The organism is Massilia sp. Root335, assembly GCF_001425685.1.
GTDB classification, from domain to species: domain Bacteria; phylum Pseudomonadota; class Gammaproteobacteria; order Burkholderiales; family Burkholderiaceae_D; genus Telluria; species Telluria luteola.
In genome coordinates this window covers 211-56345 of record NZ_LMCY01000016.1, presented here as the reverse complement: position 1 = coordinate 56345, position 56135 = coordinate 211, and the positions used below count along the sequence as shown (strand labels likewise).

At 67.1% G+C, this 56135-nt stretch carries 44 protein-coding genes and 3 pseudogenes; 16 read left to right on the top strand and 31 right to left on the bottom strand.

Going from position 1 to position 56135, the window contains the following annotated elements:
• Positions 1–638 precede the first annotated feature (638 nt).
• Genes ASC93_RS10775 through ASC93_RS10765 form a run of 3 tightly spaced genes read left to right on the top strand, consistent with a single transcriptional unit; the run spans position 639 to position 3602 of the window.
• Positions 639–1982, top strand: a complete 1344-nt coding sequence (locus tag ASC93_RS10775) for a saccharopine dehydrogenase C-terminal domain-containing protein (protein WP_082547933.1) — start codon at positions 639–641, stop codon at positions 1980–1982.
• The gene (locus ASC93_RS10770) at positions 1979–2395 is read left to right on the top strand and encodes a hypothetical protein (RefSeq protein WP_056441034.1); all 417 of its coding nucleotides are present in this window, start codon (positions 1979–1981) and stop codon (positions 2393–2395) included. Before ASC93_RS10775 ends, ASC93_RS10770 begins: the two co-directional genes overlap by 4 nt.
• 1 nt (position 2396) lies before the next feature.
• Positions 2397–3602, top strand: a complete 1206-nt coding sequence (locus ASC93_RS10765; protein ID WP_082547932.1) for a glutathionylspermidine synthase family protein — start codon at positions 2397–2399, stop codon at positions 3600–3602.
• A 216-nt stretch (positions 3603–3818) separates the two neighbouring features.
• Here the strand turns inward: ASC93_RS10765 and ASC93_RS32030 are convergent, their stop codons facing one another.
• From ASC93_RS32030 to ASC93_RS10710, 9 genes and pseudogenes are all read right to left on the bottom strand, one after another.
• A complete protein-coding gene (locus tag ASC93_RS32030) occupies positions 3819–4043 on the bottom strand; it encodes a hypothetical protein (protein ID WP_056441030.1) in 225 nt (74 codons plus the stop codon).
• Between the two features lie 231 nt (positions 4044–4274).
• Positions 4275–5317: pseudogene (locus ASC93_RS32785) on the bottom strand (serine hydrolase domain-containing protein).
• 689 nt (positions 5318–6006) lie between these two features.
• On the bottom strand, positions 6007–6669 hold the full coding sequence (locus ASC93_RS10740; RefSeq protein WP_056441018.1) for a glycoside hydrolase family 19 protein: 663 nt from the start codon (positions 6667–6669) through the stop codon (positions 6007–6009).
• Positions 6670–6695: 26 nt separating this feature from the next.
• Positions 6696–8162 (bottom strand): hypothetical protein, encoded by a 1467-nt coding sequence (locus tag ASC93_RS10735; protein ID WP_056441015.1) that lies wholly within the window; start codon positions 8160–8162, stop codon positions 6696–6698.
• Between the two features lies 1 nt (position 8163).
• Positions 8164–8787: a phage tail protein gene (locus tag ASC93_RS10730; protein ID WP_056441012.1), complete on the bottom strand. Its 624-nt coding sequence runs from the start codon at positions 8785–8787 to the stop codon at positions 8164–8166.
• Positions 8784–11672: a hypothetical protein gene (locus ASC93_RS31660; protein ID WP_056441009.1), complete on the bottom strand. Its 2889-nt coding sequence runs from the start codon at positions 11670–11672 to the stop codon at positions 8784–8786. Before ASC93_RS31660 ends, ASC93_RS10730 begins: the two co-directional genes overlap by 4 nt.
• 118 nt (positions 11673–11790) lie before the next feature.
• The gene (locus ASC93_RS10720; protein ID WP_056441008.1) at positions 11791–12399 is read right to left on the bottom strand and encodes a hypothetical protein; all 609 of its coding nucleotides are present in this window, start codon (positions 12397–12399) and stop codon (positions 11791–11793) included.
• 86 nt (positions 12400–12485) lie between these two features.
• Positions 12486–13103 carry a hypothetical protein gene (locus tag ASC93_RS10715; protein WP_056441005.1) on the bottom strand — a complete coding sequence of 206 codons (618 nt, stop codon included), beginning with the start codon at positions 13101–13103 and terminating at the stop codon, positions 12486–12488.
• A 109-nt stretch (positions 13104–13212) separates the two neighbouring features.
• A complete protein-coding gene (locus ASC93_RS10710) occupies positions 13213–14022 on the bottom strand; it encodes a hypothetical protein (protein WP_056441002.1) in 810 nt (269 codons plus the stop codon).
• A gap of 174 nt (positions 14023–14196) precedes the next feature.
• Between ASC93_RS10710 and ASC93_RS10705 the strand changes: the two genes are divergently transcribed.
• Together ASC93_RS10705 and ASC93_RS10700 are read left to right on the top strand one after the other, a co-directional pair.
• Entirely contained in the window at positions 14197–17466 is a 3270-nt protein-coding gene (locus ASC93_RS10705; protein WP_157201847.1) for a winged helix-turn-helix domain-containing protein, read from the top strand.
• 14 nt (positions 17467–17480) lie between these two features.
• Positions 17481–17867 (top strand): hypothetical protein, encoded by a 387-nt coding sequence (locus ASC93_RS10700; protein ID WP_056440996.1) that lies wholly within the window; start codon positions 17481–17483, stop codon positions 17865–17867.
• A 213-nt stretch (positions 17868–18080) separates the two neighbouring features.
• Here ASC93_RS10700 and ASC93_RS32020 read toward each other — a convergent pair whose 3' ends face one another.
• The 9 genes from ASC93_RS32020 to ASC93_RS10655 form a co-directional block, all read right to left on the bottom strand.
• Positions 18081–18905: a hypothetical protein gene (locus tag ASC93_RS32020; protein WP_229412677.1), complete on the bottom strand. Its 825-nt coding sequence runs from the start codon at positions 18903–18905 to the stop codon at positions 18081–18083.
• A 110-nt stretch (positions 18906–19015) separates the two neighbouring features.
• Positions 19016–19984 (bottom strand): sulfurtransferase, encoded by a 969-nt coding sequence (locus tag ASC93_RS10690; protein WP_056440990.1) that lies wholly within the window; start codon positions 19982–19984, stop codon positions 19016–19018.
• 74 nt (positions 19985–20058) lie between these two features.
• Positions 20059–22644: a bifunctional aconitate hydratase 2/2-methylisocitrate dehydratase gene (gene acnB, locus ASC93_RS10685; protein WP_056440989.1), complete on the bottom strand. Its 2586-nt coding sequence runs from the start codon at positions 22642–22644 to the stop codon at positions 20059–20061.
• 234 nt (positions 22645–22878) lie between these two features.
• Positions 22879–23424, bottom strand: a complete 546-nt coding sequence (locus ASC93_RS10680) for a hypothetical protein (RefSeq protein WP_056440987.1) — start codon at positions 23422–23424, stop codon at positions 22879–22881.
• Complete coding sequence (locus ASC93_RS10675; protein WP_056440983.1) at positions 23417–23692, bottom strand: hypothetical protein; 276 nt, start codon at positions 23690–23692, stop codon at positions 23417–23419. The genes ASC93_RS10680 and ASC93_RS10675 overlap by 8 nt, the downstream gene beginning before the upstream one ends.
• A gap of 2 nt (positions 23693–23694) precedes the next feature.
• Positions 23695–24303, bottom strand: coding sequence for a DUF2589 domain-containing protein (locus ASC93_RS10670; protein WP_082547928.1), 609 nt, complete (start codon positions 24301–24303; stop codon positions 23695–23697).
• A 31-nt stretch (positions 24304–24334) separates the two neighbouring features.
• Positions 24335–24850 carry a hypothetical protein gene (locus ASC93_RS10665; RefSeq protein WP_056440980.1) on the bottom strand — a complete coding sequence of 172 codons (516 nt, stop codon included), beginning with the start codon at positions 24848–24850 and terminating at the stop codon, positions 24335–24337.
• A 19-nt stretch (positions 24851–24869) separates the two neighbouring features.
• Positions 24870–25919 (bottom strand): poly(3-hydroxybutyrate) depolymerase, encoded by a 1050-nt coding sequence (locus tag ASC93_RS10660; RefSeq protein ID WP_082547927.1) that lies wholly within the window; start codon positions 25917–25919, stop codon positions 24870–24872.
• A 53-nt stretch (positions 25920–25972) separates the two neighbouring features.
• Positions 25973–26455 (bottom strand): winged helix-turn-helix domain-containing protein, encoded by a 483-nt coding sequence (locus tag ASC93_RS10655; RefSeq protein ID WP_056440977.1) that lies wholly within the window; start codon positions 26453–26455, stop codon positions 25973–25975.
• An 842-nt stretch (positions 26456–27297) separates the two neighbouring features.
• Between ASC93_RS10655 and ASC93_RS10650 the strand changes: the two genes are divergently transcribed.
• Entirely contained in the window at positions 27298–28713 is a 1416-nt protein-coding gene (locus ASC93_RS10650) for a hypothetical protein (protein WP_056440972.1), read from the top strand.
• Here the strand turns inward: ASC93_RS10650 and ASC93_RS10645 are convergent.
• The 6 genes from ASC93_RS10645 to ASC93_RS10620 all read right to left on the bottom strand — a co-directional run bounded on the left by ASC93_RS10645 (position 28710) and on the right by ASC93_RS10620 (position 35142).
• Positions 28710–29744: an ABC transporter substrate-binding protein gene (locus ASC93_RS10645; protein WP_157201846.1), complete on the bottom strand. Its 1035-nt coding sequence runs from the start codon at positions 29742–29744 to the stop codon at positions 28710–28712. The genes ASC93_RS10650 and ASC93_RS10645 overlap by 4 nt on opposite strands.
• Positions 29741–31585, bottom strand: coding sequence for an SLC13 family permease (locus tag ASC93_RS10640; RefSeq protein WP_056440966.1), 1845 nt, complete (start codon positions 31583–31585; stop codon positions 29741–29743). Before ASC93_RS10640 ends, ASC93_RS10645 begins: the two co-directional genes overlap by 4 nt.
• A complete protein-coding gene (locus ASC93_RS10635; RefSeq protein ID WP_056440963.1) occupies positions 31582–32754 on the bottom strand; it encodes a TAXI family TRAP transporter solute-binding subunit in 1173 nt (390 codons plus the stop codon). Before ASC93_RS10635 ends, ASC93_RS10640 begins: the two co-directional genes overlap by 4 nt.
• Before the next feature lie 24 nt (positions 32755–32778).
• Positions 32779–33621 carry a substrate-binding domain-containing protein gene (locus ASC93_RS10630; protein ID WP_162251842.1) on the bottom strand — a complete coding sequence of 281 codons (843 nt, stop codon included), beginning with the start codon at positions 33619–33621 and terminating at the stop codon, positions 32779–32781.
• Positions 33614–34366, bottom strand: coding sequence for a substrate-binding domain-containing protein (locus ASC93_RS10625; RefSeq protein ID WP_056440957.1), 753 nt, complete (start codon positions 34364–34366; stop codon positions 33614–33616). Before ASC93_RS10625 ends, ASC93_RS10630 begins: the two co-directional genes overlap by 8 nt.
• An 80-nt stretch (positions 34367–34446) precedes the next feature.
• Positions 34447–35142 carry a trimeric intracellular cation channel family protein gene (locus ASC93_RS10620; RefSeq protein ID WP_056440954.1) on the bottom strand — a complete coding sequence of 232 codons (696 nt, stop codon included), beginning with the start codon at positions 35140–35142 and terminating at the stop codon, positions 34447–34449.
• A gap of 152 nt (positions 35143–35294) precedes the next feature.
• On the opposite strand from ASC93_RS10620, the gene ASC93_RS10615 reads away from it, so the two are divergent.
• Positions 35295–36647 (top strand): 2-hydroxycarboxylate transporter family protein, encoded by a 1353-nt coding sequence (locus ASC93_RS10615; RefSeq protein WP_056440952.1) that lies wholly within the window; start codon positions 35295–35297, stop codon positions 36645–36647.
• Positions 36648–36690: 43 nt separating this feature from the next.
• Positions 36691–37668: a tripartite tricarboxylate transporter substrate binding protein gene (locus tag ASC93_RS10610; protein ID WP_056440950.1), complete on the top strand. Its 978-nt coding sequence runs from the start codon at positions 36691–36693 to the stop codon at positions 37666–37668.
• Here the strand turns inward: ASC93_RS10610 and ASC93_RS10605 are convergent.
• From ASC93_RS10605 to ASC93_RS10595, 3 genes are all read right to left on the bottom strand, one after another.
• Positions 37646–38440 (bottom strand): type 1 glutamine amidotransferase domain-containing protein, encoded by a 795-nt coding sequence (locus tag ASC93_RS10605; protein ID WP_082547925.1) that lies wholly within the window; start codon positions 38438–38440, stop codon positions 37646–37648. The genes ASC93_RS10610 and ASC93_RS10605 overlap by 23 nt on opposite strands.
• Positions 38441–38500: 60 nt before the next feature.
• Entirely contained in the window at positions 38501–40657 is a 2157-nt protein-coding gene (locus tag ASC93_RS10600) for an FUSC family membrane protein (protein ID WP_056440947.1), read from the bottom strand.
• Positions 40658–40773: 116 nt separating this feature from the next.
• A complete protein-coding gene (locus ASC93_RS10595; RefSeq protein WP_157201845.1) occupies positions 40774–41721 on the bottom strand; it encodes a hypothetical protein in 948 nt (315 codons plus the stop codon).
• A 296-nt stretch (positions 41722–42017) separates the two neighbouring features.
• Between ASC93_RS10595 and ASC93_RS10590 the strand changes: the two genes are divergently transcribed.
• The 4 genes and pseudogenes from ASC93_RS10590 (at position 42018) to ASC93_RS10575 (ending at position 45214) form a co-directional block, all read left to right on the top strand.
• Positions 42018–42386, top strand: a complete 369-nt coding sequence (locus tag ASC93_RS10590) for an autorepressor SdpR family transcription factor (protein ID WP_082547924.1) — start codon at positions 42018–42020, stop codon at positions 42384–42386.
• A 115-nt stretch (positions 42387–42501) separates the two neighbouring features.
• Positions 42502–43098, top strand: a pseudogene (locus tag ASC93_RS10585) (IS110 family transposase); the annotation flags it as partial.
• A 375-nt stretch (positions 43099–43473) separates the two neighbouring features.
• A complete protein-coding gene (locus ASC93_RS10580; protein ID WP_056440937.1) occupies positions 43474–43890 on the top strand; it encodes a hypothetical protein in 417 nt (138 codons plus the stop codon).
• A gap of 274 nt (positions 43891–44164) precedes the next feature.
• Positions 44165–45214 carry a formylglycine-generating enzyme family protein gene (locus ASC93_RS10575; protein ID WP_056440934.1) on the top strand — a complete coding sequence of 350 codons (1050 nt, stop codon included), beginning with the start codon at positions 44165–44167 and terminating at the stop codon, positions 45212–45214.
• Positions 45215–45306: 92 nt separating this feature from the next.
• Here ASC93_RS10575 and ASC93_RS10570 read toward each other — a convergent pair whose 3' ends face one another.
• Positions 45307–45990 carry a sigma-70 family RNA polymerase sigma factor gene (locus tag ASC93_RS10570; RefSeq protein ID WP_056440931.1) on the bottom strand — a complete coding sequence of 228 codons (684 nt, stop codon included), beginning with the start codon at positions 45988–45990 and terminating at the stop codon, positions 45307–45309.
• Between the two features lie 162 nt (positions 45991–46152).
• Between ASC93_RS10570 and clpP the strand changes: the two genes are divergently transcribed.
• From clpP to ASC93_RS10555, 3 genes are all read left to right on the top strand, one after another.
• A complete protein-coding gene (clpP, locus tag ASC93_RS10565; protein ID WP_056440926.1) occupies positions 46153–46776 on the top strand; it encodes an ATP-dependent Clp endopeptidase proteolytic subunit ClpP in 624 nt (207 codons plus the stop codon).
• A gap of 189 nt (positions 46777–46965) precedes the next feature.
• A complete protein-coding gene (locus tag ASC93_RS10560; RefSeq protein ID WP_056440923.1) occupies positions 46966–49125 on the top strand; it encodes a hypothetical protein in 2160 nt (719 codons plus the stop codon).
• Between the two features lie 159 nt (positions 49126–49284).
• A complete protein-coding gene (locus ASC93_RS10555) occupies positions 49285–50706 on the top strand; it encodes a GGDEF domain-containing protein (RefSeq protein ID WP_157201844.1) in 1422 nt (473 codons plus the stop codon).
• A gap of 218 nt (positions 50707–50924) precedes the next feature.
• On the opposite strand, the gene ASC93_RS10550 is transcribed toward ASC93_RS10555, so the two are convergent.
• Together ASC93_RS10550 and ASC93_RS10545 are read right to left on the bottom strand one after the other, a co-directional pair.
• Positions 50925–52370 carry an NAD-dependent succinate-semialdehyde dehydrogenase gene (locus ASC93_RS10550; RefSeq protein WP_056440917.1) on the bottom strand — a complete coding sequence of 482 codons (1446 nt, stop codon included), beginning with the start codon at positions 52368–52370 and terminating at the stop codon, positions 50925–50927.
• A 114-nt stretch (positions 52371–52484) separates the two neighbouring features.
• The gene (locus tag ASC93_RS10545) at positions 52485–54428 is read right to left on the bottom strand and encodes a TonB-dependent siderophore receptor (protein ID WP_229412676.1); all 1944 of its coding nucleotides are present in this window, start codon (positions 54426–54428) and stop codon (positions 52485–52487) included.
• A 203-nt stretch (positions 54429–54631) separates the two neighbouring features.
• Between ASC93_RS10545 and ASC93_RS10540 the strand changes: the two genes are divergently transcribed.
• Positions 54632–55990 (top strand): alpha-L-fucosidase, encoded by a 1359-nt coding sequence (locus ASC93_RS10540; RefSeq protein WP_082547922.1) that lies wholly within the window; start codon positions 54632–54634, stop codon positions 55988–55990.
• Positions 55991–56014: 24 nt separating this feature from the next.
• Here ASC93_RS10540 and ASC93_RS32015 read toward each other — a convergent pair.
• Positions 56015–56135 (bottom strand): annotated as a pseudogene (locus ASC93_RS32015) (5-dehydro-4-deoxyglucarate dehydratase); the annotation flags it as partial.

Sequence of the window (56135 nt, the reverse complement as noted above, 5' to 3'; positions counted from 1 at the left end):
TTTGTTTCGTGCGAAGGCTATGCTGGGCGACCTGATTGCTGGGTTCAGCAGTCCCGGCATTCACTCGCACCAGGAGCAGTTGGCAGCATGAGTTCACGCATTCACCCGCAGGCCCGTACCACACCGAAGATCCGCCAGGAGATCAAGGATTCCGGCCTGTATTCCAGAGAAGCCGCCAAGGTTTTCAACATCACGCGAGCCACTGCACAGAAGTGGCTGGGACGCGACGATGTACAGGATCGCTCGCACCGCGCTCACACGCTTCATGCGACCTTGAGCCATGCCCAGGAAGCCATTGTCCTGGCTCTGCGCCAGTCACTCTATCTCCCGCTCGACGACCTGCTCACTGGCGCGATTTCGCATGGGCGTACCCATACGGTACAATCGCCGGAGGCAACTTCCGTAATCGGTCAATCTGGACTCACAGGACGAGGACACGGCCTACCGCTTCACGCTACGCGGCAAGGCCGACAACTGGGTCTGTCTGTCTTGGCACGGCAGGCGATCTGCCCGGGACGGAAGGGCTGTAGGTGTTTTTTACACTACCTTTACGTGTCCGCGCGTAGACTGAATTGCAAGGAGGTGGAGGCATGGATGCCGAAGCTCCATGATTCCGCATTTGCATAGCTTCGTTCCAGATGAAAGACCGCAGAATACTCTTCGTTGGATATGGCACCGTCGCACAGGCACTGACGCCTGTCTTGTTCGCGCAGTATCCGGACCTCGATCCGCACAACGTCAGCGTCATCACGGCCGACGAACGAGGCGCCGGCGTCGCGCGCTCGTTCGGCATCGGCTTTTGTGTGACGCCGCTGACGAAGGACAACCTGTACGCGACGCTCGACGGACGCCTCGGACGCGACGATATCCTGCTGAATCTGTCAGTCGAAGTCGCGACGGTCTCGCTGATCGACTGGTGCCAGCAGCACGATGTGCTGTATCTCGATACCTGCGTCGAGCCCTGGGCCGGCGGCTACGATGCGGGACGTCACCCGATCGCTCACACCACCAATTACTGGCTGCGGCACGAAGCGCTGTCTAGGAGAGGCAAAGGGAAGCCGACCTGCGTGATCGCTCACGGCGCCAATCCCGGCCTGGTATCGCATTTCATCAAGCTCGCCTTGTGCGAATTGGCGATCCGTGAAGGACTGGCGCCCGACGCGGCGCCGTCGGCGCTGGCGCGCACGCTGGGCGTCAAAGCGGTCCAGATCGCCGAGCGCGACTCGCAAACGGATGGCATGCCGCTGCGCGCAGGAGAGTTCGCCAATACCTGGTCGGTCGACGGACTGATGGCGGAAGCGAGGCAGCATGCCGAACTTTCGTGGGGCACGCATGAAAGCCGCCTTCCGCCCGGCGCGGCGTACATCGACGATGCGCCAACCAGCGGCGTCATGCTAGACGCTGCCGGCGTGCGCACGCAGGTGAAGAGCTGGGTTCCGTCGGTTGGCGACCAGCGGGCCTGGCTGATCACGCACCATGAAGCCCACTCGATCGGAGACTTCTTGGCGACGTATTCTCCCGACGGCGCCATGGCCTATCGTCCCACCGTGTATTACGCCTACCGTCCGGCGCCGAAGACCTGCGAAAGCCTGGCGCGCTGGGGGAATGACGGCCTACGGCCTCCGGCGCTGAAGACGGTAATGGTCGACTCGCTCGTGTCCGGCGCCGACGAACTCGGCGTCCTATTGATCCGGGAGCAGGGCGCGTACTGGTTTGGTTCCGTGCTGTCGCTAGCGGAAGCGCGGCAGATCGCACTCCATAACAGCGCGACGACGATGCAAGTCGTCGGCGGCATCGTGGGCGCGCTTGCATGGATGCTAAGCCATCCGACGGCAGGCGTGGTCGAGGCCGAGGACATGGACGCGAGCTGCGTGATGCACGCAGCCCGCCCCTTCCTCGGCCAGCTCTTCGGCCTGGAGACCCGCTGGTCAGCCGGCGGCAGGCCGGATTTGCAGATTCAGGATTTTTGGGAGAGCGAATGAAGCATTCGAAGCAAGTGCCGCTCATCTTGCTGGGCGCATTCACGGCCCTGACAGGTTGTGGCAAGACCGATGATCTGCCCACGACGGCCAAACAGGACACGTACGCCAGCGTCGACGACTGCCGCAAGGACTGGGGAAGCGGCAACTGGTGCAACTCGACCTCCAGCGGCCATGGCGGCGGCGCCGTCTACGCGGGGCCGCGCTATTACTGGGACCGCGGCTTGGGCCAACCGATGATCATCGAGAACGGCGAAGCCCGCCCAGCCACGGACGGCGAAGCGAGCCGCGGCGGTCCCGCGCATGCGACGGGCAGCGAGTCGGTGGCCGTCGTGCGCGGCGGCTTCGGTGCAACCGCGCATGGCGGCGAGGGCGGTGGACACGGCGGTGGTGGCGGCGAATCGGGAGGAGGCTGAAATGAAGCGATTGACCATCAGTCCGCGACCAGACTACGCAGCCAAACTGGAAGCGATCGGCCTGTCCTTCCACGCCTGGGACGACTACTGGTGCGAGGACGTCTGCTATCGCTTCACCAGCGAGCAGATCGATTTGCTGGAAGCGCGCACGCTTGAGCTGCACCGCATGTGCATCCAGGCAGTCAAGCACGTCATCCTGGCGAAGCGCCTGGGCGAGTTAGGCATCCCGGCCACGTATTGGCAAGCAATCGAACGCTCGTTCGCGCGCAACGAATTCAGCCTGTACGGCCGCTTCGACCTGGCGTATGACGGCGTGAGCGAACCAAAACTGCTGGAATATAACGCCGACACGCCGACCTCGCTGCTCGAATCCGCAGTGGCGCAATGGCACTGGATGAAGGAAAAATTCCCGGACCACGACCAATTCAATTCGCTGCACGAGCGCCTCGTCCAACAGTGGAATGCGCTGCGCAGTCCGGACGGCCGGATCTATTTTGCGTCCGTCGCCGACAACGAAGAAGACTGGGTATGCGTGCATTACCTGATGGACACCGCGAAACAGGCCGGCTTCGACGTGCAGCACATCGCGATCGAGAAACTGGGCTGGAATGCCGGATTGAACACGTTCGTCGACGAAGACGACGCGCCGATCGCCACATTGTTCAAGTTATATCCGTGGGAATGGATGATGCGGGAGGACTTCGGACCGAAAACGATCTCTTGCGGGACGCGCTTCATCGAGCCGATGTGGAAATCCGTGCTGTCCTGTAAGGGCATCCTCCCCATCCTATGGGAGCTGTATCCCGGCCATCCCAATTTGCTGCCCGCGTATTTCGAGCCAGGACTTCTGAGCTCATATGCGAAAAAGCCGCTCTATTCCCGCGAGGGAGCGAACATCTTGCTAGTCGAAAACGGGAACGTGATCGCGCAAGACGACGGCCGGTATGGCCGCGAGGGCTATGTTTACCAGGCGTTACACAAACTACCCGATTTCGACGGCAATTATCCGGTCATCGGCTCGTGGATCGTCGGCGACGAGCCCGCCGGCATTTGCTTGCGCGAGGATACGTTGCTGGTGACCACCAACATGAGTAACTTCATTCCGCACGACTTTGTACGCACCGACGAGTCAACGTCGAAACACTGTATTCCGAGACAGTGGCCCGGCCTCAAGGGGGACGACTTCGAAAGGCTATATTCCGATTGAGCTGTCCAATTCAGAGTAACAAATGAACAAGCTAAGCGGCAGCACAGCAGCGCGTCAACCTACAACGTTGCACGACGTCCAAGATCAGCCAACGATTTTGGGGGCCGTTTTGGGTGCCTCCGTCGATGCCCCACGGACACGAGGCCGCTAAGCGCCGAAGCGTGTACCACCGCTGACCACCTCCAGGTCAGCATCTTTCCAGATGGGCGCGAGCGCTCAGTTTTTCAGGATGGCTGCGGTGAACAGGGACCCATCGTCCAGAAATTCGAAATACACCTCGTGCAAACTGTCCTTTGGCAGGACGCGACACAGGCGGCGTGTGCGGCGCAGCCGCAGCCTGTGCCGCTGTAGGTCGACCTCGACGAGCTCGATGCCCATGCGCTCGAAATAGCGCGCGTGCACCCCCGACTTTCTGGTCGCCCAGTCCCAGCGCACCGGCATGGGCCGCGCCGGTGTCGACCATGTTAATCAGGGGCAGCGGCACGTTGTTCACGATTTCGTCCAAGTGGATGTGTGCCACGTTGCACACGATGACGCCGAAGTCAGCGCCCAGCTGTTTCAGTTTGTGCAGCGATGTGATGCGCTGAGGCACGGGGCTTACGGTCTGCCTGGTGTGGCACTGTTTGAGTGAGTGCGCGGCATCTCGTCCGCCCCGTCCGGTTTCGCTCCGGTTCAGGGGCAGACGTCGAGCGCGTCGCAAATCAGATTGTCGAGTCCGTCGCGCAGCAGGGGAAAGCGGAACACCTGATGGGAACCGCCCGGCACTTCCTCGCCGACCGGCCGCGCCAGCGCCATGCCCAGGTCGTTGTTGGTGAACATCACGAAGCGGTCGCCCGACTCGGGCGACACCATCGCGAAGCCCCGGTAACCGGGGTTGTTGCCCCAATGCCAAAGAAACACGTCGCTCTGGCGGCGTTCGATCCCCCAGCTCAAGTCCAGTCTGGCGTCGACCGGCACGGGCGACGCCACGATCTGGTGCAGACTGCGTTCGTCCTTCAGCAATGCTGCAAGAAAGCGGCCGTAGTCGCGCGCGCTGGTGTAGGGCGTGAAGGCCGCGAACGGCTCGGGCAGGGCCGGAAGCGTCAGCGAGAGGCCATGCTCGTTCGTCGCGGGGACGATGTACTTCTCGAGCCTGGCCTCGCGCGTGTAGGCGCTGTGCGTCATGCCGAGCGGGCCGAACACCGTGTGCTGCATGAAGGCGCCGAAACTCTCCCCGGCGACCTGTTCGACCGCGCGTTGCAGCAAGGTACAGCCTTCACCCGAGTACTGCCATCGGGCCCCGGGTTTGCCGCCGAAGACCAGGGGCCGTTCGTCCAGCCGGGCAGCCCCGAGGTATGGTTCAGCGCCATGCGCACCGTCACCAACGCCAGCGCCGGATCGGACACCCGGTCGACCGGCGAATCGGCGAGCCATGGGGCGTACCGGCGCGCGTAGCCGCCGGGAAGGTAGTTGACGATCGGCGCATCCAGGTCCAGTTTCCCTTGCTGCACAAGCTTCAGCACGGCATAGGCAAACACGGGCTTGCCGAGCGAGGCTGCCTGGAACACGTTTTCCTGATTTGCCGAAGCGTAATCGGCGCAACCGTAGGCGGCGTCGACGAATTGCAGTTCGCGCTTGCGGCTCACCGCGACGTCGGCATCGCAGACACCGTAGCGGCTTGCGAGCAGCGTCAGGCGTTCGTGCCGCGCGGCCTGCGACGCAGCGGCAGAGCGCATCGGCGAGCCCTGCGGCGCATCGTGCGGGACAGGCGAACGCGCGCCGTGCTCCGGCACCGAGGCGCAGCCCGCGCCGAGCAGGGCGGCCAGCCACAGGCCGGCCCTGGCGCAGCGCGGCAGCAGGCGCCGCATGGCAGATCTTTCTCGGAACATCATCTGATTACTTTCTTGTCATGGTTGGGGAGGCGGGACAGCATCGTCCTGCCTGGGCGTCCGGCAGCGGGTTCCGTATTGCGAACCGGTAGCGCGCGGCGCGGCGGGCGTAACGGGTTCGAAGGCGGATTGTCTTGCCCTTGTTGATACCGTGTGAGTCGACATGCGACCGCTGGGCCTGCGCGGGGTTATGGCAGACACCGTTATCCAATTAGCGCATCGCCATTGGCGTATCAAGAACCGGAGACATCCGGTCGAATTGTATTGCGTGTACGTTTTTCGCCCCCGAGACCGACGGGGCGAGCACCCTCATCGGCAATCCATCTGCTGCACGATCCGTGCAAGTGCCTGGCGTGCGCGATCCGGTAATGCTGCGTTACGAAAAGGCGTTCGACACGCTCACGAGCATCACCAACGTCAGCGACGGCAAAATGAATATGCCGATACCCGATCTGGACGTCGCGTTGCAAGGGGACGTCAACCTGGAAAGTTGCCGGTTGCCCGGTACTGCCCGATCGCGACGGCCCCGCGCGGGCTCACGGCCGTTGCCGCTCCAGCATCCAGAACGCGCGGTAGACCAGGCGGAACCAGGCGGTCCGCTCGGACAGTCCGACGGCGCCGCCGTTGATCGCGCGGGTGACGCGGGCGATGTCGTTCATGTCGGCAAAGTGATTGCAGCCTTTGCTCTCCCACGTTGCCGCCGCGACCGCCAGCGCCCATGCGGACGCGAGGACCGAGTCCGGGTCCGCCACCAGGTCGGGCGCGCCGTCCTGGCCGTCGTGCAGCGCATGTGCCGCGAACTGGTAGTTGTCCTTGCCGGTCAGCTGCAACAGCCCACGTCCACGGTAGGCAAACCCATCCCCGGGTGCCGTGTTGCCCATGCGGCCGGCGTAGACCGTGTTCGCCAGCTTTTCCGGCGCCATGGCGTAGTCATCCGCATCGAGCGCGCCGCCCGGCCCGAAATAGCGCGGCCAGACGACGGGCAATCGTTGCGCGCGATAGTTCAGGTTTTCGGTCGTCAGGCGCAGGCCGCCCGTCTCGTGCAGGACCTGCGCGGTGAAATGCGCGAGCCGCAGAACGCTGTTCGTGACGCCGTAGCGATCGAGCACCGCCTGCGCGTGATCGAACGCGCCGGCGTAGGCAGGCGCGGGCCGGCGTGCGAAGGAAAGAAAATCCTGTGGATCGATGCGGATCGTCATGGTGCGTGTCGGGCAATCGCCGTGCGTTATACAGCGGTGAACCCCACCGTTGCCGGGGTCGTGTCGATCTCTCTGTCGAACTCGAATGCGATGCCCGAGAATTGGAAATCGCCGAGATTGGCCGTGCACTCGATGCCGTAATGGTAGGGATTGGATCCGGCGACGCGCCGCAACGCGACGGTGCCCTCCATGCCGTCGGTGTCGGTGCCGCGCATCGTCACCTTGTCCCTGTCGGGGACGGCATACCAGAAGCGGTTCAACTGGAACGTCGTGCTGACCATGCGGCACAGCAGGCGCTCGAATATGCCGGCGCCGTCATATAACAGCGCGAACTGAACCTGGATGTCCGGCCAGTTCCAGACCCATGTCCTGATCTGGCCCGGCACCACCGCCGGCTGCGGGACCGCGACCGGGTCGTAGGTCACGATCGCGCCGGCGACCGCGCCCGCATCGGCCGTATTCAACGCGGGACGGACGCCGCACCTGCCGGTCGCGGCGCCGACCGGGAACAGGCTCGCGATGGCCACCGGCGCGCCGCCGCCATCGGCGGGCAGGTCGCTCGCGTCGAGGGCGGTCACGGACGAGTGAATCGTGACGATCGCGTTGCCGGCGACCTGGTAGGCCGCGGCGCCTCGGCCCAGGCCGTCGCAGCCGAAGATCAGGCCGCTCGGCCCGATGACGAGGCTCGCGGCCCGGAGATCCATGCCGCACGACGGCACCAGCTGGACCTGTATCTGCGGCTCGCCGGGCAGTTGCGCGCCCGACAGCCGTCCCTCGAGATGGTCGAGGCAGACTTCCAGGCCGAAGGTCAGTCCGGAACTCGGGAAAATGCCGCCGCCGTCGTACGGATACTGCTGGGTATCGCTGCCGACCGCGCCGTTGAGCTTGTCATTTTCCGCATACCAGCTGGCCGCGGACGAGCTCATGTACTCGACCATATCGTCATACAACATGCCGGCGGGCGTGTTTGCCGGCAGGACAGCGGGACGGGTGATGAAGTCGATGGTCGACTTCCACTCTTTCAGGACGACCCTGGCGCCCTGTTCTCCTGCGTTCGCCTGGCCACCGGCCTGCACCAGCACCACGTTGTAGGCTTCCTGCTTGCCGTTCGGCGCATCCGGGGCCGATTTGCCGACGATACTGCCGAAGACGAACAGCCAGTCCGCCCATTGGGGATCGGACGCCAACTGCTGCAATGCACTGACCACGCTGACCGCGTCCGGTCCGGGATTGGCGTCGCCCACCGCATGCGACATCTCGTAGGCGCCGGTAACGCCGCGGAAAAAGAATTCGGGCGCCATGAACACCTTGAGGGTGTCCGGTCCGGCGTTGGTGCTTTGGCGGGCGGCTTCCATCGCGCGCTGCATCAGGGCGCAGCGGGCCTTGATGTCGGCGGCGGGGTCGTCCAGGCCCAGGTAGACCTGAGCGCCGTTGGCCGTGCCGAAACCCGTATTGAGCACATAGGCGAAGAATTGGATGTTTTTATAACTCATGTCAGGCTCCTGGGAAAATGGAATGCGGGTGGGCGTGCCGCGGCCGGTGAGGGCGCACGGTAAACTTGATCAGGTAATGCACCGAGATGTTCAGCGGCCGCGTCTCGCGGGCGCTGACGCCGTCGGGCGGCTTGATTGCGGACGGGCCCGCGGTCGCGATCTTGGTCTTGACCAGTGCCGGCGAGCCGGCAGTCGCGGCAGTGTCGGCGCCGGCCGGATCGATGCCGTGGGTGTGGTTGCGCAGCGCGTCCGCTTGCCGCGAGCCGACGTCGGCGGGCGTGGCGCCCGTGCCGGCCGCGATGCGGTCCGCGGCATCCGGATCGTTGCCCGCGCCGCCGTCGACACCGCGCAAAAAATAGCCGCGGTAGTCGGGAAGGTGGAACGTGCCGTCCTGGGCGCCCCGGTCGTAATGATGGCCGATGAAGGCGAACAATTCGGGATAGTCCCCGATCGCCAGTTGCCGGCCGTCGCACACCATCCAGCCCCAGGCCGCGAGCACGCTGTCGAGCCCGTCCTGTCCGCCGCCGGCCTTGCCCGCGAAGGCGACGACGGCGCCGACCGGGACGGCACCGAAACCGGTTTCGAACGGTTCGGCCGGATGATGGCCACGAGGGGGGCGGCTCACGTGTTTTCTCCGCTGGCGGGGGCGGCGATCCGGAACCCGGTATCGAGCGCTTGCATGGCAGTGGGCACCACCACTTCCCAGCACGGTGAGGCTGGCGCCGCGCCGGGCGGTTCGGGCTGTTTCAGCGCATGCGCGAGGCCGACGTGTTCGGCGTGGACCGGTGCCAGCGCGCTCGCCAGGCGCCAGCAGCGGCCCGAACCCAGCAGGTACAGCAGCGGCAGCACCGTGCGCGGGTCGGCCGGTACCATGACCCTGGCCAGCTCGGCGTCGAGGAAGGAATCCATGCTCCGTTCGCCGCCCTCGTCGAGTTCGCGCAGCGGCAGGTCTTCCGCGTTGCCCGCGTCGCCATGGTAGCGGACGTTCATCTCGTTCCACTCCAGGGCATCGCTCAGGAACTGCAGCGTGAACGGGGCCGGCAGTTGCGGGCTGTCCTGGGCAGTGGCGCCGCGGGCCAGTCCATCCTGCAGCAGGAGTTGGATGCAGCCGCGCCTGAGCTCGCGCTTTTCGATCCGGCGCGAACCCTGGCGCGACGCCTGCGGATGGACCGCACCGGCGGTGCTGGCGTGTTCACGGAAACTTTGCTCGACCTGACGCTGGTAACCCGCCAGGAGCGCCGCATACGTCCTGATGCGCCATTCGTCGAGTGCGGTGGCGCTCGGCGTGCACAGGATGTCGACATTGATCATCGAGACCGGCGCCGGCCAGGGACCGGGCGGTGGTGCGGGGACCGGCGCAGGCGGATCCTGGACCGCGGGCGCGGGCGCCGGCACCGGCGCCGGATTCGGCGCGGGCGCGGTGCCGGCGAGGGCTGCAATCGCGATCTCGGTTTGCTGGCCGAAGCTGCGTGCCTGTGCCGGCTGTCCAGGCTGGAATTTTTCGCATCCGATGAGGATCACCGGCTGTGGCTGGCCGACGTCGCCGATCCAGTTGACGACGGCGTCCGACACTTCGTAGCCGGGCGGGACCGGAATCACTTTTTCGTCACCCGGGATGATGGTGAGCGACAGGCGCCGCGCGGCGGGCGGCGGCGACAGGTCGGTGACGGCATAGGTGGCGGCCAGGCCCGCGTAATTGCCGGCGTCGACCGCGGCGAACGAGCTCACCCCGAGTTGCGCCGGTGCGACCGGCAGGGCCGCCGGGCCGCGTCCGCGGCGCTGGCGGATCCAGGCGCTGGCGGGGCTGGGCAGGATGAATTCCACCATCAGGCGCCTGCCGTAGCTGTCGACGCTCGCCTCGTACACCGTGTTCACCCAGCGCGTGGCGCACATCAGCAGGTCCTGGCCCTGGCTGTTGTCGATGACGCTGGTCACGCTTTCCTCGAGCTGGCCGAAGACGCTGCGCGAACGCGAGTGGGTCACGTCGCGTGCGATGTTGCTGACGCTGCGGGCCAGGACGTCGCGCGCGAACCTGCTGACGTCGTCCGAACCGGGCTTCTTGCCCTGCAGCGTCCATTCCGTCCAGACGCCCTTCAGGGTGGCTTCTGTCGGCGGCCCGTAACTGGTCTTGAAATCGTCGTACTGGTTCCGTACGGCCTGTTCGGCGGTCGCCTTCAGGGTCTGTTCGCGCAGATCGTGGCGGGTCGCGTGCGACTGCGCCAGGCGCGCCTCGTTCTCGCTGCTGTGGCCGAGCTCGGTGTCCACGTGCCCCTGCAGGCGCCGGCGCGCGATCTCCTTGCGCTCCCGCGGCATGACGTTTTCGATGTGCGCCACTTCACCCAGTTCGTGCCGCAGGAAACGGTGCCGGGTCATCTGCAGTTCGCCCACGCCGGCGGGCGCGGCGGATCCGTTCGTCGCGCCGCCCTTCACCGGGGGCGACGGAAAGATCGCCCCGGGGAGCACGATCGAGGCATCCAGCAGGTCGCGCAGCATCGGCTGGTCCACGCCGCCGCTGCCCGGCAATGGATTGAACAGGTAGTCCAGCAGATGCGCGGTCAGCAGCAGTTTGCCGAGGCCGGCCAGCAGCGCGTCGTCGAAGTCGTCGCTGAGCAGCAGCGCGAAATAGCTCTGCCAGATGCGCGCCATGTTGGCGACGTGATCGGGGGCGGCGAGGGACGCCTGCATCTGGGCGGGCGTGCGTCCGAAGTGCGTGCTGAGGATCTCGATCAGGCCATTGGGCGCATGCCCGTTCGCGTTCACCAGGGCGGGTACCGTCCGGAACAGCGCGATCGGGCCTTGCAGCTGGTCCGGGTCGGCAACGAACTGGCCGTCGAAGCTGTCCTTTCCCGAAATGAATTGAAGCGCGATTGATTTGATTTGTACCGCGCTGGTCGCGCCCGCCAGCTCGGCCAGGAACGGCAGCTCGGCGAACTTGTCGGGCATGTCGGCAAAGCCGCGCCTGCGCGCATCCGCGTCGGGCTCTTGGTGTTGTCGCAAATAAATATAGGGGAACAGCTCGACCAGGCCCGGCACCTGGCGCGGCGGACGGGCGGAGGCGGCGCCGGGCCGCGCGTCGGCGTCGGTGCACGCGTCGGCCGCATCCCGTGAATCCGGCGCATGCGGCGCAGCGGGCGTGTCCGGCGTGTCCGGCGCGGCCGCGGAGATCGGCTGGGCGGGCGGGACGGACGGGGTAGAAGCGGAGGGTGACCGATCCGGTGCGACCAGCAGGATGCCGTCGAACGACCATTTGGGCTGGGCCGCATGGTCGTGGAAGTTCAGGTAGCCATGGACCTCGATGCCCTGCGGCCGGGTCGGGGACTGGGCGCGCTTCAGGTTGAGGGAGCCGTTGATCCGGGCACCGTTGGCGAAATCCAGCTCGACGGCTTGCGGCTCGGTGCCCTCCAGGTTCACGGTCCGGACGTCGTCCTTCATCGCGTTCTGGTAAATCCGGACCGTGGCGCACAATGCCCGCACGTTGATGATGAAATCGAACATGAGCCTGCCGTTCATGGCGGGCCATGTTTCTTGATGGATTGACATCGACTTGGCCTTTCCTGATTCCTTGATACCGCCGGGCGGGCGCACAAGCCGGGCATCGGACGCCGGCCGGCGCCGATGCCCACCGTGGTTAGCCGCGCTTGATGTTCTCCAAGGCAAAACGGAAGGGGCGATTGCCGCCGCCGCTCAGGACGATGTCGGCGCTGGCGATGCCGAGCAGGGAGAGTTCCGTATTGTTCTGGGACATGACGGCCGAATCCATCACGTCGCCTTCTTCGACGTCCGAGACGACGCCGACCCAGATCGTCGGCAGGAACTGGAATATGGCTTTTTCGCCCGGCGAGATATTGCTTTTCAGGGCCAGCATGCGATCGTCCTTGTAGATGCCGACCTGGATGGCGCCGTAGTCGAGGTTATTGCGCACGTCGACCTGGCGCGAGTTGCCGCTGACGTCGTCCATGGGCTTGAGCTGGTTGCCGGAGTTGGAACCCGTCAGGCTGAAAACCTGGCCATTGGTCGCCGGAAGCTGCTGCGAGTAATTGCCGTCGCTGTCGATGGCGCCGACCGCCATCTCCATCGGATAGACGAACGGGTGGTACTCGCCGGTGCCGCAGTTCTTGATGACTTTCCAGGCCACCGCCAGTTCGTCGTAGTCGGTGTTGACCAGCTTCTGGAAAACCACGATGCTCGACTTGGCGAAGTCGTTCGAGTTGTTGCGATAAGTAAGCTTGATGTCCATCTTTTCTCCCTGAGTGGAAAGCCGGCGCACCATGCGCCGGCCGTGCTTGCACTACCTTGATAAAACGGTGCCTCCGGCGCCTGGCGCTAGGCCCTGACCACGTTTTCGACGATGAACCGGTAGGCCGGCCCGTCGCCGCCCCGTTCGTCGTCCAGTTCCAGTACGAGGTCGGCGCTCGCGATGCCGCGCAGCGGGACGTCGACGCATTCCGTCAGGACGGCATCGGGGGCGAACGTCCTCCCCTCGGCCTGGTGGTGAACCACGCCGATGCAGAGCGTCGAACCGAAGCGGAAGGTGGCCTGCCTGCCCGGCCCGACCTGACTCTTTCTTGCCAGCAGCAATCCGTTGCTGTACAGGTTGACGTCGACGCCACCGTGCGCGAGCCTGTTGCGTAAGACGATCTCGTCGCTCTTGCCTGGCATCCGGTCGCGCGCCAGGCGCCGCCCGCATACCAGCGGCGTCAGGTCGAATACCATCCCGTTCGCGGCCGCATGCCTGGGCAGGTGGTTGCCATACCGGTCGCTGACGTTGATTTCCGGTTCGGTCGAGAACACGAAGGGATGGTGCCAGCCGGGCGCGCAGTTGCGGATGACCTTCCAGGCCACGGCGAGCGCTTCCGGATCGTCGTCGTCCACCTGGAAAATGACGACTGTCGGCGCGTGCCGGGCGCGGCAGCGGTTGCGGAAGTCGAGTTTGATATCCATGTTTTCAGCCTGCTCAGTTTGCCGTGAATTCACTATATGGGAGGCGTCGGCCGGGCGTAAGTATCGTTACGGTAACTTCGTGCCGGCGTAACGGTAACCACGGCGGCCACTAGCCCTGCTCGAAGTACAGCTTGAGTGCGCTGCAGACGGCCACGGCGAGCTCTTCCTGCAAATCGATGGAAAAGGGAATGCGGCGGTCGAATTGCTCGGACCATGCGATGCAGCCGGCTGCAGCATCGACCAGGCGCACCGAGGTGCGGACCAGGTCGCCGTTGGCGCGTACGCTGCCCTCCAGTACATGGCTGACCGCGGTCCGGGCCGGCACCCGGGCCATCGGCGCGGCGTGCGGCGGGGCGAAGGTATGTGAAACGATCTTTTGTCCGAATGCCTTGAATAGCTGGTGCGACAGTTCTTCGTTTAATCCCTGGACAAAGGCAACCCCGCGGTCGTCCACGATGAAGTTCGTCAACGGCGCAACGCCCAGCAGGTGCGCGCGGGGATACTGGCTCTCGGCGCCGTCATGTCGGCTGATGATTGGCATGTAGCTTCCTATTGGGATGGAGAATCGGAGTTCCGCTTTCGCGCCGCTGGTCGCGTAGTACGCCTTGAGACGATCGCGCAGGCGGCCGACCTGGACCCGGACGATCGGATCTTCGGCGGTGCTGTAGGCGAGCGGGTCGCGGTCGAACACCTCCACGCCGATTGCATATTCCCCGGTCTCGTTCACTTCGCCCGCCAGCTCCTTCTCGATCAGGAACCTGATCAGCCGGCTCGTGCGCTGTGCCTTGCAGAATTCCTTGCTTGCGAGGAGTTGGGCGAGCGCCTGCCTGACGTCGGCCGGCGCAAAGCCATCCGCGCGGACGGACGCCGCCAGGCCGGAGGCCGTGTGCGCGGGGGAGGATAGGAGAGCAGGTGGCATCGGAACGTTTTGTTGATGATTAAACAAAGAATTGTTTTGCGTAAATTTGTTGCTACGAGATAAACTGTATGCGGATCCGGGTCGTTCTAACCTTCCGGAAACCTTCCGATTCATAAGTCATTGATTTTATGGAGTAATGTTGACTTGCCGCGTGGCGAGGTCGGCCGAGTGACCATGAATGCCAGCATGTTTTGGTTTGGATCGTGGCAGGTAAATCCTGCGAGCAATACCGTGCGGGACGGCGCGCTCTGCCGCCAGCTGGAGCCGCGCGCCATGGATGTGCTGGTTGCGCTTTGCAAGCGGGCGGGGAAGGTGGCCAGCGCGGAGGAGTTGCTGGAGCAATGCTGGGGGAGCACGATCTACGGCGACAATCCGGTCCACAAGACGATTACCCAGTTGCGCCGCGCGCTGGGCGACAGCGCCACCGAACCGCTGTTCATCGAGACGATCCGCAAGCGCGGCTACCGCGCCATTGCCGAGGTGAGTATCGCCAACGCGGCGGGCGCGCCGGCGCCGGGCAGCTGGGTGGCGGGGTCGCCGTTTTGCGGACTGCAAGCGTTCGACGCGGACCACGCGGCGGTGTTCTGCGGCCGCGCCGAGCTCACCACGGTGCTGGTCGAGTCGCTCGTGCGCCAGGTGCAGGTCGGTCGCGCGCTCCAGCTCGTCCTGGGACCGAGCGGTTCCGGCAAGACCTCGCTCATTTGCGCAGGCTTGCTGCCGGCGCTGGCGCGTGGGGAGGGTGGCCTGGACGTTCGCGACAGCGCGGTGATCGACCTGGGTGACCTGAGTGACGGGCAGTTGTTCACCGGACTCGGCGGCGCGATGCTGGACTGGCAGCTCGACGGCGCCGGCCTGTTCGACGGCTACAGTGCGCATCGGCTGGGCCAGCTGCTGGAGAGCGATCCCGCGGCCGTCGCCGGCCTGCTGGAGCAGGCCCTCGGACGCACGCCGGACCGGGCCCGGGTGGCGCTCGTGATCGATCGCTTCGAAGCGGTCTTCGCCCAGCCCCACATCACCGCGCACCAGCGCGACGCCCTGATGGCGGCGCTCGACAGGCTGGCGCGTAGCGGCCGCGTGCTGCTGGTGCTTGCTTGCCGCAACGATTTCTACCCGCGCATCGCGGAGACGCCGGTCTTATTGGAAGGCAAGGCGAACGGCGCCCACGTCGACTTGAGTCCGCCGAGCCGCGCCGAGATCGGGCAGATGATCCGGCTGCCGGCGCTGGCCGCGAACCTGTTTTTCGCAACCGACCCGGACTCCCGCGAGCGGCTCGACGACGTGTTGTGCGAGGCGGCCGCCGCCAGTCCGGACGCGCTGCCATTGCTCCAGTACACCCTGCAGGAACTGTACCGCCTGCGCGGTCCCGGGGGCGAGCTGGGCATCGACGCCTACCGCCGGCTGGGCGGCCTGGACGGGGTGCTGGGCGTGCGCGCGGAGGATGTCGTGGCCGGCCTCGGCGCGGCGCCGCGTGCGGCCCTCGGCCGGGTATTGTCCCTGTTGCTCACGGTGAGTGCGGACGACGACCGGGTCACCAGCCGGCGCGCGCCCTGGGCGGCGCTGAAGTCGCAGGCCGAGCGCGAGCTCGTCGGCGCGCTGGTGGAAGCGCGCCTGTTCGTCAGCGAGCTGGTCGGCGAGGAGGCCGGCTTCGGGATCGCCCACGAATCCTTGCTGCGGCGCTGGGAGCGGGTCGCGCAGTGGATCGCCGAGCACCGCGACAGCCTGCGCATCCGGGCCAGGGTGGCGCAGTCGACCGCGCGCTGGATCGGGCGCGGGCGCCCGGCCGACCTGCTGCTGCCGCCCGGCACCCAGCTCGACGAGGCGCGCGGCATGCTGGCCATGCCGGCCATGTCGCTGACGGCCCACGAGGTCGAGCTGATCCGGGCGTCCCGGCACAAGGCGCGCTTGCGCGAACGGATGCGCCTGTTCCTGTTCATCTTGATTTCCGCCCTGGCCGTCGTCGCCACCGTGGCGGGCGTCAGTGCGTCCCGTGCCAGGCAGGCCGCCGAGCGCCGGCGCATCGAAGCCGAGGACCTGATGGGCTTCATGCTGGGGGAATTTGCCGACAAGCTGCGGCCCTCGGGCAGGCTCGACCTGCTGGATGACATCAGCGCCAAGGCGATGGGATATCTCGCCGGCTCGGGCAGCGAGGCCCTGAACGCCGCGTCGCTGACCCATCGGGCCAAGGCCTTGCAGGTGATCAGCGAAGTCAATATCGCGCGCGGCAAGCCGAGCGCCGCCTACGAGGCCTTGCAGGCGGAGCGCGCGATTCTCGAACGTCAATTGCAGGCGTCGCCGCGCAGCGCGGGACTGCTCAAGCAAAGCGGTACGAACGCCTTCTGGCTGGGGAAGATCCGGCTCGACCAGGGCGAGTGGAAGGACGCGCGCAGGTACCTGGAGCAGTACCGCGACGACACCGACCGCGTCAGCGTCATGGCGCCGCAGGATGTCGACGCATGGATCGAACAATCGTATGCCCACAACAGCCTGGGCACGCTCGCCCTCAAGCGCGGCGATGCGCACGCCGCGGCGGCCGAATTCGGCCTGTCGATCGAGCTCAAGAACAAGGCGGCCGGCGCCCGGCCGCAGGACCATATGCTGGCCAAGGACCTCGCCGACAGCATGTCGTGGGCCGGCTCGGCCAACGAGGTGATGGGCCGGCTGGACAAGGCCCAGGCATTGTACGAACGCCAGGCGCAACTCGCGCAAGGCCTGCTCGGCGCGGCGCAGCGGGACGCGTTGTGGAGCAACAAGCTGGCCGAGGCATGCCAGCATCTTGCCAGGATCAGGCTGGTGCAAGGCGACGCGGACAGCGCCGCCGATTTCTACCGGCGTGCCGAAGCCTTGCTGCGGTCGAACGTCGCGGCCGCGCCGGACAACCGCGTGTGGCAGGAGAGCCTCGCGTTCGTACAACTGTCCAGGCTGCGGTTGACGGCCACGGCCGGGGGCGTCGAAGGCGAACTGGCGCAACTCGATGTGCTGCGCAAGAAGTTCGCCGAGCTGACGCAACTCGACCCGAAGAATACGACCTGGGCCAAGCACGAGGCGATGGCGCTGCAGCAGACCGCGGGCGCGCTGCTGGCCGAGGGCCGCGCCGCGGCGGCGGCGCAGGCGCTGGATACGGCGCAGGGCCGGCTCGAACGGATACACGCCCGCAACGATTCCGACATCCTGGCCAAGGTCATGCTGGCGAATACCTGGCTGACGCGCGCGGACATCGCGCGTGCCGCGGGCGACACGGCCCTGGCGCGCCAGGGATGCGAACGCGCGGGCCAGCTGCTCGCGGCACAGGCGGCGGACACCGAAGACTTCCGTATCCTCGACCCGTGGGTCAGGTCGCGGCTCTGCCTGTCGGGCAGGACCGCGGCAAGTGCAGCGCTCGGGCGATTGTCCCGGATCGGATATCGGGAGCCGCTCTACATGAAATACCTTTCCCTCCACAACTGAAAGACGACACCAGCATGAGCAAGAAAATCGATATCCCGCCGGCATTCATCAACGTGATCGTGATCGCCGTCCCGACCAGCGACGGCAGCGGCAATGCCGCCGATGGCCTGTACAACATCACCACGCTGCCGGATGCGGTGGCGGTGACCCGCCCCAATACGATCGTTAACTTCCAGCTGATTCCGCCGACGCCGGATGCATTCGTGTTCGCCGGCTTCGAAAGGAAACCGTCGGTTGGCGTGCGTCAGCTCAGCAATGCCTCCGTTTCGCTGGATGGCAAGATGTTGACGTTCAGCGACGAAAACTCCGACAAGGAGTTCGTGGGGGTCACCTTGCTGTTCTCGACCGGGCAAGGGAGCGTCATGCACGATCCGCAGATCCAGAACACGCCTGAAACCTGACGCACCCGGTTCCCGGCCGGCGCCGAGGCGCGGCCGGGAACGCCGCTCGGGTCTGTCTGAGTGATACGAGGTAAAAAGCGCGATGTCCGAGATCATTGGCACGTCGTCCCCGGGATGGGCGCCCCCTTGGCGGGGATCCAATTTTGCGCCCCCGCGGGAACGACGTAAAAATTGATGGCGCCGGCCTCTCGTTAGGCAGACAGACCCTGGCCGCTACACGACCAGAATGCCCTGCAGCGACGAAATACGCTGCGGCGCCGACCAGGCGCCGATCAGTTGGCGCCCGGCGTCGAACTCGAGCAGCTGTCGTCCCTTGTGGCCGTTGTCCGGCCCATGGCCCTGCCAGTTCGCGACCAGCAGGTGGCCATTCGGCAATTGCTCGAAGCTCGCATAGAAAAACGGATCGACTTCCGCCGGCACCTGGGCCGCATCGCCGAACCGATGCACGACGTTGCCCGCCCGGTCGAACGACACCATGAACGCCCCGTAACCCGCCGACACGAGCGTCGTGCCGTCGTCCAGCCGCTCGGCCTTCCACGCGTGCTCGAAGCCCGGCGCGGCAAAGCGGCGCCGTTCCGACAGGTCCGCCGCCGTCTCGAGGATGTGGTCGTTGGTGCACAGCAGGCAGGTGCCGTCCGGCGTCGTCCGCATCAGGCGCACGTAATCGCCGTCGCGGCGCGCCGTGGCCGCGAGGTGCAGGTCGCGGTCCAGCGTCAGCACGTTGACGCCGCCCGTGCCGTCCAGGTTCCAGCCCGTCACGAGCGTGCTGCCGTCGGGCCGGCGGCGGACGGCCGTGACGTCCGTCCAGCGGGCGCAGGTTGCCAGCACGCGGCCCGATTCGATGTCCAGCTCGAAGAAGCCGCGGTCGTAGCCGACCAGCACGCGGTGCGCGTCGAGCCGTTGCAGGTCGCGCGCGAGCGGGTAGGGGGACAGGTCGAGTGTCCAGTGAAAGGTGTCGGTGGCCGTGTCGATCAAGGACAGCTGTTGGCGTCCTTCGTCGATCGCGAGCATGCGGCAGGAAATTGGTTTGAGTATCATCGTGGGTCGTGGGTCGTGGGTGAATTAGTTATCGATAACTAATGGCGATTCTATGTCAACCCCGCAGTGCCGACAACGGTTTTTTGGTATCGATAACTCGGTATTGTCTTTCAGGCTCGCGCGGCTTCCGCGGCGTCGTCCGGCAGCGTGCCGCCGGCATCGCAATCGACCCTGCACACGACCGGGTTGGCGCCGTCGCGGCTCCATTCGCACCAGCCGCCGTCGTACACGGCGATACGTTCCCAATCCATCAGCCAGGCGTAGAAGAACGCCAGCGACGCGCGCCAGCCGGTGCCGCAATAAAACACCGTGGGCCGGCCGGCATGGATACCGGCGCTGCGCCACATGGCGCGGATGTCCTGTGCCGGCTTCATGCAGCCATCGGCCCGATGAAATGCGGCCATGCTGTTGACGTCGCCCTCGATGCCCGCGCGGCCCCACAGGGCGCCGGGGATGTCGCCGCGCGCGTCGATGTAGTGGTAGCCGGACGTCTTGCCGACGAATTCGTGCCACGTGCGGATGCTGACCAGCGTGGCGTCGCCGCGCGCCAGCAGGCTGCGCACCCGGACCATGTCGACCAGGTAGTCGGGACGCGCGGGCAACGCCGCGCCGAAATCGTCCGCTGCCGGCCAGCGGCGCGGCTGTCCCGGTTCGATGCGCAGTCCGGCCCGGTGCCACGCCGCCAGGCCGCCATCGAGCAGGCGGACATCGGCGACGCCGGCATACAGCAGCAGGTGCGCGACGCGCGCGGCCGCGAGGACGTTGCGCCCGTACAGGACGACGGTGACGTCGTGGCGGATGCCATGGACGAGCAGCAGCCGTTCCAGTTCGGCGTCGGGCACCTTGTTCCACAGCGGGCCGTGTTCGAACCATGCCGTGTCGAGGTAGCCGGCACCGGGGATATGGCCGGCGGCGAACGCCTCGCCAGCGCCGCATCCGGCTTCGAACAGGCGCCATTCGCCGGCGGGAGCCGCGGCGATGCGATCGCCGGCGACCAGCCCCGCCACCCAGGCGGGCGTGACGAGTTGCCGCGGGCGGTGCAGGTCGCGGCGGAAGCCGAAAGGAGGGGTGCTGTTCAAAGGAGAGACGACGTAAAAAGGGCCGGGCCCCGTATGGTACAGGACCCGGCCCCCGCACGCCCGAAGGCTCAGTCTCAGACGGTCACGGAATCCGCCACGTCGCGGAACTCGGCGATCTGGTCGAAGTTCATGTAGCGGTAGATCTGGTCGGCGTTCTGGGTGAGCACGCCGGTGTGCGCCATGTACTCTTCGCGCGTCGGGATCTTGCCCAGGGTCGAGCAGACCGCGGCCAGTTCGGCCGAACCCAGGTAGACGCGGGTGTCGATGCCGAGGCGGTTCGGGAAGTTGCGCGTCGACGTCGACATCACGGTCGCACCCTTGCGGATCTGCGCCTGGTTACCCATGCACAGCGAGCAGCCCGGCATTTCCATGCGCGCGCCGGTGCGGCCCAGCGTGCCGTAGTGGCCTTCGGCGGTCAGCACCTGCTGGTCCATCTTGGTCGGCGGCGCGACCCACAGGCGGACCGGGATGTCGGTCTTGCCTTCCAGGAGCTTCGAGGCGGCCCGGAAGTGGCCGATGTTGGTCATGCACGAGCCGACGAACACGTCGTCGATCTTGTCGCCGGCGACGTCGGACAGCGTCTTGACGTCGTCCGGATCGTTCGGGCAGGCGACGATCGGTTCATGGATGTCGGCCAGGTCGATCTCGATGACGGCGGCGTATTCGGCGTCCGCGTCCGGCGCCAGCAGGTCCGGCTTGGCCAGCCAGGCTTCCATCGCCTTGATGCGGCGTTCCAAGGTGCGGCGGTCCAGGTAGCCGCTGGCGATCATCCACTTCATCAAGGTGATGTTCGAGTTCATGTACTCGATGATCGGTGCCTTGTCCAGGTGGACCGTGCAGCCGGCGGCCGAGCGCTCGGCCGACGCGTCGGACAGTTCGAACGCCTGTTCGACCTTCAGGTTCGGCAGGCCTTCGATTTCCAGGATGCGGCCGGAGAAGATGTTCTTCTTGCCCTTCTTGTCGACGGTCAGCAGGCCTTGCTGGATCGCGTACAGCGGGATCGCGTTGACCAGGTCGCGCAGCGTGACGCCAGGCTGCATCTCGCCCTTGAAGCGGACCAGCACCGATTCCGGCATGTCCAGCGGCATCACGCCGGTGGCGGCGGCGAAGGCGACCAGGCCCGAGCCGGCCGGGAACGAAATGCCGATCGGGAAGCGGGTGTGCGAGTCGCCGCCGGTGCCGACGGTGTCCGGCAGCAGCAGGCGGTTCAGCCACGAGTGGATCACGCCGTCGCCCGGACGCAGCGCCACGCCGCCGCGGTTCTCGATGAACGCCGGCAGTTCCTTGTGCATCTTGACGTCCACCAGTTTCGGATAGGCGGCCGTGTGGCAGAACGATTGCATCACGAGGTCGGCGGAGAAGCCCAGGCAGGCCAGGTCCTTCAGCTCGTCGCGGGTCATCGGGCCGGTGGTGTCCTGGGAGCCGACGGTGGTCATGCGCGGTTCGCAGTACGTGCCCGGGCGGATGCCGTGGCCTTCCGGCAGGCCGCAGGCGCGGCCGACCATCTTCTGCGCCAGCGAGAAGCCGCGGCCGGAATCGGCCGGGTTTTGCGGCAGGCGGAACAGCGTCGACGGGGCCAGGCCCAGCGCTTCGCGCGCCTTGGCGGTGAGGCCGCGGCCGATGATCAGCGGAATGCGGCCGCCGGCGCGCACTTCGTCGAACAGCACGTCGGACTTGACCTTGAACTCGGCGATGACGTCGCCGTTCTTCAGGGCGCGGCCTTCGTACGGGCGCAGTTCGATCACGTCGCCCATCTCCATGTTCGACACGTCCAGTTCGATCGGCAGGGCGCCGGCGTCTTCCATCGTGTTGTAGAAGATCGGGGCGATCTTGGTGCCCAGGCACACGCCGCCGAAGCGCTTGTTGGGGATGAACGGGATGTCTTCGCCCGTGAACCACAGCACCGAGTTGGTGGCGGACTTACGGGACGAACCGGTGCCGACGACGTCGCCGACGTAGGCCACCAGGTGGCCCTTGGCCTTCAGCGCTTCGATCTGCGCGATCGGGCCGATCTTGCCCGGTTCCTGCGGTTCGATGCCGGGACGCGGGTTCTTCAGCATGGCCAGCGCGTGCAGCGGGATGTCCGGGCGGGTGGTGGCGTCCGGGGCAGGCGACAGGTCGTCGGTGTTGGTCTCGCCGGAGACCTTGAACACGGTCAGCGTCAGGCTGTCCGGCACGGCCGGGCGCGACGTGAACCATTCGGCATCGGCCCACGACTGCAGCACTTCCTTGGCGTTGGCGCTGCCCTTGTCGGCCAGTTCCTTGACATCATGGAAATAGTCGAACATCAGCAGGGTCTTCTTCAGGCCCGCGGCGGCCACGCTGCCCACGGCCGGATCGTCCAGCAGGTCGATCATCGGCTTGATGTTGAAGCCGCCGAGCATGGTGCCCAGCAGGCGCGTCGCCAGTTCGCGCGACACCAGCGGGCTGGTTTCCAGGCCCTTGGCGACCGCGTTCAGGAAAGCGGCCTTGACTTTGGCAGCGTCATCCACGCCCGCCGGCACGCGGTTCGTGATCAGGTCCACGAGGAAGGCTTCTTCGCCCGCCGGCGGATTCTTCAGGAGTTCGACCAGGTCGGTGGTCTGGGCCGCCGTCAGGGGCAGCGGGGGAATGCCGAGGGCGGCGCGTTCGGCGACGTGGGTGCGGTATGCAGCTAACATGAAAAGCTCTTTCAGTCGTTGTGAAAATCAGGAAAGCGGATGACTCGCCTGTGCTGAACGATATTGTACCTCGCTCTTATATAAGACATAAGACGTAATCGCCGAATGGGCGGGAAGACGTGCCGTCGCTTCATGAAATCGCGCCTGCGTCGAGCGTAGCGCACAGCGATCCGTCGTTAAAAGGCAACGTTGTATCCGCCCGGGCATCGTAAAAAAGCCGGAACGAATCCGGCTTCACGTGCGCATCCAGGTCCTGAAACGTGTCCTGAACGAGTTGGCGGCGATCTGCTGCCGATGCATGCCGAGCAGCGCTTCCTGCAGGTCCGGCGCGAGCAGGATATGGCGTTTGCGGGGATCCGGCGCCGCGCGCCGCCCGGCCGCGCCGACGCTGACCGCCACCGCCCCGTCGCGCACGCTGAACCGCAGCACCAGCGGCGGCGCCAGGCGCAACAGGCGGCGCCACAGACGCGGCCGCGCCAGGCTGAACACGGCTTCCCGGCGGCGCTCCCAGCCGAACTTGCGCACCAGGCAGTAGCCGTTCAGGGTCAGCTCCACCGTCGCCAGCGCCAGTGCATACGGCCGGTGGAAGTGCTCGGCGGGGACGGCCTGGCGGGGCTGGCCGCGCGCCGCCGCGAACACGAACGGCGGGCACGCCGCACACAGCGCCTCGGGACGGCGCCGGCGCGCCAGCTCGTCGAGGGCCCGGTTGCCGGCGCGGTGCGCCGCCTCCAGCAGCGCGCACAGCCCCTCGGCGCGGCATCCGGCGCCGGGCTTATCCATGATCGTCCAGCCACATCGGCTTGCGGTCGAAGCCGACGTGATACACGGCGTATTGCAGGACGATCTGGTGCTCGCCGATGTTGTACAGCCCAAAACTCTTTTCGATGTTCAGCAAATAGCCGCGCGGCGTCCCGGCGAGGCATTTATTCACCGTGTCCATCGATTCCTGGACCTCCGCCTCGGTTCTCATGTTCTGCGGATTGTCGTTGCCGACCACGATGCGTTTGATGAAACGCATATTCGATATCTGGAACTGGTTGGCTGCCATCGTCACTCTCCCTCGTTATCGTCGGCCGGGGCCGGGTCGGGCGCGGGGTCGGGCGCCGGGGGCGGTGCCTCGACCCGCGCGTCGCGCGCGGCCGGGGTGGACACGGCGACCGGCCCCTGCGTCACGACGACGTCGTTCAGCAGGCGCGCGAGCCCCTCGGATTTGTCGACGGCCACGAGCTTGAGCTTGATGTGCGCGGCGTTGCCCTGCTTGGCCGCGAGGCCGCCGGTGGACGGGTTGATCATCAGGCCCGCCTTCTGTTCCGCCGGCGCCGCCCGGCCGAGCTGGCCGATGATCCCCTCGTGCACGTTGGCGCGGTCCTGGTGTTCGAGCGGCCCCAGTTCGACGTCGAGGTCGATCTCGGCCTCGCCGATCACGAGCGAGCCGTGCGGCACGAGCGACAGCACCGGCACGCGGTACAGCTGGCTGGCCTCGGCCGGTGCCGTGCTGTGGATAGCCGGCAGTTCGACGTCGATCGTCGTCGGCCGGTGGGCATCGTCGAAAAAGGTGGCGATGTTCGCCAGCTGCGCCTTTTCCACCATGTGCTGCGCGTTCATGATCGAGCCAGCGACGGCCCTTACCATGTCTTCCAGACTCGTCAGGATTGCCATTGTGTTCCCCGGTGATTGGTTGGTTTGTGGATCAGGCGGCGGACTGCGCGATCAGCGCGTCGAGGGCGCGGTCGGCCAGTACGCCGGCGGCCGCGCCGGCGGACTGGAACAGCAGGGCCGCGTCGCCGGAGGCCTTGCGCATGCCGGTGTCGAGCTCGCGCAGGAAGCCCGCCATCACGAACGAGACGTCGTTCTGGTTCTGCGCCTGGCGCAGGTCGCCGATGCAGGCTTCGGTGCGCGTCACGGTCTCGTCCGCCAGCGTCTTCCATTGCCCGTACCACTGGCTCATGGTGTCGAAGTGCACGTCGAGCAGGCCCTGGGCGGCGCGCGCCGGCGACGCCGCGCCGAGCATGCCCAGCTGCGCCTGCAGCAGCGCGAGGCAGGTGGCGCCGTGCAGGTCGCCGAGGTCCTTGCCCAGTTCCAGCGTGGACTTCACGAATTGCGCGCACTGCGCCTGGGCCGCCGGCCAGTCGGCGCCGGCCTGTTGCAGGGCGGGCAGCGAGGCCCGCATGAATTTCAGCCATTGCGAGAGGGGATGGGATGTCATGTCAGCTCCTTGGGTGAGGTCAGGGATGGGCGGCGCGCGGCTCGCCCAGGCGGTCGATCATGGCCATGACGGCACGCATCTGCGGCGCATCGTGGGTGAAGAAGGTGTTGCGGTCGGAATAGCCCCAGAAGTCCCAGCAGCCGCGCGGATTCGGCGGCATGTCGGCGGCACGCACTTGCGGGTACAGCACGATGAGGCCGTTGGTGTCGGCGAATTCGTTGTAGCCGGTCCAGTCGTAGAACAGGTCGCCGATCTTCGAGCGGCCCTGCTGGCAGCCGTGGAAGGCGACGTGCACGGCGCAGCGGTTCTGTTCGCAGGACGCGGGAATGTAGACCCAGCCGCTGGCGTCCATGCTCGTGCGCGTGCCCTGCAGGAATTCGCGCTGGCCGAAACGCACCATGCGGCCGTGCAGCGTGCCCGTGGCGGGCGCCGCGGTCAGCCCCGGATAGATGTGGCGCAGCAGGACGTGCGACTGGTAGAAGCCGCAGTTGTTGATGTACGGCGGTTCCTCCGCGCTGCACGGCAGGTCGTCCGGATTGGCGGTGACGATCGAGTGGCCGGCGTCCGGGTTGCGGTCGTACCGGACCTGGGCCGGCGGGACGTCCGCCGCGCGGTAGAACGCGGCCGTCTCGTCCACGACCCGGGTCTTGACGGTCTTGTCGTTGGCGCCGCTGAAAATATAGATGCGCTGGCGTTTCAGGCCGGCCACCGGATCGATCCTGCCCTCGGCGGCAAATTGCTGCGCCAGGCGGAACGCCTCCTTGCCGCTCGCCGTCACCGCGCTCGATACCGGGGCCATGCAGAACGACAGGGCGTTCTTCTGGAAATCCGTCGAGCCCGTGCTGCCGGCGCAGTAGAACGGTCCGGCCGCGATGATGCCGGCGCCGATGATCCGGCTCGAATACGCGGTCGCGATCTGGGCGGCCATGAAGCCGCCCGACGAGATGCCGGACACCGACGTGCGCGACAGGTCGGCGTCCAGCCCCGGCAGGTGTTCGGCGGCAAGGGCGGAATGGGCGGCGCCGGACAGGCAGGCGCACAGGGACAACACGAATCGTAATCGTTTCATGGGATATCTCCGGATTGAAGGAAAAAAGCGCCGCGCCGCGGCGCGGAGGACGGTCAGGGATCGATGATCAGCAGGTCGCCGAACGAGTAGCCGCGCACCCGCTCGGTGTTCAGCGGCAGCTTCAGGCCGAGGTCGGATTCGGCCTTGCGGCGCAGGCGCCTGACCATGGTGTCGATGCGGTTCTGGTCGTAGCTGAGGTAGTCTTCGCCGAACGCCTGCACGATCTGCTTGCGCGAGATGGCTTCGCCCGTCTCGACCATGGCGAACATCTTGATGAAGTTGAATTCGAGGCTGGTCAGCGCCATCTCGGCGCCGTTCGGCGCTTCCAGGCGGCGGTAGCGCATGCTGAGGTGCCAGCCGGGATTGAGCTGCCGGGCCAGGCTCAGGATGTATTCGAGCAACTGCTCCGGCTGTCCGTCCGCGTCGAGCCGCAAGCCCTGCGCGTCCGGATTGAAAATGGTGATGCCCTTGGCATCCGCGCCGTCCCCGTCCGGCGCCGGCGGCGCGGGCGGGCGGCGCGGCAGGCCGGATTTCAAATGGCGGCAGCAAGAAACGACGTCTTTTACTTCAATGACCTGATATCCGGCGCTTTGAAACAGCGATGCCAGATCATGCGTGGCATGCCCGAGTAAAAGTAGATTCATGATGTTCGTCTCTATTCGATTAACTGACGAACAAATGGTAGGTCGGTGAATACCTAAAATTCTGACAATATCTGGCAAACAAATCGGATTCAAAACGGAATGCATGGCGGCGTTGTTTATATGTCCGATTCATCGCGTCGCTTGAATCGGCGGGCGATAAAGATTTCCGATTCCATTTAATCGTCCAGTTATTTTTTTTCAAAGTTTGATGCAGATCAATAGGCAAAACCACGAGACTACCGGGCGCGGTTCTGCAAATGATTAATCGTGCTTTGAAATTAATTGAATGACCTTTGCTTAATATCAAAGGTCGTGACGATCTGCACGTTTAATCCATGCAAGACGGTTTTCAATAAAAAGGCCCGCACAATAGCGGGCCTTTTTTCGGCGATGCGATTTCAAAGGATGGCGCGCGCCGGAATGATTTCGCCCGAATAAGCCGCCGATGATTCATCCATTGAATGCAACGCCGGTCGATTCATTGGAACAGACTTTTTCCCGGTAGCGCGGACACGCCGCCCGGAGCGGATTGAATTGCCGGTAACGGGACGCCGGCATCGGCTTTCAATCCCGGGAAGGACCATATTGGCGACGCGCCGGGCGCGCGCGCTGGCCGATTCTGGCGGACGTGGGCGCCATGGTCAGCTTGCGTCAGCGTCGGCGGCGCCGGCGGCCTCACGATAATGCTGGGTCCCGGCGCGCGGTGCGCCGGGCACTTCCCACGGAGGAAGGACATGAAGCATGTACTCTGCATACTGGCCTGCGCGCTGGCGATCGACGGTGCGCGGGCCGCGGACGGGAGCGCCGATGCCGCCTGCACGGCGCGCGCCGGCGTGCAGGCGCCGATCGCCGCCGCCATCGCCACGCTCGACAACGCCAAGGTGACGCTGCCGTCGCCGAGCCTGGCCAGCGGCACCGTGACGTACCTGGGCATCACGCCCAATTTCGCCGAACAGCTGGACAAGGTGTGCGTGCTCGGTTACTTCGAGCTGCGGCGCGGCCGCGAGGCGTGGACGGTGCCGCTCGTCGTCGAGAACGTCGACGTCGTCAAGGATAGCGATCCGCACGACGAGACCCGCACCCGGTCGAGCACCCGCGTGTACTTTCGTGTCCCGGGCATCGACGAGTTCGGAGGCGGGCAGGGCCGGCGGCCGTTCTGGAAGTTCTGGGAGCGGGAAGCATCGCTGCACCTGAAGATCGCGGCCTTCGCGTACGCCGACGGCGCGCGCGGACACGCCTATTTCGGCCGCGACCTGCCCGTCACGGTATCGAACAAGGGCGCCAGCATCGTCGCGGCCCTGTTGTTCGCGGCGTTCTTCTACCTGGTGGCGGGCGCCGCCATCGCGCCGGCCGCGCGCATGCCCGGCGCGGCGCGGCGGCGCTGGTGGGGCACCTGGCGCCGGCTGCTGCCGTGGAATATCACGGGCGCCAACGGCCAGGCCAGCCTGTCGCAGCTGCAGATGCTGGTGTTCACGCTGATCGTCGCCACGCTGCTGTTCTACCAGTGGCTCCGCACCGGCCTGCTGCAGGACCTGTCGACCGATCTGCTGTACCTGATCGGCATTTCGACGGCCGGCACGGCCGCCAGCCAGGCCGCGACGGCGATCCGCAAGAACCTGGAACCGGCGATCTACCAGTACGTGCAGCAGCTCGGCTGGTTCACCGCGCCCATCGCCGAGCCGCAGGGCAAGGGCCGGCCGAGCGGTCTCCTGCTGACCAACCGGCGCTTCGACATCTACAAGTTCCAGATGCTGGTGTTCACCTGCGTGATCGCGGCCTATGTGATCGCGAGCGGCGCGGACGAGCTCGGCAACATCCAGATCTCGGCGACGCTGCTGACGCTGATGGGCATGAGCCAGGGGGCCTATGTCGGCGGGCGCGCGGCGGCCGATCTGCTCACGCCCCTGCAGGACCAGTTGCGCGGCATGCAGACCCTGCAGCAGCGCTACGGCGCCGCGACCGATGCGCGTGTGGGCGAGGAGTTGCGCCGCCAGTTCCGGCTCGCGGCAACCGAGGCCGGCGCGATGTTCGAGACCATGTTCGGCCGCGTGCTGCAGCCCTGGATGCTCGACATGCCGGCCGATGCCGCCACCGCGCGGGCCGACGGCGTCGACGCGGCGGCGGGTCCGCCGGCCATCGGCGCCGGTTAAGGCAGATACTGGTTGCCGGTGCGCGCGGCCGCTTCGTACACGTGCGGGAGCACGAAGCGCCTGGCGCGCATCCTCGAGCCGCTCATGGTGACGGTGAACTGCTGCGGCGTCGTCACCGGCAGCGTGGCGGCGGGGCGCCGTCCCAGCGCGATCCGCAGCGCGAGCCTGCCCGCGACTTCCCCCTGCTCGTAGGGCGACGTGCCGATCGCGAGCATCCCGCCGTCTTCCGTGAAGAAGCCGTTGAACGAGATCACCGGCACCTTCGAATGGGCCTCCGTCCAGGCCACCACCTCGCGCGCGGGGACCAGGCCGGCGTCGGTGCCGGAGCGGCGCAGGCGCCGGTAGCCGCTCACCAGCAGCACGTCGTGGGAGGCGGCAAGCGCCAGCACGCCCGCCTGCCACGCGGGCCAGGTGTCGACCTGCAGCACGGTGCCGAGCTGCAGCGGCTTCCAGTCGTAGCGCCGCACCTGCCGGGCGTCGCCGTCGACGGATTCGGACTGGTCGCCGATGTAGGCGACGCGCAGCGCCCGGCCGGGCGGCGCGAGGCCGGCGGCGCTGCCCAGCGCCTCGCGCATGGCGTCGAGGGGGATGCGTTCGAGGATGCCGGTGACGTTGGCCGCGCGCGCGTAGCCATAGTCGGCGGCCGCGCGGTTCACGCCCGCGAACACGACCGCGACGTGCGGGTCGCCCACGAGAAAACGCGCCGCATACTGCTGGGCGTCGTCGTCGACCGCGATGACGACGTCGGGACGCATGGAGGCGATGACGTTGCGCGCGGCGATGCCGGCACTGGCCTTGAAGCCGGCCGACGGGTGGCGCTTGGTGTCCATGTAGTACCAGCGCACCCGGTAGAGGTAGGTCTTGTCGAGGACCCGGTTCAGGCCCACGTTGACGTCCCGGACCCAGGCGTAGTCCGGATCGTAGCTGTGCAGCACGAGGATGCTGGGCTTGCTGACGTTGTACCAGCCGAACAGCAGCAGCGCGCCGCCCATGAACAGGGCCAGCATGATTTTCTCGAGTGTGCGTGTCATCGTATCCCCAGCATGTCCCAGTACGGAAAGCTCGCGTAGACGGCCAGCAGCCTGGCCAGGTTCAGCAGCGCGTTGAGCCACAGGAAGCGCCTCTCGTCGTAGGGCGCCGCGCCGCCGCTCAGCTGTTGCATCTGCAGGTAGTAGCTGCACTGGTAGGGCAGCCACCACACTTCCGAAAACACGAGGATGATGAAGCCGACCAGCCATTCGTTGACGCCGTTCACCTGGGCCAGCGGCATCAGGATCGTGGCCAGGATCACGCTCGTCGCGTTGCTCGGCGCCGCCAGCCGGATCAGGTTGACGAGCGCATAGAGCAGCAGCACGAACAGGGCGAAATGGTCGCGCATGCTGGTGCCGAGCGCGGACAGGTGGGTGCCCAGCGCGTGGTCCAGGCCCAGGCGGTTGAACGCGGCGACGATGCCGGTGATGCCGCTCAGGTACAGCAGGAAGGTCCAGTCGACCTTTTCTTTCAGTTCCTTCTTGTCGAGCGTGCCCCACAACAACAGGCCGAACAGCATCGCGAAGCCCAGCCAGGGGGCTTGCACCTTGTGCAGCGAGCTGGTGACGATGCCCGTCACCATGAAGCCGATCCCGGCCAGCGCCGCCCATTCGCGGCCGGACAGCTCGCCCAGCAGGGCGCACTGCTGGTCGATCCGGGCCCGGGGCAGGTGCGGACGTTCGGCGTTGCGGCAGCCGAACCACGCGGCGCAGGCGTGTGCCGCGAGCAGGACGGCGGCGGTGACGAGGGCCGCCTGCAGCCACGCCGCGCCCTGGAAATGGTCCTGGCCCTGGGGCGACAGCAGCCCGAACACGGCGAAGTTGACCGATTTGCTGGTGATGAAGATGGCCGAGAACAGCGTGCCGCCGCTGAAGCAGCTCAGCGCCAGCCGGGTCGCGGCCCGGCCTTGGCGGGCCAGGTGCAGGTTGTCGACCATGTCGGCGTAGAACGGCGCCAGCAGCGCGATGCGGCCGTTGGCGGTGGGGATCAGCGGCGTCAGCAGCAGGCCCGTCGCGAACAGCCCCACGTTGTGCCAGCGCTGGCGGTTGGGCAGGCGGCGCAACAGCAGCAGCATGACGCGGTAGCCGAGGCCGGAACTGACGACGACGGTGCCCAGCGCCAGCGTGCTGAGCGCCATCAGGAAGCCGTCCGAGGCGAAGCCGGACAGGACGACGGGCACCGGCACGAGGCCGGTCAGCAGCGTCGCCAGCAGGGCGAACAGGGCGGGGATGTAGTCGTCGACGAGGTTGCAGATCCACATGGCGATCGTCGCCGCGAAGATGGCGAGGAAGATCACGCCGCCGTGGTCGATGCCGTGCCCGCCGCCGCAGGCCAGCGTCAGCAGCGCCGCCGCGCTGACGAGGAGCCAGCCGGGCGCGGCGTGGCGGCGGTAGCCCGTGCGCGGCGCGGGCGCCGGCGGCGCCGGGCGCGCCAGCGTTTCGCCGGCCAGGTTGCTCGTCAGCGAGAACAGCAGATCGGTCTGCAGCATCGGATTGGCGTCGAGCAGGGCCCGCACGGCGGCGCGCGGCAGGCACAGCACGGTGGCGTCCTCGACGGCGACGGCGCCGGTCAGGTAGGCATGCGCATCCGACGCCGCCTCCTCGCCGAAACGCCCCGCCCGGACGGCGCGGCGGACGCCCTGCGGCGACACGAGCGTGACGGCGCCTTCGACGAGCAGGTAGACGCAGTCGGCGCCCGCACCGGCGGCATAGATCGCGGTGCCGGCACCGAACTGCAGGCGGCCCGCCTGCGCCACCAGGCGCGCCAGGCTGGGCCGGCTGGCGCGTCCGATCACGGGGTCGGCCTGCAGGCGGGCGGCCGCGCTGGCGAGGGTATCCATCATTGCGCCTCCTGCGCGGGGTCCGGGCGCGGGCCGTCGGGCTCATCGGGCTCGCCGGGTTCGATGGGTTCGGCGCGCGGATCGGCGTCGGCCGCGGCCAGCGCGAGCGGCACCTGGCGGAACCACTTGAGCACGACCAGCAAGCCCGAATACACCGACACCACGAGGCCCATCGCCGCCTTGAGCTTGTCCAGCAGCTCGCGCGACAACAGCGGCTTGTCGCGCTCGATGAAGCGGCGCGTGCCCTCGGCGGGCGGATAGGCGCTGGCCGACAGGATCAGCGCCTCGTCCAGGTGCATCTTGAGGCGCGCCGCCAGCGCGGGGCCGTACAGGCTGTCGAGCACCTTGACGATGGCCCCGGCGTCGACCCCGCGGTTGGCGACCAGGGACAGCTTGACGCCGACCGTCTTGATCGCGTGCGGCGGCACCGGCGGCGCCGCGCTGTACATGAGGGCGCCGATCTCCGCCTCGGCCGCCCACTCGTGGCGCAGCGCGAACGACGACGCGAACGGCACGTCGAGCAGGCGGTAGCCGTGCTGCCGGACGAGGTAGTCGACGACGTCGGACGGCGCGAACGACGTGACCACGATGGCGTCGGGCAGGCGGTCGCCGCGCTGCGTGAGCAGGTCCTCGGTCGGGATGTTCGACTCCACGTAGTCGATGCCGTCGCGCAGGCCGGCGAAGGCGAGGATCTGGCGCGCGACGAGGCGCGTGCCGCCCTTGCGGCTGTTGAGGTTGACGCGATGCCCGCGCAGGCCGGCGATGTCGACGATGCCGGGACGGACCAGGAAGTGGAGCAGTTCCGACGTCACGGTCGCCACCTGCACCACGTTCGCGCTCGGCAGGTCGAGGCCGCCCTGGACGAAGGCGAGATCCAGCTTGCCGGCCGCGACGAGCGCCAGCGCTTCCTGCGAGCCGTCGGTGGGCCGCAGCGTGAGGGCGACGCCGTTGGCGGCCGCGGCCTCCTGCAGGGCCTTGGCGAAGAAGTGGCGGTTGCTGGTGATGTCGGTGCCGGAGATCGTCAGCGCGTAGCGGTGCGGGATCAGTTCGACCACCGACCATGCCGCGACGCCGGCCAGTACGAGCAGCAGGGTGGCGACGAGCAGGCGGGCGCTGCGGCCGTGCTGCTGCCAGCGGCGCATGAGCAGCGCCGGAATGGGAGGATTGGGCATGTCGTGGTCCTGGTCGGAAAACGGTCAGCAAACGGCGACGAGGCCGAGGCGTTCGACGATGGCCTGGCCGGCGGCGCTGCGCGCGAAGCGCACGAACGCACTGCGCGCGCCGCCGGGCTCGCCGTGCAGCAGCAGGTGAAAGCTGTGCGTATGGGGATAGCGGGCCGACAGCACGGTGGCGCGCGCCGGATGCACGCCGTCGACCGCGAGCACGGCGACCGCGCCCGCGGCGGCCCCGGCGCCGGCACGGGCATGGCCGTCGACGCAGGCGATGCCGGCCGGATCGCCCGCCACCGCCGCGACCAGGGCGGCGGCGTCGGCGCACTCGCGGGCATCGACGGCGAATTCGGCGCCGTCCAGCACCAGCCGTTCCGCCGACTGGCGCGCCGTGGCGCCGCGCGGGAGCGCGTACACGGCCACCGGCCGGTCCGGACCGCCGAGCACGCGCCAGTTCGCGACCTCGCCCGTGCACACGGCACGCACCTGGGCGCGCGTCAGGCCGCGCACCGGCAGGGCGGGGTGCGCGACGATGCCGATGTCGTCGCGGGCGATCAGGTAGTTGTGGGCGCCGGCGTCGTCCTCGCCATCCGACAGCGCGCGCGTCATGGCCGCGAGGTCGATCGCGCCGCGGCTGGCCGCGATGTAGGCCGGCAGCGAGCCGCCGCGCTCGACGAGGATGGCGGGCGCGCCCGGCTCGCGCACGAAGGCCTGGGCCAGCGCCCGCGTCAGCGGCAGCATCGCGGCGGCCGCCCCGATCAGCAGCGATTCGCGCGCGGCCCCGTCGTCCGCGCCGCCGCGCGTGCAGGCGCCGGTTGCCAGCGCGCCGGCGGCGCCGGCCAGCGCGATGCAGGCGTGCCGCCTACGCATGATGCGCATCCGCGGCGGCGGCGTAGGCGATGAACCGGTGCGCCGCCAGCGCCGGCGCGCCAAGCGTCACGAGCATCATCGGCGCGTGCAGGGGATAGGCCAGCGGCGCCAGGTCGGCCGCGATGCCGTCGACGCGCACGGCCTTCACGCGGCGCGTGGGGAGCGTCATTTGCGGCAGGTAGGTGACGGCGAATGGACGCGCCGCCATGCGGGCCAGCCGGTCGTTCGTGCCGAGCACCCGCGCCAGCGGCGTGAATGTGTCGTCGTCGCCGAGCAGCCGCCTGCGCCAGCTGCTCGATACGCCGCCCGTGGGCGGCCCCACCAGCACCTCGATGGGGGCGTCCTGGCCGCCGAGGGCGCGCCAGTTGGCGACGCGGCCGGTGAAGATGTTGCGCAGCTGGAGCAGGGTGAGCGTCGCGAGCGGATTGGCGGCGTGCACCAGCGCCAGGATGGCGTCCTGCGTGACGACCGTCGTGTGGAACGCGACGCCGCGCGCGGTGGCGGCGGCGGCCAGGTCGTCGGGGACGGTGCCGCTGGCCATGGCGATGTCGGTGGTGCCGTCGAGCAGCGCCTTGTAGCCGCGCGCCGTGCCGCAGCCGTCGTCGATGACGACGCGGACGGCGTGCGTCTCCATATAGGCTTCGGCGACGCGCTGCATCCGCGGCAGCAGCGTCGTCGAGCCGGTCAATTGCAGTGCGCGCGCACCGTCGGCGGGCGCGCGCAGCGGGAAGCGTTGGGCGTTCATGGCGGCCTCATTCCATTGCTGACCGATCAATGGTAGGGTGCCGCCGCCGTCGCCTCCTGATGGTATCTGACGCTGTCCGGCTAGCGCTCGTCCCGGCGCCCGGCCGCCTCGGCATCGTCCGCCGCGTGGCGCGCCGTGCGCGCCACGGGCAGGTGCCAGTCGAGCTGGATGGCCGCCAGCCGCAGCCCGAAACAGAGGGCCGCGCCGGCGCAGGCGCTCGCGGGGCCGGGCAGGCCCAGCGCGTCGCCCGTCACCATCACGGCCGCCCCGGCCAGCGCGGCGACGGCGTAGATGTCGGAGCGCAGCACGGCCGGGATCTCGGACAGCAGCACGTCGCGCGCGACGCCGCCGCCGACGCCCGTGAGCATGCCGAGCAGGGCGGCCATCACCGGGGACAGGCCGAACACGAGGGCTTTCTGCGCGCCCGCCACGCAGAACAACGCGAGGCCCGCGGCGTCGAACACCAGCACCGGGCTGCGCAGGCGCTTGATGCCCGGATACCAGAAGAAGATCAGCACGCCGGCCAGCAGCGACGCGGCGAGGTAGCGCCAGTCGCGGATCGCCGCCGGCGGCGCCGCGCCGATCAGGACGTCGCGCACGATGCCGCCCGAGTTGGCGGCGACGAACGATAGCACCAGCACGCCGAACAGGTCGAGCCGGCGGCGCACGCCGGCCACGGCGCCGGAGAGCGCGAACACGAAGGTGCCGAGCAGGTCGAGCGTGAGAAGGAGGGTCTTGATCGCGGCGCTGACGTCGAGGGAAACGGATGGGAACATGGCGACATTATGCCGCGCCTGCCGGCTGAAAGGTAATTGAAGGGTTGCGTCGCTATAGTGGGCTCCATTCACCAGGCTGATCAATCGTATCACCGCATTCCATATCTACCTGCCGGGAATGCCGGAGCCTGGGCCAAGAAGAGGAGCACACCATGAATACGACTACGACGACCTACACGCCGGCGCGCGACGACGCCAAGCCGGCCGCCACATCCTTCGCGGGCGCCTGCCGCCGCATCGCGCAGGCCCGCATCGGCATCGTGCCGCTGCCGGTGTATGTGCTGCTGCTGGCACTGATCGGCGGCTTCGTCGCGACCGGCAAGGTGCCGAACGATATCTGCGTGTCGATCGCGATCCTGACCGTCGGCGGCTTTTCCTGCGCCGAGCTGGGCAAGCGCCTGCCGTTCTTCCGCAACATCGGCGCCGCGGCGATTTTCGCCACCTTCATTCCGTCCTACCTGGCGTTCAGCAAGCTGCTGCCGCCGCCAGTCCTGAAGAACGTCGTCGACTTCACCAAATCGACCAATTTCCTGTACCTGTTCATCTCGTCGATCATCGTCGGCAGCATCCTGAGCATGGACCGGGCGGTGCTCATCAAGGGCTTCCTCAAGATCTTCGTGCCGCTGGCCATCGGCTCCGTCGTGGCGGGCGTCGTCGGCACCACCGTCGGCACCGTGCTGGGCCTCGGTCCGTACCACACGTTCTTCTACCTCGTCGCGCCGATCATGGCCGGCGGCGTCGGCGAAGGCGCGATTCCGCTGTCGATCGGTTATGCGGGCATCCTGGGACAGGAACAGGGCCATATTTTCGCCGAGGTCCTGCCGCCCGTGATGCTGGGCAGCCTGACCGCGATCCTGCTGTCCGGCATGCTGAATTCGCTCGGCAAGAAGCGTCCCCACCTGACCGGCAACGGCCGCCTGCAGCCGAACGACGACGGCGACCTGAAGCCGCAGGCCGAGGCCGTGTCCGGCAATTTCGACATCGGCAATATCGCCGCGGCCGGCATCACGTCCATTTCGCTGTACATGGTCGGCATGATGTGCTTCCGCCTGTTCGCCTTCCCGGCGCCGGTGGCGATGCTGTTCGTGGCCGTGATGTTCAAGCTGTCGCGCCTCGTGTCGCCGCAGCTGCAGCAAAGTTCGTACATCGTCTACAAGTTCTTTTCCACCGCGGTCACGTATCCGCTGCTGTTCGCGATCGGCGCGTCGATGACGCCGTGGGACAAACTCGTGTCGGCATTCAACGTCGTCAATCTCGTCATCATCGTCTCGACGGTGGCCAGCCTGATCGCGACCGGCTTCTTCGTCGGCCGCAAGATGAATATGTACCCGATCGAAGCGGCCATCATCAATGCCTGCCACAGCGGCCAGGGCGGTACGGGCGACGTGGCGATCCTGACCGCGGCCGAGCGCATGCAGCTGATGCCGTTCGCGCAGATCGCCACGCGGATCGGCGGCGCGATCACGGTCACGCTGACGCTGTTGCTGATGTCGCAGTTGCACTGACGAATCCGCGAACGACAGCGTGCCGGCGAGTATGATGGGACCCATGAACGCACACCGCATCTTCCTGCCGCTGCTCGCCGCGCTGCTGCTGGCAGCGCCGGCACTGGCGAAGCAACCGGCCCAGGCCGAATGCCTCGTCCCGTCGAAGCCGGGCGGCGCGATGGACCTCACCTGCAAGCTGGCCCAGAAGGCCTTGCAGGGCAAACCGGGCGCGCCCGGGTTGAAGCTGAGCTATATGCCGGGCGGCATCGGCGCGGTGGCGTGGCACACGATCGTGTCGCAGCGCCGCGGCGAGCCGGACACCCTCGTCGCGTTTTCCGGCGGTTCCTTGCTGAACCTGGCCCAGGGCAAATTCGGCAAGGCCACGCCCGACGACGTCCGCTGGGTCGCCGGACTCGGCATCGATTACGGCGTCATCGCCGTGCCCGCCGACTCGCCGTACCGCTCGCTGCACGACCTGATGGACGCGTTGCGGCGCGACCCCGAGAAGATCGTGATCGGCATGTCCGGCACCATCGGCAGCCAGGACTGGATGAAGATGGCGCTGCTGGCGCGCCAGGCCGGAATCGACCCGCGCCAGCTGCGCTTCGTCGCGCTCGAAGGCGGCGGCGAGGAATTCGTCGCGATGCAGGCTGGCTATGTCCAGGTGGTATCGAGCGACGTGTCCGAGTCGGGCCTGTACACCGCGTCCGGCAAGGCGCGCGTGCTGGCCGTGCTGTCCGACCGGCGCCTGCCGGGCGCGCTGGCCACCGTGCCGACGGCGCGCGAACAAGGTTTCGATGTGGTATGGCCGCTGATCCGCGGCATCTGGATGGGGCCGGACGTGCCGGAAGCGGACTATCGCCGCTGGGTCCAGGCCTTCGACCGCATCGAGTCCGCACCGGAATTCGCGCGGATGCGCGCGCAGATCGGGCTGTATCCGCTCGCGCTCACGGGCGACGCGCTGACCCGCTACATCCGGCAGGCCGTCGCCGCCTACAAGCAGCAGGCCAGGCAATTCAATCTCGTGCGGGAGCACTAGCCTCCGGCGGCGCGGCGGCGATCTCGTGCGGTTCGACGGGCGCGCCGGCGGCCGCGTGCTTGTGCCGGACGCGCTGGGCCGCCACGACGCCGACACCCAGCAGCGCCAGGCTGAGCATCGTCCCGAACGACGGCGCCGCGAGCCAGCGCAGCGACTGGTTCGGCTGTTCCAGCGGCTTGTCCTGCGCCGGGTCCGATTGCGCGTCGGGCATCGGCGCCGCCGCGGGCTCGCCCGCGAAGAACGGGACCAGGGCCTGCACGAACGCAGCCATGTCCTGCGTGCCGCGGCCCGACAACACATGGGCGTCGCGCACGACATCCTGGTTCAGCCAGGTTGCGCCCGCGTTCACGACGTCGTCGCGCACGCCGGGCCAGGACGTCAGGATACGGCGCGCCGCGAGTCCGGCCGAGACGAGGACCAGCGGCGCCTGGGACATCAGGGCAATCGGCTTGCCGGCCGCATCGCATTGCCGCACGAACGCACGCACCGGCGCCGACTGCCGCAGGATGTCGGGGCTGACGTAGCCGCCCGGGATGAAGAGGCCGTCGTAGTCGGACGCCTGGGCGTCGTCGATGGTCTTGTCGACGCGGACGAGCTCGCCGGGCTCGTGCATGTGCATCCCGCGTATCCGCCCGCGCCGCAGCGACACGAGCGTCACGTCGGCGCCCGCTTCGGTGAGGGCCGCCACCGGGGTCTTCAGTTCCGCCTGCTCGCATCCGTCGGCAGAGAGGATGGCGATTCGTTTTCCAGCCAGTATCTTGATGGTGTTCATGACCGCGTGTCCGCGCCAGGATCATGACTCACAGAGCGGATTGGGCGACCTTTAGTTCCGTCAGGTGCTCGCTGTTTTTGAAGCCGGTCGATGGACATCCCGGCCGAGCGCGCTGTCGATCGCGGCACCGCTGAGCGCCAGCTGCGCGGCATCCTGCTGCAGCAGGTGCAGCCGCCGTTGCAGCGGCGCCCAGCCGCGCCAGGCCGCGATCCGGACGGTGCGGCCGTCGTCCGGCACCGTGTCTTGCGCCGGCGCCGTGCCGAGGTTGCTTCTGACCTTGGCGAACGCGTCGGCGAGCGCGGCCTCGACCTCCGCGCGCGGCATGTTCTCCGGGTAGCGCAGCAACAGCAGGCGCAGAGCCGCCATATGGGCCATCAGCAGGTAATTCTGCACCGTAAAGCGGTTCAGCTCGGCGGGAGCGCGTTGCTGGGCCGCCGGTTCGTCGAGCATGCGGCCGAGCGCGGCGCTGAGATTCCCGAGACTGTCCATGAAGCGCTTGCGATTGATCCGGTAATGGAAATCGTCGATCGCGCGCCCCAGCAGCAGGTCGGCGGCGGCGTCGACGTATTTGCGGTTGGCGCTGGCCACCGCATCCACCAGGCACGGCAGGTTCTGGTATTCCCAGCTCGGCAGCACGTAGCTGAAGAAGGTGGCGATCAGCGTGCCGAGCACCGTGTCCAGCAGGCGCTCCTCGATGGCGCCGCCGCCGTGCGGCATCGTCAGCCCGATCAGCAGCAGGGATTGCATGCTGGCGGCGATGGCCGTGTAGCGGTATTTGATGGACAGGAACGTGGGGCCGGCCGCGGTCGCCACGAACAGGAAGCCGATCAGCACGGCCGGCGCATGGACGACATACAGGATCGCGGCCGTCAATATGCAGCCGATCAGCGTGCCGACCAGGCGGTCGGTGCGGCGCTGGCGGGTCATGCTGAAGTTCGGCTTGAGGATCACGGCGATGGTCAGTGCCGTCCAGTAGCCGTGCGACTTGTACGGGAGCCATCCGGCCGACAGCAGGCCCACCGAAATCGCCATCGCCACCCGCAGCGCGAAGCGGAACGTCGGCGATGTCCAGCGCAGGTGCGACAGCAAGATGCCGATGCTGTAGCGCTGCTGGGTGAGGAACGGCGTCAGGTCCGCGCCGGCCGCCATCGGCAGCGTGCCCCGCGGCGCCGCGCTGGCCCCGTGCAGCCGCGCGATCATCGCGATCATGTCGCGGATCTTGTTGAAGGTGGCGCGCAGGACCGCCCGCGCATTGGCGTCCTCGCTGTCGGCCGGCGGCAGGGCGCGCAGCGCCGCGTCGAGCGCGCGCAACTCGTCGCGGTAGTCGATGACGGGATGCGAGGGCCGGTTGCGCGTCATGGCATAGGCCACCGATTCGATGTCGCGCGCCGCCTTGCCGATCAGGTCGCCCAGCAGCGGCAGCACGGGGCCGCCGGCGAAATGCTGGCGCAGCAGGGCGTAGTCGGTGTGCGTCGACAGCACCAGCTCGTACAGGTCGAACATGGCGTAGTGGACCTGCACCAGGACGGCTTCGTCCGCCTTGGGCTTGCCGCGCAGGACCAGGTCGCGCGAGGCCTGCTGCCGCACGGCCAGCGCGCTTTGCTGGCGCACGAGCTTTTCCATCTGCGCGGGCAGAAAGTTGGCCATGTCGTAGCAGCCGGCCTTGATGCAGGTGTAGCTCGCCAGCTCGTACAGCGCTTCGGCCAGCACCTGCTGCTTGAGGCGCCGCCGCAGGAGCCACACGACGGCCATCGCATAGGTCATGTAGCCGGCGCCGCCGGCAAAAAACAGCGCGCCATGACGCAACGCCTGCAGCGGCGTGGCGGCCGCGCCGCTCGACAGCATCATCACGAACAAGGCGACGAACTGCAGCGGCATCGCCTTCCTGCCGTACACCGTCATCATGCTGGCCAGAAAAGACACGAGGACGATGACGGTGCGCAGCAGCCATTGCACGGGCGAACACAGGCCGACCAGCAGCGCCACCAGCGAGCACGTCAGCACGCCTGCCAGCATCTCGTTGAACTTGTGGCGCAGCGGGCTCGGCAGGTCCATCAGGCTGGTGCACAGCGCGCCGATCGCCACCGCCATTGCGGTCGGCAGGTCGGCGAAGTGGTACGTCAGGCCTGTCAGGCCGACGACGCCGGTGGCGATCCGCAGGCCGGTATAGAAATAGTGGCTGAAGAAGAGCGTGCGGGGCGCGAGGACGTAATGCATGTGTTCGGATCACGCGAGGCGGGACGGCCGGAAACGATGAGTCCATTATAGCGCCGCAGCAAGCGACTTCGCGGCACGCCACGGGGCACGTCTCAGGGCACGGCTCAGGGCACGCCTCAGCCACGGTTCGCGCCAGGGCGATCGGCCGGCGCCGCACCGCGCCGCAACCAGCTTTCGCGGCAATATAAAAATTCCGCGCGCGGACACATCGCCACATCGATGCCTTCGCACAGCAAACCGTCGAGGGCGACGGTATTGCCGAGCTTTACCATCATGCCCGTCTGCTCGAGGATGATTTGACGGACAGGGAAGGCGACGCGGTAGCTGTGTCCGATCGCATGATGCATGGTCGGGGGAAAGGTCAATCCGCAATTCCTCCCTTTCTCATCGAGGTTGTGCCGGAGTTCCTCGATCGGTTTGATGGCGACCCATTCGTCCTGCCGCAAGTCGAGGCTGCCTCTGCTCTTCGCTCCCGGGACGCCGATGAGCTGGTCCTGCTTTCCGCCGCCCGCCCGCCGCCACAAGGTGCGGAACAGAATGCGGACGAAGTCGGACAGCGCCAGTTCGCGCGCGACGATTTCGCGGAGCAGGGGACGGACGTCCCAGCGATGGAGGGCCGTCGTCGCCGATTCGAGCGCCGTCGACTGGCACACGTAGCGCTCGCCGTCACGCGTGGGCAGGCGCCGCAGCCGCGCCGCCGCCGCGGCATCGTGCGCCGACCATGCGGGCGCGGGCTGGGCGACGGGAATCGCCCCGGCCGGCGTCAGCCACTCCTGTTTCCAGAACAGCAGGCAGGCACGATGACACTGGTCGTGAAAACTGCCGTCGCAGCGGGCGTCCTGGAGAAAGACGGCGTCTTTCATTTCGCGAAAGCCATGGCCGACGACACACGTCCGGCGCGCGCTGCGATGCACGCGGATGCAGGACCCGCAATACGCCACCATTTCGGGCATGAACGGCAGGCCGTCGAGTTTTCCATCCTCATCCAATGTCTCGAGAATTTCACTCGGGCTTTTGACTCTCATGAGATGCGCTCGCGGCGGGCGCCCGGTTTCACGCTTCATGTCGACCTCTCGATCCGGGTCTCAGGCTTGACCCGTCCAATGTCAGGGTGGGGACGGCAGGGGGGCTCGATGAGCCTGGAATGGGCCGGCGGCGTATCACTGCCGCCAATGCGGGGGCATGCAAGATGCATCAAGTATCGGGAGGGATGGCCCGCAAAGGATTGCGGGAGCTCAATCGGAAACGGGGCGCCGGTTGCGCTGGGTCGCGGCGCCGCGTTTGCGTTCGTGATAGGGAGTAGGGCGGACGCCGATTAAAAAGCTCTGGGCGTAATTAGATGTTTAGCTAACAATCAATCATGACTTCGATTTTCAAAGCACTCGCCGATCCCACGCGCCGCCAGGTATTGCAAATGCTGCGGGCCGGGCCAATGGGCGCCGGCGCCCTGGCCGATGCCTTCGACGTGTCGAAGCCGACCATGTCGGCGCACTTCGCCGTGCTGGTGGCCGCAGACCTGATCGAGGCGGAAAAGAGCGGGCGCACGATCATGTATCGGCTGAAGATGTCGGTGCTCGAGGAGGCGCTCATGGGATTCGCGCAGGCGTTCGGTCTGCAGGTTACGCCCGAGACGCCGGCCACGACCGACCGCAGGCAAACCAAGGAGAATGAAATGGACGCCTCCCACCGCTGCCATTCAAGCAACGTGCGGCATGAAAACGGCGGATAGAAACAGGAACGTGTGACAGGAAGGCAGAAGGTGGACCCTCGCGGGCCAACGGCGTCAGAAGCGCCTAAAGTGAAAGTTTCAAGAGCTTTCAAGGCTGATCCGGAGGGTCCACATCGTGAATGCTACTCCCAAATCGGTGGTCGGTGTCGATACGGCCAAGAGCGTGTTTCAGTTGTACACCGTAGACAAGGAAACGGGCGAAGTGATCAACCAGCAGATCAGGCGTGCGCAGTTTCTGCAGTGGTTCGCCAACCGCGCACCTTGCCTGATCGGCATGGAAGCGTGCGGCGGTTCGCAGCACTGGGCGCGCAAGCTTCAGGCAATGGGGCATGAGGTCAAGCTGATGGGTGGGAAGATGGTCAAGGCATTCGTCTGCGGGAACAAGAACGATGCGGCCGATGCGCGCGCGATCTGCATGGCCGCGCAGCAGCCGGAAGTGAAGTGCGTGGCGATCAAGACCGAGGCGCAGCAGGCCGTGCTGGCGATGCACCGAATCCGACAGCAGCTGGTGAAGATGCGCACGGCGCAGATCAACAACCTACGCGGCCTGCTGGCGGAGTACGGCGAAGTGTTTGGTACGGGCAGGAAGGCCTTCGATGCCGGCATCAAGGCGGCGCTCGAGAGGTTGGCCGAGCGGTTGCCAATGCCGCTGATCGACACACTGCGCGACCAGTGGAACGAATTGGCGCGGCTGGATGAGCGCGTCGTTAATCGTCGCACGGGCTAACAAGATGGCGCGCACGATCTGGGCGGTATTGGCCCATGAGCGCGCGTATGACAGGGACCACGTCAGCTTGCGGCCGCATGCGGGAGCGGCGACGTGAAAAATCAACTTACAAAAGAAAGGATGGTACGTCACCAGTTGCGTTAGGTATTAACAGCGATGACGGACAGGTCAGACCGGGACTCACCAAACCTGAATGATTTCCGGGGCTAGTAGCCCGTTTGGAGAATGAGGCGTGGGTCAGCGGATTTCATCGGGGCCGGCAGCAATGCTGCACGCAAGGCCGGATATGGAACTGCGACTTTCCCCGTCTGAACAAAGCGGAAAAATACCTTGCAAAAGGGAGGCGTCCATATAGATATCATGATGCCGAACCACCCGATTCGCCGCTCGCTGTTGATCGCTGCGATCTATCTGTTGACGGCCGTGGTGCTCAATGCGCTCCGGCAGCGTCACGTCGTCGGCGCCGAGGCGACCGTGCGGCTGCTGGGCACGCTGATGGGCTCGGTGGTGATCGTCGTCGCCAACGCACTCCCGAAGAGATTGGTGGCACTGGGGCGCCTGTCCTGCGATCCGGCACGCGACCAGACCCTTCGCCGCTTCGGCGGCTGGACGCTGGTGCTGGGGGGCCTGGGCTACACGCTCGCCTACGCGTTGTCGCCGATCGCGATCGCCGCCAAACTCGCCGTCGGCCTGCTGGCGCCGGCTGTCGTCCTCGTCGCAGGTGCCATGGCCTACTGCGCCTGGACGCGCGGCAGCGGCACGCGGGGCGGCGCGTAGTCCGTGTGCGTACCTGTGCCGTAGCGAGGCCGGCATGGCATGTGCTGAATGGTAAGCGGCGCTTTGGAAGTTTAAGCCAGTAATAAGCAAGTGGATAGAAAAGGTGAGATTTGCCGACATCCAACTTGGTTATTGTGGCGTTGTCTGGACAAAGCATTGCTCGTCGCAATAAGCGCTTGTCAGGCACGACCTGCCGACACCACTGTTGGCACTTATTTCAATATGCGCAAGAGTGCGCCGCGTTTGGCCGCTCGATTTTCCCAGGACAGATACGATGCAAAAAATTTTCGCCGCTTTCATGCTGGTCGCGGCCACGTGCGCGAGTGGCCCGCTGTGGGCGGCTACCGATCCGGTGATCGTCCCGCTCATGGTCACGGTCCCGGGCGGCCAGTTCTCGATGGGCAGTACCGCCAACCCGACCGACGGCAATTATCCGGCGTCGGTGCCTGTGCACCAGGTCCAGGTCAGGACTTTCAAGCTGTCCAAGTATGAAACGACGGTCAAGCAGTTTCGCCAGTTCGTCGACGCCACCGGCTATCAGATGGGCACCGATTGCTGGAAACTGGCGGCCAACGACTGGGGCATGGAATACGGACAGCTCAGCTGGGACTCACCGGCCAACGCCGCCACCGAGTATCACCCGGTCATGTGCGTGAGCTGGAACGATGCCCACGCTTATCTCGAATGGCTCTCCAAGGAGACGGGCAAGCATTACCGTCTTCCCAGCGAGGCGGAGTGGGAATATGCAGCGCGCGCGCGCAGCAACACCCGCTACCCGTTCGGTGACAATCCTGCCGAATTATGCAGGTTCGCCAACACTTTCGAGAAATCCGGCAAGGCGGCGATTGCGCAGTTGACCGGAAAGACGAGAGAAGCCATCCCATGCGACGACCACGCGGAACTGACGACCGTGGTCGGCATGTTCAAGCCGAATGCCTTCGGCCTGTACGACATGCTTGGCAACGTCGGCGAATTCGTCGAGGACTGCCAGCATTTAACCTATGAAAACGCGCCGACGGATGGCCGTGCATGGACCGAAGCTTGCGCCAAATTTCATGGCGGGGCGATGGCAATTCATCGTGGCGGCAACTACAACAGCGGTGCGGCAGGCGCCAGTCCCACGATGCGCGGGCATGCCGGCCTCGACAACCGCAGCAGTGTCGGCGAAGGCTTCCGCATCGCCGAGGATATGGATGACGACACGAATCGAGCCGCCGGCGCCAGCCAATCGCTGACAGACCGCGAGTTTGAAGCCGGCCTGATCAAGGAACAAGCAGCTGAACGCGCCAAGCAGGCAAAGCGGGCAGCGCCGCCGCGATCGTAGCGGGCACCGTGATTTGTGCTGGACCCTGTGAACCTGCGCTTACGATCCGGTCCATGCACATGTCGGGCGGCCTTTGTAGAAAGTCAGAGATGCTAGGCCGCGGCCAGCACCGCGTACACCGCATCGTTGGCGCACGCGCGCGCACGTACGGCAAGCGGCTGCGCGTCGCCGAGCAAGGTCACCATCGCCGGCACGTCGCGGCCGTCCAGCGCGGCATGGAAGCGGCGGATGAGCTCGCGGCACAGCTTCTCGTCCGGCGGGGTCTCGTCCGCCTGCGCGCGCAGGCGCCGGCGCGCGCGCGACAGGTGCTGGCGCGCGTTCGCCGGGCTCAGTCCGAGTGCCGCCGCGATGTCGGCATGGCTGCAGTCCAGGACGTCATGCAGGACGAGCGCCAGCCGCTCGGCAGGCGAGAGGCAGGCCAGCAGGCGGGCGAGCGCCCCGGCCAGTGCCGCGCGCCGCAACAGGGTGTCTTCCGGCGGCACGGGCGCCGCGGCGGGCGCCAGTTCCAGCGCGGCGTGCGCCGCCGCCGCTTCGCGCACGCGCCGGCGCAGGCGGTCGATCGACTGGTGCCGGACGACGGTCGTCAGCCAGGCCGCCGGCGTCGCCAGCGCGTCGCTGTCGGTGCCATGCCATTTGAGAAAACAGTCCTGCACGACGTCCTCGGCGTCCGCCTCGCTGCCGACGATGCGCAGGCTGATCGCTTTCAGGCGCGGGCGCAGCCGTTCGAACAGGGCGCCGTCGGTATCGGTGACGTCGGTATCGGTGATACGTGGCATCGCGATTCTCCTCGTTGCGGTGGTGGTATCCCTTGACGCGCGGCGGCGGCCGGATGTGACACGCCGGCGATTTATTTTTTTGCCGTCACACGGCGGTGTGCCGCGAGCGTCATGCGGGCAGCGAATCCGTTTTGCGATTCGACTTGCCACGAAAGGACCGTCATGACATCGCATTTTCCTCGCGGCCTCGGCCTCGTCCCCACCGTCATCGAACAGACAGGACGGGGCGAGCGCGCCTTCGACATTTACTCGTGCCTGCTCAAGGAGCGGGTGATCTTCCTCGTCGGCGAGGTGACGGAGCAATCCGCCAACCTGATCGTCGCGCAGCTGCTGTTCCTCGAGTCGGACAATCCGGACAAGGACATCGCACTGTACATCAACTCGCCGGGCGGGTCCGTGTACGCGGGCATGGCGGTCTACGACACGATGCAGTTCGTCAAGCCCGACGTGTCCACGCTGTGCACGGGCTTCGCCGCCAGCATGGGTTCCTTCCTGCTGGCGGCCGGCGCGCCCGGCAAGCGCTACGCCTTGCCCAACGCCCGCATCATGATCCACCAGCCGCACGGCGGCTCACAGGGCGTGGCGGCCGACATCGACATCCAGGCGCGCGAGATGCTATACCAGCGGCATCGCCTGAATACCATCCTGGCCGAGCGCACGGGGCAGACGCTGGCGCGGATCGAGAAGGACACGGACCGCGACCGCTACATGTCCGCCGCCGAGGGCGCGGAATACGGCCTGATCGACCGCGTGCTGGAGGCGCGGGCCACGGCCACGCCTTTATGAAATTTGTCAGATGCCTGAACAATTTATGCCAGGCATCGTTACACCACCGTGTGCGCTCAAACTCGTCGGATATGTTTCGTGGATTCTTGCACTTCGGCTTGGTGGAGACGGGCCGACGCGGGAATCGACGCCTGCATGGAAACAGGCGTCGCCTTACTTCAGATGGATAACAATCTTGGGAGGCCTTACATGAAGTTGATCAATTCATTGCTCCAGAGAGCGACACCGTTCGCGGTGGCCGCGCTCGGCATGGCAGCGCTGGCCGTACAGCAGCCCGCAGCCGCCTATTCCTGGGGCAACGTCGCCATCGGCGGCGGCGGGTTCGTATCGGCCGTCATCCCCAGCAAGACGGAGGCCGGCGTCGTGTATGCGCGCACCGACGTCGGCGGCGCCTACCGGTGGGACAATGCCAACGGCCGCTGGGTGTCGCTGCTGGACTGGGTGGCGGAAGACCAGGTCGGCTATCTCGGCGTCGAGTCCCTCGCGGTCGATCCGAAGAACGCGGCCAACGTGTATATGTACGTCGGGATCGGTTACTTCAACGGCGGCAAATCGGCAATCCTGCGCTCGAGCGATTACGGCAGGACCTTTTCCACGACGGATGTCAGCGGCCAGTTCAAGGCGGACGGCAATGGCATGGGACGCCAGAACGGCGAGCGGCTCGTCGTCGATCCGGGTTCGAGCAATGTCCTGTACGTCGGCACCCGTGCGAACGGGCTGTTCAAGAGCACCAACTACGGCGCGAACTGGTCGCAGATGACGGCGCTGAACGTGACGACGACGGCCAACGGCAATGGCATCAGCCTCGTCCTGGCCGATCCGGCGAGCGTGTCGGGCGGCGTGGCGCAACGCCTGCTCGTCGGCGTGTCGCGCTACGGGTCGGCCGGGGCGAACCTGTACCGCAGCGATAATGCGGGCGCGTCGTTCAGCGCCGTGTCGGGCAGCCCCTCGGGCCTGATGCCGCAGCGCGCCGCCTTCGACGGCGCCGGCAACGTGTACATCACGTATGCCAACGGTGCCGGGCCGCACGGCAACAGTTCGGGCACGGAGGCCATGAACAGCGGCCAGATCTGGCGGTACACGCTGTCCAACGGCGCCTGGACCAACGTGACGCCGTCCGGCGTCAACGCGGCATTCAGCGGCATCAGCGTGGACCCGGTCAATGCACAGCGGCTGGTCGCGTCGACCATCAACCAGTACATGCAGCAGGGCGACAGCTGGGGCGACCATGTGTACATCTCCACGAACGGCGGCGCCAGCTGGACCGACGTGATCAACCGGGGCTTCGTGCGCGACAACGGCGGCGTTCCCTGGATCAATGGCAAGGCCATGCACTGGGCCGGTACGGCCGTGTTCGATCCGTTCAACAACAAGGCCGTCTGGCTGACGTCCGGCAACGGCATTTTCAAGACCGCCAACATCGATGCCGTGCCGACCACGTGGACGTTCACCGTCAAGGGCCTGGATGAAACGGTGCCGCTGAACCTCTACAGCATCCCCGGCGGGCCCGTGCTGTCCGCCATCGGCGACTACGACGGCTTCCAGCACTACAACATCGACACGTACACGAATCCGCAGTATTCCCCGACCATGGGAACGACGACCGGCCTGGCGGTCGCCGACAGCAATACCAGCCTGGCGGTGCGGGTCGGGAACAAGATGTACACGTCCGCCAACGGCGGCACGAACTGGAACCAGACCAACATGAACGGCACCTACGGCCAGGTGGCGCTGTCCGCCGGCGGCACGGTCCTGCTGCACAGCCCGTCCGGTTCCTCGACCACGTACCGGTCGACGAATATGGGGGCGAGCTGGTCGACGGTCGGCGGGCTCGGCGTCAGCAATGCGCGCCCGGTCGCCGATCCGGCCAATGCGAGCAAGTTTTACGTGTACAGCCCCTCGGACGGCAGTTTCATGATCAGTACGGACAGCGGCGCGTCGTTCTGGAAGTTCTCCACGCTGCCGACCTGGGGCAGCGATGCGATCCGCGCGGCGCCCGGCCGGGAAGGCGACATCTGGGTGGCGCTGTACGGCGGCGGCCTCGCGCGTACCACGAGCTCGGGCTGGCAATTCAGCAACCTGCCCAACATCACGTATTGCGGCGCGGTCGGCTTCGGCAAGGCGGCGGCGGGCGCATCCTATCCGACCGTCTACATCTGGGGCACGATCGGCGGCGTGACCGGCGTGTACCGGTCGACCGATACGGGGCAGACCTGGACGCGCATCAACGACAGCGCGCACCAGTACGGCGGTCCGGGCAACGGCCATTTCGTGGCGGGCGACATGAATACGTTCGGCGTGGTCTATATGAGCACGGCGGGACGCGGCATCGTCGTTGGCAGGCCGTAACGGGAAGCCGGTGACGCCCTGGCTGCCGCCGGCCGTGCACGGCGGCGGCAGCTGGGCGTTGCGTCTCGAATACGTTTCATCGCAGAATGAATAGTTTCCATATGGAACTGTGCTAACCTGCCAGGGTCGCTTCCACCCATCCCGCCCGTCGTCCCAGCCGTGCAACCATCACATGAAACACACCGACCGGGTGCCGGCCTCGACCTGAAAGACGCGCTGCTCGTCGGCGCGATCGTGATCGTCTGTTCGATCTTCGGCATCTACACGGCGCCCCCGGGTGTGCTGGCGGCGTTCTGGCCCACGAATGCCGTCCTCGTCGGGCTGCTGCTGCGGCGCGCCCATCCGCCCGGACCGGCCCACTGGCTGTGCGCCGTCGCCGGCTATATCGTGGCCGACCTGTACATGAACCACGGCTGGCCCAAGACGCTCATGCTCACGTCGACCAACATGATGGGCGTGTCGGTCTGCTATCTGCTGCTCGCGCGCATGAGCGACGACGTGCGCGGCCTGCGCCATCCGCGCTCGATGCTGCGCTTCGTGCCGGTGGCGATGTGCGCCGCGACGGCGGCCGGGGTGGGCGGCCTCTTCATCCATCCGGCGCTGTTCGGCGGCACGCGGGCCTACGGTTTCATGTTCTGGTTTTCGACGGAGCTCGTCAATTACATCGCCATCCTGCCGGTGCTGCTGACCATGCCGGACCTGCTGCGCCGCATGCTCGGGCCCAGGCGCCGCAGCGACTGGCGCAGCTGGCGCGCCGAACAGGTCGCGCCGCTGGCCGCCTTCGCGGGCAGCCTGTGGCTCGAGACCCAGCTGGGCGGACCGGGCGTGATCGCCTTTCCGATTCCCGCGATGCTGTGGTGCGCATTGACGTACAGCCTGTTCGCCACGGCCGGCATCACGCTGCTGTTTTCGATGTGGACGCTGCTCGCCATCGCCAGCGGCGCCCTCGTGATCGGCGCCCCGGTCGATACCCCGCAAGCGATCATGTCGCTGCGCGTCGGCGTGACCTTGACGGCGCTGGCGCCGCTGGCCGTGGCAAGCGTGATGGTCGCGCGCAACGAGCTGCTGGCGCGCCTGCAGCACGCCGCCTCGCACGATCCGCTGACGCAGGTGCTGAACCGCGGCGGCTTCATGGCGCGCGCGGACGGCGTGCTGGCCGCGCCGGCGCAGGCATGGCCGGCGGCCGTGCTGATGATGGATATCGATTTCTTCAAGAAGGTCAACGACACCCACGGCCACGCGGCGGGCGACGACGTGTTGACCGGTTTCGCGCACCTGGCGGCGGGATGTTTGCGCAGCGGCGACGTGCTGGGCCGCCTGGGCGGGGAAGAGTTCGCCGTGCTGCTGCCCGGCTGCGCCGCGGACGACGCCCGCGCCATCGCCCAGCGCATCTGCGACGCGTTTGCCGCGCACACGGTGGCGCTGGCCGACGGCACGCGCCTGCAGGCCACCGTCAGCATCGGCCTGGGCTGCTGGAGCGCCCCGGGGACGCCGGTCGGCACGATGCTGTCGGCGGCCGACGCGGCGCTCTATCGCGCCAAGCACGACGGGCGCAACCGCGTCGTGCTGGACGCGGCGTAGGGCAGGGGCCTGAACGCCCGGCATCGGCGGCGGGGACATTTGGTGGGCACGGGGTGCCCACCCTACGGCTACAGGCAGGCGCTTGAACGCCGGGCATCCGCGGCGGCGTAGGGTGGGCACCCCTGTGCCCACGCGAACGATTGCATCACGGCGGCATTGCGTGGGCACGTTTCATTTGAGGCCCCCGGCCCCAAATGCCCACCCCGCCGGACCGGCGCTTAAACGCCGACCATCGACACGGCCTTCGTGTTCAGGTACGACTCCAGCGCCTCCGGGCCGCCTTCCGAACCGTAGCCCGAATCCTTGATGCCGCCGAACGGCAGCTCGGCGCTCGGCGTGGCCGGCTGGTTAATCCACAGCATGCCGACTTCCACGCGGTTCATCAGGAGGTGCGCGTTCTTGATCGAGCGCGTGAAGGCATAGCCGGCCAGGCCGTACGGCAGGCGGTTCGCTTCCGCGATCGCGTCTTCCAGGCTGTCGAAGCCGCGGATGCCGGCCACGGGGCCGAACGGCTCGTCGTTGAAGATGGACGCGTCCAGCGGGACGTCGGCGAGGATCGTCGGCGCAAAGAAGTTGCCGGCGTCGCCCACGCGCTTGCCGCCCGTGGCGACGATCGCGCCGCGGGCCTGCGCATCCTCGACGACCTGCGTCATCGCCGTCACGCGGCGCGCGTTGGCGAGGGGGCCCAGCGTGGTGCCCTCGGCCAGGCCGTCGCCCAGTTTCAGGCCTTCGGCGTGCGCGACGAACGCGCGCGTGAACTCGTCCTTGACCGCGTTGTGCACGAGGAAGCGGGTCGGCGAAATGCAGACCTGGCCCGCATTGCGGAACTTGGCGGCGCCGGCGGCGCGCACGGCCAGCGCCACGTCCGCGTCTTCGGCGACGATCACCGGCGCATGGCCGCCCAGTTCCATCGTCACGCGCTTCATGTGCGCGCCGGCCAGCGCGGCCAGCTGCTTGCCGACCGGGGTCGAACCCGTGAACGTGACCTTGCGGATGACCGGGTGCGGGATCAGATAGCCCGAGATCTCGGCCGGATCGCCGAACACGAGGCCCACGACGCCGGCCGGCACGCCGGCATCGACGAAGCACTGGAACAGCGCGGCGGGCGAGGCCGGGGTCTCTTCCGGCGCCTTGCACAGGAACGAGCAGCCGGTGGCCAGCGCGGCGGCCAGCTTGCGCACAACCTGGTTGATCGGGAAGTTCCACGGCGTGAACGCGGCGACGGGGCCGACCGGCTCCTTCAGCACGAGCTGCTGCGCCTGCGGATTACGCGCCGGCACGATGCGGCCGTACACGCGCATGCCTTCGGCCGCGAACCAGTCGATGATCTCGGCGCCGGCCATGGCTTCCATCTTCGCCTCAAGCAGGGGCTTGCCTTGTTCAAGGGTCAGCAGGCGGGCGATGTCGCCGGCGCGTTCGCGCAGCAGGTTGGCCGCGCGGCGCATCGTGGCGGCGCGTTCGGCCGCGGGCACGAAGCGCCAGGCTTCGAAGCCTTTCTGGGCGGCGGCAAGGGCGCGGTCCAGGTCGGCGATGGCGGCATGGGCGACCGTGCCGATCGCCTGGCCGGTGGCCGGGTTCACGACCGGGATCGTCTTGCCGCCGGTGGCTTCGACCCATTCGTTGGCGATGAGGAGGCGGGTGTCGGGATAGCTGGAAGTCGTCATGGAAGCGTCGTTTCCTGTGTTCAGTGGTGGATATATGATCGGTCCGCGCTGCGCGGAAGCCGCTATGATCGCACCGCTGCGGATTGTTTGCTTAACACACGGCGAACCGGGCGCTCAGGGCGTCCACACGAGGCGCACGGCGAGGGCGCGTTCGTATTCGCTGCGCGTGGCCGGCGCGCCGAATTCCGCATGGCGCGGATCGAACAGGTTCTGTCCGATGACGGACAGTTCGAGGCCCGGCGCGACGCGCCAGCCGTAGCGTGCGTCGACCGCCGTGTACGCGGGTACGGCCGGCTGCGGCAGCGCCCCCACGTGGCGCAGCGTGACGTCGAATTCGTGCCCGCCGCCCAGGTCGTACGACGAACGCACGGACCAGTAATGGGTCGGGTCGGCCGTGGACAGGCCCGTCGTGCCCGAACGGTCGCGGCTGCCCGGCTGCAGCGACGTGCCGACGCGCTGCACCACGCCGCCGCCGGACAGGCGCCATGCGTCCGCCACCTGCCAGCTGGCCCACGCCTCGATGCCGCGCGTGAGGCCGTCCGCGAGGTTCTCGAACACGGAGCCCGGGCCGTGCGGGTTCGGTTCCAGCGTGCGCAGCCCGTCGTAGCGGCTGAAGAACAGCGTCGCGGAATACGAGAGCGCCGGGTGAGGCCGGGCGCGGTAGCCCAGTTCGAACACATTGGCCGTCTCGGAGGCGAAGTCGGGGCCGCCCGCCACGCCGTACTGCGGCACGCCGTTGACGACGGGCGGCGTCGTCGGGCTGTAGAAATCGCGGTCGATGCGCGATGGCGCCCGCACCGCGCGCGACAGCGAACTCCACACGAGCGCCGCCGGGCGCGGATTCCACGCGAGGCGCAAGGTCGGCAGCACCTCGACGCCGGTGTAATTGTTGTCCTCGAATTTCAGGCCTGCCGTCAGGCGCAGGTCGTCCTTGAGCGCGACCTCGTCCTGCGCGAACAGGTTGGCCCAGTGCAGGTTCAGCGTGCCGGGCAGGAAGCCGAACCTGGTGCCGTTCTCGACGCGGTCGTGGCCGAGGCGGTAGCCGCCGCCCCAGACGACGTGGTGATTCCCGGCCAGGTGCACGGCGTGCTGCAGTTGCAGGTCGAACGTGTCGAGGCGTTCGTGGAAGGCGAGCGGCTGGTCGCGCTCCGTATGGTCCCAGTACAGCTGGACGGTGCCCGACGAGCCGTCCGCGAACGTGCGGGACACGCGGCCCAGCAGGTTCGCGCCGCCCACCCGGATGTCCTGCGTGCCGGCCTGGCGCAGCCGCGCGTCGTAGACGTCGCCCTGGACGGTCAGGCCGCGCGCGGTGTCGCCCCAGTCGGTACGGAATCCGGCCTGGTCGCGGTGCCAGCCGGTCGGGACCGTGGCACCCGTGGCCGTGTGGGTATCGTCGTTCTCGGCATGCTTGGCGTACGCGCGGTAATGGCCGTCGGCGCCCAGGCTGCCGCCGTAGCGCACGGCGCCGTCGCGCGCGTCCTTGCCGAGCGTCGTGCCGAGCAGCACGCCCTGCGTCGCGCCGGCCGGTTTCGTGATGATGTTGATGACGCCGTTGACGGCGTTGGCGCCCCACAGCGTGGCGCCCGGACCGCTGATGACCTCGATGCGCTCGACGTCGTCCAGCACCACGTCCTGCACGTCCCAGAACACGCCGGAAAACAGCGGCGAATACACCGTGCGGCCGTCGATGAGGACGAGCAGCTTGTTTTCGAACGGGCTGGAAAAGCCGCGCGCCGTGACGGCATAGTTGCGGGCGTCGACGCGCGCGACCTGCAGGTTGGGCGCCAGCCGAAGCGCTTCCGGCAGCGACGCCGCGCCGGAGCGGCGGATGTCGTTGCCGGTGATGACGAAGATGGACGCGGCCGCGTCGGACAGCGATTCCGACCGCCGGGACACCGACGTGACCTGGATATTCGCCAGCTCTTCCAGGCTCAGTTCCGCCATGTCCCGCGATTGAAGCGGCTCGTCGGCCGCGGCGCCCTGCGCGGCCAGCAGCGCGGCGGCGCATCCGGCCAGGATGGTACGCAATGGAGACAGGGACGATGTGGATCTGGACATGGGAGCGGCATACTTGAGCGGTTTGCGAGATTGTATTGCAGAAACCGAAATATTGATCCCGAACATGTTGTTTCGCGTGCGTGCGCACCACGTCACAAATTTCGTTACTTGCATTCGGCAATTTTGTAGTTGCGCCGGGGAGATGCGGCCCGGATAATGCGCGCAAACGCCGCCGTGGCCAATAACACATCGGGAGACTCCACATGATGCCCCTTTCATTGCGCGCCAGCCTGCTGCTGGCCGCCGCCCTGTGCGCCGCGCCGGCTGCCGCCCTGGCACAGGCGGCGCCCGCGCCCCGCGCGTCCGCGGCGAGCGAGCAGGCCGCGCGCGTTGGCTGGTGGCGCCAGGCCCGCTTCGGCATGTTCATCCACTGGGGCCTGTACGCCATTCCCGGGCGCGGCGAGTGGGTGCAATGGAACGAACAGATCCCGACCGGTGAATACGCAAAACTGGCCGACAGGTTCAAGGCGGAGCGGTTCGACGCGGACGCATGGGCCCAATTGGCGAAGTCCGCCGGCATGAAATACATGGTGTTCACGTCGCGCCACCACGACGGCTTCGCGATGTTCGACGACGGCGACAACCCGTTTTCGAGCACGAAGACGGCCGCCCACCGCGATTTCGTCGCGGACTACGTGAAGGCCGCGCGCAAGGCCGGGATGGGCGTGGGGCTGTACTACTCGCCGCTGGACTGGCGTTATCCCGGCTTCTTTTTCCCCGACCTGCAACGCGAGAGCGCGGAAGCGATGCGCGCCCAGTACCACCGCCAGATGCGCGAACTCCTGTCCAACTACGGCAAGATCGACGTGCTGTGGTTCGACGGCGGCGAGACCGACTGGCTGAACTTCGGCGGCGACTGGGCCGGCGCGGAGTGGAAGAAGCGGGCACCGGGCCGGCATTACGGCGGCGGCTTCGACTGGCAGCACGACAAGGTCTACGCGATGCTGCGGCACCTGCAGCCGGACGTCGTCATCAACGGCCGCGCCGACATGCCGGAAGATTTTCATGCGCGCGAAGGCGAGGGCGCGCTGGGCGACTTCGACAACACGCATCCGTGGGAACTGTGCGCCACCATCGCCGGCGCCTGGGGCTACCAGCCGGGCATGCAGCCGAAACCCCTCAAGCATTACATCCAGCTGCTGGCGAACGTCGCCGGCCGGGACGGCAATCTGTTGCTGAATGTCGGGCCGGGTCCCGACGGGCGCATCGACGCGGTCCAGGCGGACCGGCTGCGCGAGATCGGCGCCTGGCTCGGCAAGCATGGCGACAGTATCTACGGCACCCGCGGCGGCCCGTTCCTGCCGGGCAGCTGGGGCGCATCCACCTACCGCGGCAACACGATCTACGTCCACGTGCTGAACTGGAACGGCGCCAGGCTGGCGCTGCCCGCGATTCCCGCCCGCATCGTGCGGGCGTCGGTGCTGGGCGGCGGTGCGGCAAGCGTCGAACAGTCCGCACGCGGCATCGAGATCGCCGTGGCGCCGGCCGCCCGCGACGACATGGACACGGTGGTGGCCCTGCAGCTGGAGTCGCCCGCCGCCGCGATCGCGCCGGTGCGCTGACCGTCGACCGCGCGCCGACGCGGATCAGCGCACGTTCTGCGCCTTGATCAGCTTGTCCAGCATCGCGTGCTCTTCTTCCGTCAGGTCGGTCAGCGGTGCCCGCACCGGGCCGCCGTCGTGGCCGACCAGGCGGGCGCCGGCCTTC

Excerpts from the sequence above, each read along its gene's own strand:
- ASC93_RS10775 (WP_082547933.1), top strand. The coding sequence starts at position 639 with ATGAAAGACCGCAGAATACTCTTCGTTGGATATGGCACCGTCGCACAG.
- ASC93_RS10770 (WP_056441034.1), top strand. The coding sequence starts at position 1,979 with ATGAAGCATTCGAAGCAAGTGCCGCTCATCTTGCTGGGCGCATTCACG.
- ASC93_RS10765 (WP_082547932.1), top strand. The coding sequence starts at position 2,397 with ATGAAGCGATTGACCATCAGTCCGCGACCAGACTACGCAGCCAAACTG.
- ASC93_RS32030 (WP_056441030.1), bottom strand. The coding sequence starts at position 4,043 with ATGCCGGTGCGCTGGGACTGGGCGACCAGAAAGTCGGGGGTGCACGCG.
- ASC93_RS10740 (WP_056441018.1), bottom strand. The coding sequence starts at position 6,669 with ATGACGATCCGCATCGATCCACAGGATTTTCTTTCCTTCGCACGCCGG.
- ASC93_RS10735 (WP_056441015.1), bottom strand. The coding sequence starts at position 8,162 with ATGAGTTATAAAAACATCCAATTCTTCGCCTATGTGCTCAATACGGGT.
- ASC93_RS31660 (WP_056441009.1), bottom strand. The coding sequence starts at position 11,672 with ATGAACGGCAGGCTCATGTTCGATTTCATCATCAACGTGCGGGCATTG.
- ASC93_RS10720 (WP_056441008.1), bottom strand. The coding sequence starts at position 12,399 with ATGGACATCAAGCTTACTTATCGCAACAACTCGAACGACTTCGCCAAG.
- ASC93_RS10715 (WP_056441005.1), bottom strand. The coding sequence starts at position 13,103 with ATGGATATCAAACTCGACTTCCGCAACCGCTGCCGCGCCCGGCACGCG.
- ASC93_RS10710 (WP_056441002.1), bottom strand. The coding sequence starts at position 14,022 with ATGCCACCTGCTCTCCTATCCTCCCCCGCGCACACGGCCTCCGGCCTG.
- ASC93_RS10705 (WP_157201847.1), top strand. The coding sequence starts at position 14,197 with ATGAATGCCAGCATGTTTTGGTTTGGATCGTGGCAGGTAAATCCTGCG.
- ASC93_RS10700 (WP_056440996.1), top strand. The coding sequence starts at position 17,481 with ATGAGCAAGAAAATCGATATCCCGCCGGCATTCATCAACGTGATCGTG.
- ASC93_RS32020 (WP_229412677.1), bottom strand. The coding sequence starts at position 18,905 with ATGATACTCAAACCAATTTCCTGCCGCATGCTCGCGATCGACGAAGGA.
- acnB (WP_056440989.1), bottom strand. The coding sequence starts at position 22,644 with ATGTTAGCTGCATACCGCACCCACGTCGCCGAACGCGCCGCCCTCGGC.
- ASC93_RS10680 (WP_056440987.1), bottom strand. The coding sequence starts at position 23,424 with ATGGATAAGCCCGGCGCCGGATGCCGCGCCGAGGGGCTGTGCGCGCTG.
- ASC93_RS10675 (WP_056440983.1), bottom strand. The coding sequence starts at position 23,692 with ATGGCAGCCAACCAGTTCCAGATATCGAATATGCGTTTCATCAAACGC.
- ASC93_RS10670 (WP_082547928.1), bottom strand. The coding sequence starts at position 24,303 with ATGGCAATCCTGACGAGTCTGGAAGACATGGTAAGGGCCGTCGCTGGC.
- ASC93_RS10665 (WP_056440980.1), bottom strand. The coding sequence starts at position 24,850 with ATGACATCCCATCCCCTCTCGCAATGGCTGAAATTCATGCGGGCCTCG.
- ASC93_RS10660 (WP_082547927.1), bottom strand. The coding sequence starts at position 25,919 with ATGAAACGATTACGATTCGTGTTGTCCCTGTGCGCCTGCCTGTCCGGC.
- ASC93_RS10650 (WP_056440972.1), top strand. The coding sequence starts at position 27,298 with ATGAAGCATGTACTCTGCATACTGGCCTGCGCGCTGGCGATCGACGGT.
- ASC93_RS10645 (WP_157201846.1), bottom strand. The coding sequence starts at position 29,744 with ATGACACGCACACTCGAGAAAATCATGCTGGCCCTGTTCATGGGCGGC.
- ASC93_RS10640 (WP_056440966.1), bottom strand. The coding sequence starts at position 31,585 with ATGATGGATACCCTCGCCAGCGCGGCCGCCCGCCTGCAGGCCGACCCC.
- ASC93_RS10635 (WP_056440963.1), bottom strand. The coding sequence starts at position 32,754 with ATGCCCAATCCTCCCATTCCGGCGCTGCTCATGCGCCGCTGGCAGCAG.
- ASC93_RS10630 (WP_162251842.1), bottom strand. The coding sequence starts at position 33,621 with ATGCGTAGGCGGCACGCCTGCATCGCGCTGGCCGGCGCCGCCGGCGCG.
- ASC93_RS10625 (WP_056440957.1), bottom strand. The coding sequence starts at position 34,366 with ATGAACGCCCAACGCTTCCCGCTGCGCGCGCCCGCCGACGGTGCGCGC.
- ASC93_RS10620 (WP_056440954.1), bottom strand. The coding sequence starts at position 35,142 with ATGTTCCCATCCGTTTCCCTCGACGTCAGCGCCGCGATCAAGACCCTC.
- ASC93_RS10615 (WP_056440952.1), top strand. The coding sequence starts at position 35,295 with ATGAATACGACTACGACGACCTACACGCCGGCGCGCGACGACGCCAAG.
- ASC93_RS10610 (WP_056440950.1), top strand. The coding sequence starts at position 36,691 with ATGAACGCACACCGCATCTTCCTGCCGCTGCTCGCCGCGCTGCTGCTG.
- ASC93_RS10605 (WP_082547925.1), bottom strand. The coding sequence starts at position 38,440 with ATGAACACCATCAAGATACTGGCTGGAAAACGAATCGCCATCCTCTCT.
- ASC93_RS10600 (WP_056440947.1), bottom strand. The coding sequence starts at position 40,657 with ATGCATTACGTCCTCGCGCCCCGCACGCTCTTCTTCAGCCACTATTTC.
- ASC93_RS10595 (WP_157201845.1), bottom strand. The coding sequence starts at position 41,721 with ATGAAGCGTGAAACCGGGCGCCCGCCGCGAGCGCATCTCATGAGAGTC.
- ASC93_RS10590 (WP_082547924.1), top strand. The coding sequence starts at position 42,018 with ATGACTTCGATTTTCAAAGCACTCGCCGATCCCACGCGCCGCCAGGTA.
- ASC93_RS10580 (WP_056440937.1), top strand. The coding sequence starts at position 43,474 with ATGATGCCGAACCACCCGATTCGCCGCTCGCTGTTGATCGCTGCGATC.
- ASC93_RS10575 (WP_056440934.1), top strand. The coding sequence starts at position 44,165 with ATGCAAAAAATTTTCGCCGCTTTCATGCTGGTCGCGGCCACGTGCGCG.
- ASC93_RS10570 (WP_056440931.1), bottom strand. The coding sequence starts at position 45,990 with ATGCCACGTATCACCGATACCGACGTCACCGATACCGACGGCGCCCTG.
- clpP (WP_056440926.1), top strand. The coding sequence starts at position 46,153 with ATGACATCGCATTTTCCTCGCGGCCTCGGCCTCGTCCCCACCGTCATC.
- ASC93_RS10560 (WP_056440923.1), top strand. The coding sequence starts at position 46,966 with ATGAAGTTGATCAATTCATTGCTCCAGAGAGCGACACCGTTCGCGGTG.
- ASC93_RS10550 (WP_056440917.1), bottom strand. The coding sequence starts at position 52,370 with ATGACGACTTCCAGCTATCCCGACACCCGCCTCCTCATCGCCAACGAA.
- ASC93_RS10545 (WP_229412676.1), bottom strand. The coding sequence starts at position 54,428 with ATGTCCAGATCCACATCGTCCCTGTCTCCATTGCGTACCATCCTGGCC.
- ASC93_RS10540 (WP_082547922.1), top strand. The coding sequence starts at position 54,632 with ATGATGCCCCTTTCATTGCGCGCCAGCCTGCTGCTGGCCGCCGCCCTG.